The sequence below is a fragment of the Neobacillus sp. NPDC093127 genome, from assembly GCF_044754175.1.
Taxonomy (GTDB): Bacteria; Bacillota; Bacilli; order Bacillales; family Cytobacillaceae; genus Neobacillus.
Genome location: NZ_JBIVOP010000011.1, coordinates 115343 through 173013, shown reverse-complemented (window position 1 = coordinate 173013; position 57671 = coordinate 115343). Strand labels below are relative to the sequence as shown.

50 protein-coding genes and 1 pseudogene (2 of these 51 running past the window's edge) are annotated in these 57671 nt (G+C 41.7%); 9 read left to right on the top strand and 42 right to left on the bottom strand.

Features of this window, described 5'->3' with window-relative positions:
- From ebgA to ACIQCO_RS16270, 19 genes and pseudogenes are all read right to left on the bottom strand, one after another.
- Positions 1-588, bottom strand: the 5' portion of a protein-coding gene (gene ebgA, locus ACIQCO_RS16360) for a beta-galactosidase subunit alpha (protein ID WP_400430363.1). Its footprint begins 2463 nt before the window's first position; only the first 588 of its 3051 coding nucleotides appear in the window; its start codon is at positions 586-588; its stop codon lies beyond the left edge, outside the window.
- 12 nt (positions 589-600) lie between these two features.
- Complete coding sequence (locus ACIQCO_RS16355; RefSeq protein ID WP_400430361.1) at positions 601-1431, bottom strand: carbohydrate ABC transporter permease; 831 nt, start codon at positions 1429-1431, stop codon at positions 601-603.
- Entirely contained in the window at positions 1428-2288 is an 861-nt protein-coding gene (locus ACIQCO_RS16350) for a carbohydrate ABC transporter permease (RefSeq protein ID WP_400430392.1), read from the bottom strand. The genes ACIQCO_RS16355 and ACIQCO_RS16350 overlap by 4 nt, the downstream gene beginning before the upstream one ends.
- 149 nt (positions 2289-2437) lie before the next feature.
- Positions 2438-3730, bottom strand: coding sequence for an extracellular solute-binding protein (locus ACIQCO_RS16345; protein WP_400430359.1), 1293 nt, complete (start codon positions 3728-3730; stop codon positions 2438-2440).
- A gap of 28 nt (positions 3731-3758) precedes the next feature.
- Complete coding sequence (gene gcvPB / locus ACIQCO_RS16340; RefSeq protein WP_400430357.1) at positions 3759-5333, bottom strand: aminomethyl-transferring glycine dehydrogenase subunit GcvPB; 1575 nt, start codon at positions 5331-5333, stop codon at positions 3759-3761.
- Positions 5334-5349: 16 nt separating this feature from the next.
- Positions 5350-6738: an aminomethyl-transferring glycine dehydrogenase subunit GcvPA gene (gcvPA, locus tag ACIQCO_RS16335; RefSeq protein WP_400430355.1), complete on the bottom strand. Its 1389-nt coding sequence runs from the start codon at positions 6736-6738 to the stop codon at positions 5350-5352.
- A 46-nt stretch (positions 6739-6784) separates the two neighbouring features.
- Positions 6785-7564 carry an SDR family NAD(P)-dependent oxidoreductase gene (locus ACIQCO_RS16330; RefSeq protein ID WP_400430354.1) on the bottom strand — a complete coding sequence of 260 codons (780 nt, stop codon included), beginning with the start codon at positions 7562-7564 and terminating at the stop codon, positions 6785-6787.
- A gap of 22 nt (positions 7565-7586) precedes the next feature.
- Positions 7587-9296: an amylo-alpha-1,6-glucosidase gene (locus tag ACIQCO_RS16325; RefSeq protein ID WP_400430352.1), complete on the bottom strand. Its 1710-nt coding sequence runs from the start codon at positions 9294-9296 to the stop codon at positions 7587-7589.
- Positions 9297-9331: 35 nt separating this feature from the next.
- On the bottom strand, positions 9332-10159 hold the full coding sequence (locus tag ACIQCO_RS16320; protein ID WP_400430350.1) for a carbohydrate ABC transporter permease: 828 nt from the start codon (positions 10157-10159) through the stop codon (positions 9332-9334).
- A 25-nt stretch (positions 10160-10184) separates the two neighbouring features.
- Positions 10185-11129, bottom strand: a complete 945-nt coding sequence (locus tag ACIQCO_RS16315) for a carbohydrate ABC transporter permease (protein WP_400430348.1) — start codon at positions 11127-11129, stop codon at positions 10185-10187.
- A gap of 67 nt (positions 11130-11196) precedes the next feature.
- Positions 11197-12453: an ABC transporter substrate-binding protein gene (locus ACIQCO_RS16310; RefSeq protein WP_400430346.1), complete on the bottom strand. Its 1257-nt coding sequence runs from the start codon at positions 12451-12453 to the stop codon at positions 11197-11199.
- 132 nt (positions 12454-12585) lie between these two features.
- Positions 12586-13731, bottom strand: coding sequence for a response regulator transcription factor (locus ACIQCO_RS16305; RefSeq protein WP_400430344.1), 1146 nt, complete (start codon positions 13729-13731; stop codon positions 12586-12588).
- The gene (locus ACIQCO_RS16300) at positions 13709-15397 is read right to left on the bottom strand and encodes a sensor histidine kinase (protein WP_400430342.1); all 1689 of its coding nucleotides are present in this window, start codon (positions 15395-15397) and stop codon (positions 13709-13711) included. Before ACIQCO_RS16300 ends, ACIQCO_RS16305 begins: the two co-directional genes overlap by 23 nt.
- A gap of 156 nt (positions 15398-15553) precedes the next feature.
- Entirely contained in the window at positions 15554-16291 is a 738-nt protein-coding gene (locus ACIQCO_RS16295; protein ID WP_400430340.1) for a TPM domain-containing protein, read from the bottom strand.
- Positions 16291-16851: a LemA family protein gene (locus ACIQCO_RS16290; protein ID WP_400430390.1), complete on the bottom strand. Its 561-nt coding sequence runs from the start codon at positions 16849-16851 to the stop codon at positions 16291-16293. Before ACIQCO_RS16290 ends, ACIQCO_RS16295 begins: the two co-directional genes overlap by 1 nt.
- A 425-nt stretch (positions 16852-17276) precedes the next feature.
- Positions 17277-18278, bottom strand: coding sequence for an SPFH domain-containing protein (locus tag ACIQCO_RS16285; protein ID WP_400430338.1), 1002 nt, complete (start codon positions 18276-18278; stop codon positions 17277-17279).
- 209 nt (positions 18279-18487) lie between these two features.
- On the bottom strand, positions 18488-19360 hold the full coding sequence (locus tag ACIQCO_RS16280; RefSeq protein ID WP_483874170.1) for a TPM domain-containing protein: 873 nt from the start codon (positions 19358-19360) through the stop codon (positions 18488-18490).
- Positions 19357-20385, bottom strand: coding sequence for a TFIIB-type zinc ribbon-containing protein (locus ACIQCO_RS16275; protein WP_400430336.1), 1029 nt, complete (start codon positions 20383-20385; stop codon positions 19357-19359). The genes ACIQCO_RS16280 and ACIQCO_RS16275 overlap by 4 nt, the downstream gene beginning before the upstream one ends.
- Before the next feature lie 77 nt (positions 20386-20462).
- A pseudogene (locus ACIQCO_RS16270) lies at positions 20463-20858 on the bottom strand (PspA/IM30 family protein); the annotation flags it as partial.
- A 381-nt stretch (positions 20859-21239) separates the two neighbouring features.
- Between ACIQCO_RS16270 and ACIQCO_RS16265 the strand changes: the two are divergent.
- Entirely contained in the window at positions 21240-21770 is a 531-nt protein-coding gene (locus ACIQCO_RS16265; RefSeq protein ID WP_400430334.1) for a DinB family protein, read from the top strand.
- A gap of 188 nt (positions 21771-21958) precedes the next feature.
- On the opposite strand, the gene hflX is transcribed toward ACIQCO_RS16265, so the two are convergent.
- From hflX to atoD, 8 genes are all read right to left on the bottom strand, one after another.
- Positions 21959-23215, bottom strand: coding sequence for a GTPase HflX (gene hflX, locus ACIQCO_RS16260; RefSeq protein ID WP_400430332.1), 1257 nt, complete (start codon positions 23213-23215; stop codon positions 21959-21961).
- Between the two features lie 620 nt (positions 23216-23835).
- A complete protein-coding gene (locus ACIQCO_RS16255) occupies positions 23836-25461 on the bottom strand; it encodes an ATP-binding protein (RefSeq protein WP_400430330.1) in 1626 nt (541 codons plus the stop codon).
- A gap of 188 nt (positions 25462-25649) precedes the next feature.
- Positions 25650-27071, bottom strand: a complete 1422-nt coding sequence (locus ACIQCO_RS16250; RefSeq protein ID WP_400430327.1) for a sigma-54 interaction domain-containing protein — start codon at positions 27069-27071, stop codon at positions 25650-25652.
- Between the two features lie 171 nt (positions 27072-27242).
- Positions 27243-28028 carry a 3-hydroxybutyrate dehydrogenase gene (locus ACIQCO_RS16245; protein ID WP_400430325.1) on the bottom strand — a complete coding sequence of 262 codons (786 nt, stop codon included), beginning with the start codon at positions 28026-28028 and terminating at the stop codon, positions 27243-27245.
- Positions 28029-28059: 31 nt separating this feature from the next.
- Entirely contained in the window at positions 28060-29499 is a 1440-nt protein-coding gene (locus tag ACIQCO_RS16240) for a GntP family permease (RefSeq protein ID WP_400430323.1), read from the bottom strand.
- Between the two features lie 305 nt (positions 29500-29804).
- Positions 29805-30989, bottom strand: a complete 1185-nt coding sequence (locus ACIQCO_RS16235) for an acetyl-CoA C-acetyltransferase (RefSeq protein WP_400430321.1) — start codon at positions 30987-30989, stop codon at positions 29805-29807.
- A 243-nt stretch (positions 30990-31232) separates the two neighbouring features.
- Positions 31233-31883 (bottom strand): CoA transferase subunit B, encoded by a 651-nt coding sequence (locus tag ACIQCO_RS16230; protein WP_400430319.1) that lies wholly within the window; start codon positions 31881-31883, stop codon positions 31233-31235.
- Complete coding sequence (atoD, locus tag ACIQCO_RS16225) at positions 31880-32533, bottom strand: acetate CoA-transferase subunit alpha (protein ID WP_400430387.1); 654 nt, start codon at positions 32531-32533, stop codon at positions 31880-31882. Before atoD ends, ACIQCO_RS16230 begins: the two co-directional genes overlap by 4 nt.
- Before the next feature lie 183 nt (positions 32534-32716).
- On the opposite strand from atoD, the gene ACIQCO_RS16220 reads away from it, so the two are divergent.
- Both ACIQCO_RS16220 and ACIQCO_RS16215 read left to right on the top strand, forming a co-directional pair.
- The gene (locus ACIQCO_RS16220) at positions 32717-33028 is read left to right on the top strand and encodes a winged helix-turn-helix transcriptional regulator (protein WP_400430317.1); all 312 of its coding nucleotides are present in this window, start codon (positions 32717-32719) and stop codon (positions 33026-33028) included.
- Positions 33029-33049: 21 nt separating this feature from the next.
- Positions 33050-33970 carry a DsbA family protein gene (locus ACIQCO_RS16215; RefSeq protein WP_400430315.1) on the top strand — a complete coding sequence of 307 codons (921 nt, stop codon included), beginning with the start codon at positions 33050-33052 and terminating at the stop codon, positions 33968-33970.
- Positions 33971-34030: 60 nt separating this feature from the next.
- On the opposite strand, the gene ACIQCO_RS16210 is transcribed toward ACIQCO_RS16215, so the two are convergent.
- Together ACIQCO_RS16210 and ACIQCO_RS16205 are read right to left on the bottom strand one after the other, a co-directional pair.
- Entirely contained in the window at positions 34031-35263 is a 1233-nt protein-coding gene (locus ACIQCO_RS16210) for a Zn-dependent hydrolase (protein ID WP_400430313.1), read from the bottom strand.
- A gap of 354 nt (positions 35264-35617) precedes the next feature.
- The gene (locus ACIQCO_RS16205; RefSeq protein ID WP_400430311.1) at positions 35618-36499 is read right to left on the bottom strand and encodes a LysR family transcriptional regulator; all 882 of its coding nucleotides are present in this window, start codon (positions 36497-36499) and stop codon (positions 35618-35620) included.
- Positions 36500-36712: 213 nt separating this feature from the next.
- Between ACIQCO_RS16205 and ACIQCO_RS16200 the strand changes: the two genes are divergently transcribed.
- The gene (locus ACIQCO_RS16200; RefSeq protein WP_400430309.1) at positions 36713-37774 is read left to right on the top strand and encodes a YeiH family protein; all 1062 of its coding nucleotides are present in this window, start codon (positions 36713-36715) and stop codon (positions 37772-37774) included.
- Positions 37775-37840: 66 nt separating this feature from the next.
- On the opposite strand, the gene ACIQCO_RS16195 is transcribed toward ACIQCO_RS16200, so the two are convergent.
- The 6 genes from ACIQCO_RS16195 to kynU form a co-directional block, all read right to left on the bottom strand.
- Positions 37841-38560: a hypothetical protein gene (locus ACIQCO_RS16195; protein ID WP_400430307.1), complete on the bottom strand. Its 720-nt coding sequence runs from the start codon at positions 38558-38560 to the stop codon at positions 37841-37843.
- A complete protein-coding gene (locus ACIQCO_RS16190) occupies positions 38557-39306 on the bottom strand; it encodes a hypothetical protein (protein ID WP_400430305.1) in 750 nt (249 codons plus the stop codon). The genes ACIQCO_RS16195 and ACIQCO_RS16190 overlap by 4 nt, the downstream gene beginning before the upstream one ends.
- Complete coding sequence (locus ACIQCO_RS16185) at positions 39293-40189, bottom strand: ABC transporter ATP-binding protein (RefSeq protein WP_400430303.1); 897 nt, start codon at positions 40187-40189, stop codon at positions 39293-39295. Before ACIQCO_RS16185 ends, ACIQCO_RS16190 begins: the two co-directional genes overlap by 14 nt.
- Entirely contained in the window at positions 40186-40566 is a 381-nt protein-coding gene (locus tag ACIQCO_RS16180) for a GntR family transcriptional regulator (protein WP_400430302.1), read from the bottom strand. Before ACIQCO_RS16180 ends, ACIQCO_RS16185 begins: the two co-directional genes overlap by 4 nt.
- 158 nt (positions 40567-40724) lie before the next feature.
- Positions 40725-41195, bottom strand: a complete 471-nt coding sequence (locus tag ACIQCO_RS16175; RefSeq protein ID WP_400430300.1) for a nucleoside deaminase — start codon at positions 41193-41195, stop codon at positions 40725-40727.
- A gap of 109 nt (positions 41196-41304) precedes the next feature.
- Positions 41305-42597, bottom strand: a complete 1293-nt coding sequence (kynU, locus tag ACIQCO_RS16170) for a kynureninase (RefSeq protein ID WP_400430298.1) — start codon at positions 42595-42597, stop codon at positions 41305-41307.
- Positions 42598-42939: 342 nt separating this feature from the next.
- Between kynU and ACIQCO_RS16165 the strand changes: the two genes are divergently transcribed.
- Complete coding sequence (locus ACIQCO_RS16165) at positions 42940-44187, top strand: GGDEF domain-containing protein (RefSeq protein ID WP_400430296.1); 1248 nt, start codon at positions 42940-42942, stop codon at positions 44185-44187.
- Positions 44188-44329: 142 nt separating this feature from the next.
- Here ACIQCO_RS16165 and ACIQCO_RS16160 read toward each other — a convergent pair whose 3' ends face one another.
- Positions 44330-44920: a biotin transporter BioY gene (locus ACIQCO_RS16160; RefSeq protein WP_400430294.1), complete on the bottom strand. Its 591-nt coding sequence runs from the start codon at positions 44918-44920 to the stop codon at positions 44330-44332.
- Positions 44921-45362: 442 nt separating this feature from the next.
- On the bottom strand, positions 45363-45527 hold the full coding sequence (locus ACIQCO_RS16155; RefSeq protein ID WP_400430292.1) for a hypothetical protein: 165 nt from the start codon (positions 45525-45527) through the stop codon (positions 45363-45365).
- Between the two features lie 516 nt (positions 45528-46043).
- On the opposite strand from ACIQCO_RS16155, the gene ACIQCO_RS16150 reads away from it, so the two are divergent.
- A complete protein-coding gene (locus ACIQCO_RS16150) occupies positions 46044-48443 on the top strand; it encodes a M14 family metallopeptidase (protein ID WP_400430290.1) in 2400 nt (799 codons plus the stop codon).
- Positions 48444-48541: 98 nt separating this feature from the next.
- Here the strand turns inward: ACIQCO_RS16150 and ACIQCO_RS16145 are convergent, their stop codons facing one another.
- Positions 48542-50923, bottom strand: a complete 2382-nt coding sequence (locus tag ACIQCO_RS16145) for a M14 family zinc carboxypeptidase (protein WP_400430288.1) — start codon at positions 50921-50923, stop codon at positions 48542-48544.
- 278 nt (positions 50924-51201) lie between these two features.
- Between ACIQCO_RS16145 and ACIQCO_RS16140 the strand changes: the two genes are divergently transcribed.
- Positions 51202-51738 (top strand): ribonuclease H-like YkuK family protein, encoded by a 537-nt coding sequence (locus tag ACIQCO_RS16140; RefSeq protein ID WP_400430286.1) that lies wholly within the window; start codon positions 51202-51204, stop codon positions 51736-51738.
- A 55-nt stretch (positions 51739-51793) separates the two neighbouring features.
- Here the strand turns inward: ACIQCO_RS16140 and ACIQCO_RS16135 are convergent, their stop codons facing one another.
- Genes ACIQCO_RS16135 through ACIQCO_RS16120 form a run of 4 tightly spaced genes read right to left on the bottom strand, consistent with a single transcriptional unit; the run spans position 51794 to position 55420 of the window.
- Positions 51794-52750: a siderophore ABC transporter substrate-binding protein gene (locus ACIQCO_RS16135; protein WP_400430284.1), complete on the bottom strand. Its 957-nt coding sequence runs from the start codon at positions 52748-52750 to the stop codon at positions 51794-51796.
- An 18-nt stretch (positions 52751-52768) separates the two neighbouring features.
- Complete coding sequence (locus ACIQCO_RS16130; protein WP_400430283.1) at positions 52769-53530, bottom strand: iron ABC transporter ATP-binding protein; 762 nt, start codon at positions 53528-53530, stop codon at positions 52769-52771.
- Positions 53527-54477, bottom strand: coding sequence for an iron chelate uptake ABC transporter family permease subunit (locus ACIQCO_RS16125; protein WP_400430281.1), 951 nt, complete (start codon positions 54475-54477; stop codon positions 53527-53529). The genes ACIQCO_RS16130 and ACIQCO_RS16125 overlap by 4 nt, the downstream gene beginning before the upstream one ends.
- Entirely contained in the window at positions 54470-55420 is a 951-nt protein-coding gene (locus tag ACIQCO_RS16120) for an ABC transporter permease (protein ID WP_400430279.1), read from the bottom strand. Before ACIQCO_RS16120 ends, ACIQCO_RS16125 begins: the two co-directional genes overlap by 8 nt.
- A gap of 299 nt (positions 55421-55719) precedes the next feature.
- On the opposite strand from ACIQCO_RS16120, the gene ACIQCO_RS16115 reads away from it, so the two are divergent.
- Both ACIQCO_RS16115 and ACIQCO_RS16110 read left to right on the top strand, forming a co-directional pair.
- The gene (locus ACIQCO_RS16115; protein ID WP_400430277.1) at positions 55720-57369 is read left to right on the top strand and encodes a M20/M25/M40 family metallo-hydrolase; all 1650 of its coding nucleotides are present in this window, start codon (positions 55720-55722) and stop codon (positions 57367-57369) included.
- Between the two features lie 129 nt (positions 57370-57498).
- Positions 57499-57671, top strand: the start of a protein-coding gene (locus ACIQCO_RS16110; protein WP_400430275.1) for a hypothetical protein. 313 nt of this gene lie beyond the right edge of the window; 173 of the gene's 486 nt are visible here — the first part of the coding sequence; the start codon lies at positions 57499-57501; its stop codon lies beyond the right edge, outside the window.

Sequence of the window (57671 nt, the reverse complement as noted above, 5' to 3'; positions counted from 1 at the left end):
CATATCCTGATCTTCCAAATATGTACCGTCCGACCACTGGAATACTCGGACAGTCAGTGTATTACGGCCCTGACGACAAAGATTCGTAATATCAAATTCAGCTTGAATCCGTGCGCCTTTACTGTAACCGACAAACTCGCCGTTTACATACAATTCGTAAGCAGAATCGACCCCATTAAAACGGATAATTAGTTGTTCACCTTCCAAGCTGCGGTCGAACTCAAATTCACGGCGATAAATCCCAGTCGGATTATCTGTTGGCACTTGCGGCGGAATAATCGGGAAGTTATACCATAGATCGGAGTAGTGCATTTTCCCGTAGCCTTGCAGCTGCCAATTGCCAGGAACCGTAATATCATCCCATTCAGTTGTATCCAAATCATCCTGATAAAAGCCATCCGGCCAATATTCAGGTGCTTCAAGAAAGGTAAATTTCCATGTCCCATTAAGTGATTGATAAAAGTGGCTCTCGCCTGCACCACCCGCTTCCGCAGCTTCACGGGAAGGAAAGCTAACATAATGGGCACGTGCCTCCATCCGGTTAATTCCATCTGTATGGATGTCTTCCCATCTTTTAAACTTTTTCATACTAACACCTCTTTATTCTTTAACTGATCCACCCAAAATCCCTGAAATAAAATGTTTTTGCAGCAGCAGGAAGAAAATCATAATCGGAATCGTTGACAGAGTTGTGCCTAACATCAGTTGTCCATAATCAATTCGCGCCATCCCAATTAAGCTTGATAGTGCGACAGGCAAGGTAAACATTTCCTTGGAGTTTAGCGTAATGAGCGGCCAGAGTAAGCTGTTCCATTGCGCCATAAATTGAAAGATCGCTACAGCAGCCAGCGCCGGTCTTGTCACTGGTAGAATGACGGAAAAGAAAATTTTTAATTCCCCTGCACCGTCAACACGGGATGCTTCAATGATAGAATCGGGAACCGCCTGCATATTTTGCCTCATTAAATAAATCGCAAAAGGCGCAGCGAGACTTGGTAAAATAATGGCTTGATACGTATTTAACCAGTCAAATACCACCATCATTTCAAATAGTGGAATCAATGTTACCTGGAACGGAATCATCAACGAGCATAAAATAACAAAAAAGAAGATATTCTTACCTTTAAAGCGATATTTAGCAAATGCATACCCTGCCATCGCACTAATAAGCGTACTGACAAAGGTATACACAATAGCAATGAACAAGGAATTCCAAAAGATTTTCGCGATACCTAATGACTCGCTAAGTGTTTGAAAGTTTTTCGCTAAGGAACCACCAGGGAGAAGCTTTGGCGGAACGCGAAAAATCTCACCTGAAGGATGAGTGGACCCAACAATCATCCAATAGAATGGAGCAATGGATAGGATCACACCAACGATCAATAAACTATACATCCAGATTTTTGTTGAAAGCTTCTTTGACGTAATCATTCTTCTGTGTCACCTACCAATTTCATCTGAACCCATGAAACGATTGCAGTGATGAGCACGAGTACATAGGCAATGGCTGAAGCATAGCCAAAGTCAAAAAACTTAAAGCCTGTTTCATATAAATAGAGCGTAATGGTCATGGTCGCACTATTCGGACCGCCGTGTGTCAAAATAAATGGCTCGTCAAACAGCTGAAGTGTGCCAATCGTTGACATGACGACGGTAAAGATGAACACCGGCTTTAATTGCGGAAGGGTAATCATGAAAAATTGTTTTACCTTGCCTGCTCCGTCAATACTTGCGGCTTCATATAAATCGGCCGGGATATTTTGCAATCCTGCTAGAAAAATCACCATATTATAGCCGGTCCATCGCCACGTCATAACGAGAATCACAGAAACCTTTGCCCAAAATGGAGTGGTCAGCCACGGAATCTTGTCTACTCCTATAAATGAAAGGAAATAATTTACTAATCCAAAATTCTCGTCTAATAGGATCATAAAGACAATCGATGCGGCAACAAGTGCTGTAATCGCCGGCATGAAATAGGCAATTCGGAACAGTGCCTTTGCTTTAATCAGGGATGAATGAAGTCCGACAGCAATTAACAATGCCACAAAAATCATAATCGGTACTTGGATGATTAAGATTTGAAACGTATTTAACAGCGCTTTATAAAATACCGGGTCATGAATTAAGCGCGTATAATTAGCTAATCCAACAAACGATTTCTCGATACCCCGCACCTCTTGAAAGCTTAAGATAAAAGAAGAAATGACCGGATAAACAGTAAAAATTAAAATTAATAAAAACGCCGGAGCGATAAATACATAGGGAGCAGTTTTGGGAGTCAACAAATTTCTTCTAGTTTTGGTGCGATAATTGGCCGCGGTGCTTACTACCTTTTCTGTTTCTTCCACTAATGGCACCTCCCTGAGCTGATGGAATACTTCCAATGGTAGAAATGAGAGGAGCCAAACCGCCCTCTCTCATTCTAAAAAGCCTTTTATTTGATTTCATTTTCAAGTTGTTTTTGAGCATCTTTTAAGGCAGATTCTACAGATTTATTTTCCAATAATATCGCTGCTTGGGCATTAGCCATAAGGCTGCTAGCTTTCGCATAATTTTCGTTTAGGTGAATCTTTGGAACCTCATCGACAATATCAGCAAACTTCTTGAAAATCGGGCTATTATTAAAGTACTCGCTATTTGCCGTAAATTCAGGTGCGCTATAGGTTTCCTTTAAAGATGGGAACAGTCCGTATTTTTCAAAGCCTAACATTTGCGAATCTTGATTTGTGGTAAAGAATTCAACAAAGGAATAGGCTGCCGATTGATTTTTGCTGGTGGCAGGGATTAACAAGGATGAGCCCCCTACGTTTGCATATCTTGTGCCGCCCTCTTTGAAGCTTGGCAGGAAAAATACATCCCAATTTCCCTTTAAGTCCGGTGCTTGGTCCATAATGGAACCCGTATACCAGACACCATAAGGAACCGTTGCCACCTCTCCGTTAACTGTAGCCGTAACAATGCCATCCCAGCCCTTGTTATTTAAGATTAAATCCTCATCATGGAGCTTTTTGATGACAGTCATAGCACGAACCGCTTCATTTGTCAGCAGTGCAATTTTCCCGTCCTTATCAAAATAAGAAAGTCCTTGCTGCTGCATCATCATTTGAAAGACGCCATCATAGTTTGGGATATCAATTGGCAGCATCCTTTTACCAGTTGCTTCCTTAATCTTTTTCCCTGCTGCTATATAGTCATCCCACGTTTGGATAGAATTCGGGTCCACACCCGCTTTTTTAAAATAATCAACACGGTAGAATACCCCTGCAGGACCAATATCCCATGGAGCTGCGATGAAGTTACCGTCTTTATCCTGAACAGATGCTACCTTTGCAGGGTTAAACGCTTCTTTGTACTGGTCATATCCAAGCTTGTTCAAGTTTAAAAATCCTTGCGGAAACTGGTGGATATAGCCGGGAATTCGCTCATCCTCCATTAACACAACATCCGGCAGCCCGGAACCTCTTGCGGCGAGGCCAACGGTTAGTTTTTCATAAAGATCGCCGCTATTGAAATCCTCCACTTTTACTAAAACATCAGGATATTTCTTCTGGAACTTTTCAACAGCAGCCTTCATCGTTGACGCAGCAACATCCCAGCCCCAAACGGTTATCGTCCCTGCTGGATGTTTGGAATCCCCTGTTTTCCCTTCATCCCCAGATGATTGATTGGAGCAGGCGGATAGCACTAAAAGAAGTATGGCAAGCAAAAAAGATAAGTACTTTTTCATGTTGGTCCCCCGATTTTTATATAGATTTTTACTTAACAGTTTCGCATGCTTGTGTCTTTTTTAAATAGGAACGCCAGCTGATACACCACTTCTCAGGGTTATCAAGGAAATCCTGCTCGTCCATTTTATGAATCGTACTAGTATGCGGAGCCGTTTTGACGATTTCCGGATTTTCATAGGCTTCTAGTGAGATTTGCTCTAGTGCATGAATGTATTCATCTAAATCTTCTTTTGAGTAGGACTCCGTCGGCTCAAGAGTGAACGGCTGTTTTACGATATATGGATGATGGCTCGTCCAGTAATGAAGACCGAAATCTGTCATTCGTAACGTAACATCCTCTGTCGTCACTCCCGTTTCCAAAGTCATCTGCTCCCAGCTATAACGGACCTGTTCAAGACGATGGCCCAAGACAAAAGGTGCACTTGCACCGCGAATCGCTAAAACTTTATGGTACATGTAATTATTGTTTAACACGGCAATATTCGCGACTTCCTTCAGACCATCTGCTCCAAGTGCGCGTATCCATGCATACGCACGCAATACCGTTTGCGCGACACCGTGGAAGGAACGAACCTTGCCAATGGAATGCTCTAGATTATATTGAAGCGAATATTTGCCGTCATGATGTTCAACAATTGGTGCCGGCAAGAATTCCTTCAATTCCGCAATGACCCCAAGTGCTCCTGTTGCAGGCCCGCCGCACATATGCGGAGCCGCAAATGTTTTGTGGAGATTGAAGAAACACATATCAAAGCCTGCTTCTTTTGCTCTTGTGATTCCCAAAAGACCGTTAGCATTTGCCTGATCATAGAAACAAAGACCGCCAGCTTGATGAATAATATCGGTAAACTCTTTAATCCTTGGATTGAAGATTCCTGTATCTTCCGGGTTTGCCACGACAAAGCCTGCTGTTCTCTCTGATACAGCTGCCTTTAGCTTCTCAATATCAGGAAACCCATTTTCATCAGGATGCAGGGTGATAATTTTGTACCCTTTAACCGCCGCTGTCGCTGCTTGAGATGGATGGGAGAAAATAGTGGTGATGATTTCATCCCGCTTTTCCCCTTCTCCTCTCGATTCATGGTATTTTCTTACGATGGACGCCATCGCAAACAGTGCTTGCGTGCCGCTGCTCGGTTGGAAGGAGAAATAATCCATTCCTGAAATTTCCCGCATACATAAATCGAGCTTGTGGAAAATCTCTAGCATTCCTTGAACGGTTCCTTCGTCTTGCAATGGATGAAGCTCCATCATTTTCGGATCACGTACTAACAGTTCATTAATTTTGGGGATGTATTTCATCGTACATGTTCCTTGGCCAATTTCTACGTTAAAATCAGAACCAAGCGTTTCCTGCGACAGTCTTAAATAATGGCGCAACACACGTGCCTGGCCAATTTCAGGAAGCTTCGGCTTATTCCTTCTCTGCATCGCTTCAGGAATAACCGATGTCCCATCACCTACAGCTAAGGCAACATCGTTATTTACCGGCGGCAGCTCCACACCCTTTTCCCCAGACTGATGGAGTTCGAAAATGATTGGCTCATTCCATTTTGCTTGGTGAAAATCACGGGTTTTGCTCGTACGCTTTATCCTTTGCATATCAAAAAACTCCTCTCTATTTCGTTAGAATCTCTTTAATCGATTGAACAAGATGGTCAATATCCTCTTTCGTGTGCACCTCGGTTACACAAAATAGTGCCGACTGACCAAACTCTGGGAACTCTTGTGAAAGATCTTTTCCGCCAAAAATCTTCTTCTCGAGCAGTCTTTGATTAATCTGTTCGACCGAAAGTCCGGATTGATTAAAATCAACGATAAACTCTTTAAAGAATGGTGATTCCAAACGAGAACCTGTTACACCGGTAAGTTGATTTAATTGCTGCACCGCATATTGACTATTTTGCATAATGCTTTGGCCGACTTCTTGCATTCCTTCTGGTCCAAGCAATGCTAAATACACACCGGCTGTGATTCCCCATAAGGCTGTCTGGGTACCCACCGATTCTTTCCCTTTTTCTCTTAAGGCAAAGGACGTCCGTTCATAAGCGACATCGCCGAAACCGTATTCCCCTTCTTTTACGGTAGGAACAATCCCAAACAACCTTGATGGGTACTCCTGAACAAATTTCACCTCATCACGAGTTGCAATAAAGCCAGCTTGACCGCCGCTGAAATTCATGTGCATGCCAAGCGGCTGTAAATCCCCGCATACAATATCAGCACCATAATGGCTTGGCGGTGCCAAGACTCCAAGTGAAATAGGATCGACCCCGACTACCATTAAAGAATCATTTTCCTTTAACAGCTTTGAAATCACTGGTCCTTGTGCCTCGATAAATCCAAGATAGGACGGGTTTTCAAAATAAACAGCAGCAACGTCATCTGTTAATTTTGCTGTTAAATCCGCTAAGTCCATGGCGCCTGATTGTGTATCAAATTGAACAAACTCGAATTGTAAATCCGGTGTTCCGTAATTAATCATGATTTTACTGCGTTCCGGTGCAACCGATTTAGCAAGCAAAACTCTATTCCTTCCGGTTATCCGGGCTGCCATTCGAACAGCCGTAGCCGCTGCTTGTCCCCAATCGAATGTCGGTACATTGACAACATCCATATCGACTAATTCAGCTACTAAACTCTGATACTCAAATAGTGCCTGGAAACGGCCGTGATCTTCGTACGGTTCCCCGGCATACGCCGTTAGAAATTCAGAGCGTTGATTGATTTCGTCACATACAGCAGGAATAAAATGCTGCCAGCAGCCAGCCCCTAGAAAATTCAAATTTTCCTTTGTACTGGTGTTCTTATTCAAAATCCCTTCAATATGGCGTCTCAGCTCATACTCCGTTAAAGAAGAAGGAAGCTTCATCTCTTCCTTGAACTGCAATTCTTCCGGTATACAAGAATATAACTCCATAATTGATTCCGCGCCGATTACCTTTAACATCTCAGCCTGTACTTCAGGGACCATATTTGGTATATAAGGATGTACCTTTTGTGACATGAAAATAACCTCCTTGTAGTCATTACCTTGCTTTTTTTTGAAAAATTTACGCCAATCCGCCGCCGTCGACGATTAAATCTGTACCGGAAATCCATGATGATAAGTCACTTGCCAGGAATAATACGCCCTTCGCTATATCCCTTGGTGTTCCAAGTCTTTCTAACGGACGGCCTTTTGCAGATGATACTAAGAAGGCGTCTTCTTGCAGGTTTAATTGCTTCGCTTCACTTCTTAACAGCGGTGTATCCGTATCTCCAGGACAAATGCAGTTCACACGAATATTTTGCGGTCCATGGTCAATTGCCATCGCTTTTGTTAAATTCACCACCCCAGCCTTCGCTGCACAGTAGGCAGCTGCTTGATCACCGCCTTTTAATCCCCATCCGGAGCCAGTGTTAATAATACTGCCCCCGCCGCCGTTTGCCATAAGCGGAATTAAATATTTCGATAGAAGATAAACCCCTTTTAACGATACATCGATGACTAAATCCCATTCTGACTCTTCTAAATCGACAACCGTTTTTCTTCTGATGACACCCGCGTTATTAAATAGGACATCAACAGCACCGTAATTCGCTTCAAGATGATCTCTTACAGATGCGCAATCATCGGCATTTGTTACATCACAGCGAACAAATTCAACCTTATAATCCTTTTCTTTTAACTCAGCAACCGCTTTTTGCCCATTTGCTTCATTTATATCTAACAAAATCACTTTAGAACCGACTTCCGCTAAAAGCGTTGCCGTTGCCAAACCGATTCCAGATGCAGCACCTGTTACGACACAAACTTTATCTTTTAATCCGAAATAATCTTGAGTTACCATCTTCATTCCTCCATTTATTTGTTTACTTTTCCAGCAATAAGTGACCCAAAATTAGGAATACACTCGATGTCCAGGTAAAGGCAGGGTCGCGCAGGCCTTCCCCCGTTAGGGCATTAAAGTTTTCGGCCATGCCGGATGTAGCTGCCATCGTACAAAAGCGCTTCGCTATTTCGAGGGCTAGCTCCTTTTCCCCCGATGCAATCAATCCGTCCACTACCAGCAATGTCGTCGGCGCCCAAATCGGGCCGCGCCAATAGCCATCATGCTTGTAAAATTGGCTTTGCGGAAGCTCCGTTGCCAATCCATACTCAGTTAAAAAGCCCTTATATTTAATATCATCTACTAATCTAGTTAGAATTTCCGCCGGCAGCCGTTTTCCAAGAATGAGTGGAATAGATAAAACGAGACTGTCTGATTCAATCACTTCATGGCTGCCTGAGCGCTTAGCCGTAAACTGTCCGCCATCCCAGAAATGATCGATCATTTTAGATAACAGTTCTTGTGATTTAAGCATCCATTCATTGGCTTCATCCTGTTTTCCAAGCTTTCCGGCTATTTCCGCCAGAACCTCGATTTGCAGCACTAAGAACGAAGATAGATCCGGGCTTTCCACAGGGGTTCCTTTGTGAAAAATCGTGCTGTTATCCCAGCCGCTGTCATTGCCGTGATTATATTGCGGGATTCCATCGAGATCATCATCCCTGTAGCGAAGCCACCACTTTGTCCACTTGACAAGCGGTTCATACACTTCTGCCAATTTTTCAAGCGTAACGAACGCAGTATTCTTCATCAGGTGCTTTAAAGTCCATCCGTGAATCGGCGGCTTGCAGCAGTTCCATAATGCCCATTGATCATTTAAAAAGTCTGGTAATGCTCCAGAATCATCCTGTTGATCAAAGAAAATACAAAATTGATCCCAGGCGAGCTCGGGCTGGTGCTTGCTTAATGCCATTGCATTAAAACAATGATCCCAGCTCCAAATATTCGTCATCCAGTTTTTCGACATATACATCGCTGGTCTAGTTAATAATCCATCTGGTTTCACCACACAGGACCAAGTAATATACGATGCCAAATCATGCCCCTTTTGAAAGATGGAAGGAACCTGCAGCGTGTTCTCCTGCCACTGTTGATAGTCATTGGCTGCCTGTTCGGCATTGTCACGAAAGGGCATTTCAAGTGTGTGATCGTGTTGATAACTGAGCTGATATTCTGAAATAGCTATATCAAACGTCTTGCTTATGGGATTGGGGTCACAGTGCACCGTTATATGCTTGCTTTTATCTACTTCAAAGGGGGCATCCACATTCAGATCGCCTTCTAATGGAATAATGCGAAAGCGCCGTTCCTGTAAAAAGCTATTAATCTCCCAAGTTTGATCCGGAAAAGCCAATGCATAATCATAGGAGCCTGTTATCGCCGTGAGTTTAACCCCCACATCCGCTCCTTTTATTCGAATCGTCCGATCCGAACTAAAGCAGCATTCAACGATATCAAGACTTCCATCCGTTGCAATAAGCTTTAAAACAAGGGGTGCCCACTCCACTTCATAATCAATCTCTTGATTTCCGCGAACAAGTTCTATTTTAAAAATCGCTCCATCTTTCTCATCCCCACCGCGGATATGGCGGATATATAATGATTTCGGATCGCTATTCCGACCATACAGTGGAGAAATGACTAGATAGGAACCGTAACGGCTAAATGGAAGCTTCATATTTTCAACCTTCATGGCTTTTTTCCTCCTACAAAACTAACCCGATATAATTATTTCAAACCAGTTGTTTGCGCACCCTCAACAATTTTCTTTTGTGCCAGGAAGAATATAACAAGAGGGACAATACTAATTAAGAAGGTTACGGCCATGATCCCGCTCGTATTCACATCATGAACACCTTTAAATTGCGCCAGCCCAAGGGTCAACGTATATTTACTTTGATCATTTAAGAAAATCAGCGGACCTAAATAATCATTCCAGCTTCCCAAAATATTGAATACCGCAATTAAAACAATGACCGGCCATACCAACGGCAGATAGATTTTGTAATAAATTTGGAACACATTTGCCCCGTCTATTCTCGCTGCTTCATCCAATTCTTTCGGAATCGACATTATGAATTGGCGCAGCAAGAAGATATAGAAGGCAGAACCGAACCATGAAGGTATAATTAATGCTTTCAACGTATTAATCCAGCCAAATAAATTAAACTCCATATATTGGGGAATCATAGTTACTTCCCACGGAATCATCATTGTCGCCAGCAGAATAATAAAGAGACTGTCTCGCCCTTTAAATTTAAACCGGGCAAACCCGTAAGCAACAAGAGTAGATGAAACAATTTGTCCAATTGTCGTAAGTGCCGTTACAATCAAACTATTAATTAAGAAAAGATTAAATGGCTGGCTGTTCCAAGCCTTTGCAAAGTTTTCGAAATGCCATTCGGAAGGAAATAGTTTTGGCGGAAATTGACTAAGCTCTTCCGGCCCTTTCAGTGATGTCATCACCATCCAAAAAAACGGCAAGAGAAATAACAGCGAAAGAGCAATTAATAGGCCATATACGAAACTTTTTTTTACACTCTTTTTCCTTTTCATACGGCGGGCACCTCCATTTCTCTTTTTATTTCTCGTTCTTCACTTCATTTTCGTAATAGACCCACATGCTTGAGGATTTAAATACGAGTAGGGTGAGGGCTAACACAATGAGGAACATGATCCATGCATTTGCCGATGAATAACCCATTTTGAAATACTTAAACGCATTTTCGTAAACATACATCGCATAGAAATACGTGGATTGAAGCGGTCCCCCGCCTGTTAATACCAGTGCGAGCGTCAGCTGTTGAAATGCACCGATAATCGTCATGATTAAATTAAACAGAATCGTAGGCGATAATAAGGGCACGGTAATTTTGAAGAACTGAAAGATTTTTCCCGCGCCATCAATTTCTGCAGCTTCGTATAAATCTTGGGGGATGTTTTTCAATCCTGCTAAAAAGATCAGCATCATCGTCCCTTGCCCCCATAAACTTGCAATAACCATTGCAACGAGCGCCCAGCTTGTGCTATTTAACCAATTGGGCCCTTCAATACCAATTAAGGAGAGTAAATAATTCAATATTCCGTAATCTCCATCGAAAACCGTCCCCCAGATCATTGCAAGCGCAACACCGGAAATAACAGAGGGGACATAGAAAAACGTTCGAAACAAAGAACTTCCCTTTACCTTTTGGTTTAATAAAATCGCAAGCAATAATGCCAGAATAATATTTAATGGAACGAAAAACAGCGCAAACTTCACTGTGACCCATAAAGAGTGCCAAAACAGCGGATCATCCGTAAACATAGTGATATAGTTTGAGAATCCGATAAATTTCCTTTCGCCAACAATCGGCCAATCAAAAAAACTAATCACAAATGAAAACAATAATGGCCCTAGTGTGAAAACGACAAAACCAATGATCCAAGGTGCAATAAAAAGATACGGAATGAGTTTTGTCCATTTACTTCTCCTCTTTAGCTGGATTGATGAAGGGGTGATGTTAACACTTAAGCCTGATTTCATAAATACCTCCCTCTCCTATTTTCTAAAAAGCTCTACACCGCTTTAGAATGTAGAGCCCTAATACTTCTTATTTCGCGATATATTTCTCCGATTCTTTCACTGCTTTATCAAGCAATGGCTTCGCATCTTGTCCAAGCATAGCCGCATTAATGGCAGCAGACAGGTTACGGTTTACTTCATTCCAATTTTTATTTAGTAAAAATGCAGGTGTGTTTGTTGCTTGTTCTAACATCGTATAAAATGGCTTATATAATGGATCTTCGTTAACTTTTGTTTCCTCAACAACACTTTTACGAACAGGTAAATCAGCTGTTCTCATCTTGATTGCTTGTTCAGAAGAATAGAATTTCACAAACTTCCATGCTAAGTCCTTTTGCTTTGAATCCTTAGCAATGGAAACCGAAGAGGAGGCGATTAACCCTTTTACCGGCTTAGAACCGAATGAGGGGGTCATTGCTGTTCCGAAATCAATTTTTGCATCTTTGTATCCTTGAATCGGCCAAATTCCGTTTATTAACATCCCAAGCTTGCCCGCTTTGAAAATATCACTTGCGCTTTGTTGGTTTTTCCCGCCGGTTGAAACAGCATTTCCGTCTTTCACCATATCTCCATACAGTTGCAGTGCTTCAACTGTTTCAGGGCTATTCATTGCCCCATCAATTTTCTTTCCGTCCTCGCTGATAAAGCTGCCGCCATTACTCCAAACCAACCCTTGTAAATCATACGTATCCGGCTCAGACGATACGGCAAATCCATATTGTTTTTTGCTTTTATTTGTTAACTTTTTCGCGATTTCTCTAAATTCATCCCATGTCCAGCCTTCTTTTGGATAAGGAATCTGGTACTCGTCAAACAGTTTTTTATTGTAATAGACAACCATTGTCGAGAAACCAGCAGGCATTCCATACAGCTTGTTGTCTACTTTAGAATAGTTAAATAATCCTTCGTAAAAATCTCCCATGTTAATATCGGAATCTTTCTGTGCAAATGAGTCGAGTGGTTCAAGTGATTGATAATAAGTAGTGAAATCCCACATATACATAACATCCGGGGGATTTTTTGCTCCGAATGAGGCAGCAATTTTTTGATCAAACCCGTCCCCATAAGCCTCTACCTGCACTTTTACATCTTTATTTTCTTTTTCAAAGGCTTTCGCAATATCCTGTTGAATTTTCAATGTGTCCCCTGTATCCCAAGTCGCAAAACGTAGAACAGTTTTTCCATCCTTTTTCCCATCAACAGATGCATTGTTTGAACTGCATGCACTCATGACAAGGACTACTACTGCTAAAATCAGCGAAAACCACATTTTCTTTTTCTTCATAGGACCCCTCTTTTCGTATTTTTCTAATTATTAAAAATATAACCGCTTTCATTTTATCTTGTCTGAAAGCGGTTAAACACATCTATTTGTTTTGAAATTCGTGTATTTTTAGACTATTCTTTCTCTTTGTTGTCATTTTGTTAGCTTCTTATCGTCTTTTTGTTGGATTCGATAATAAGATGGGGGAAAACCAGTACACCGTTTAAACCACTTACTAAAATACTTAGCATCTTGAATTCCAATCTGCTCACCAATCTCCTGAATGTTCACAGTGGATTCTTTTAATAACTGTTTAGAAAGCTGGAGTCGTTTCTTTTCAATAAATGAATGAATACTGCCGCCCATTTTTTTCTTAAATAAGGTGCTTAAGTGACTCCTGCTCATGCCCACTTCCTCAGCAATGTCTGATACTGTCATAGGGTTTGATAAATTTCTTACGATATACTCTACCACATGTAAAATCACCATTGGATAACGATGCAAGTGCCCGTCCTTCCGCTCGGCATGATGGAACCCCCTCACGGATTTCATCCATTCTTCCTTCCCAGATAACGGACCAGCATGAATCCAATTCAACTCCGGTTGCGCCACTTTTGTTTCTGTTAAATAGACTAAAAATTCCTGGTGAAAAAACTCATCAATAAAGAAATAGCTCAAATTTGTTCCAAATGTCAAAGGGACAAATTTCGGTGATTGAGTAAACATCTCCTGACCGGTTGGAGGCATATTCTGAACGAAATAGGCAAAATAGGAATCATTCATCCAGCTCCATTTATCGCTGAAGAGCTCGTCCAACCGTTGTTCAAAATCATTTTTATAGCCGCTCAGCCATAATAGGAAGCGTTCTTGGAATCCGGAAAAATCTGTATCCATTTTTTTTGGTGTTCCCAAAATTTCTTTTTGAAAGGCAGTTAAAAAATGCTCTAGTTCTTGATCATCAAATATCGTTTTTAATAAATATCCTGAAGCGCCTAGCTTTAACCCTTCTTGAGCATACTCAAAGTCCTTATGGCAACTGAGCAAGAGAATTTTCGTACCAGGTGCATGGGCTTTTATTTTCCGTGAAAACTCTAGTCCATTCTCCTCGGGCATGACGATATCAGTAATAACAATATCAGGTTGATGGTTCAAAAATTCTTCCCAGCCTCGTTTTCCATTCGGGGCATCCGCTACCACGGTCATACCGAACTTATCCCAATCGACTGTTGCCCTTAACCCTCGGCGAACAATCGTATCATCATCAACAATTAATACTTTAATAGCTGCTATTTTCATCATATTGATCCACCCTCCCTATTGGCCAAGTTATTGAAATGGTCGTCCCTTTACCGACCACTGAATCAGTGTTGATTAAAAAGTCCTTCCCATAATGGATATAAAACTTCTGATATACATTATAAAGCCCGATTCCACCACGAACTTTCTCATTTGGCCTCGTAAATAAAGTTTTTAGCTTTTCCTCCGGTATTCCTTTTCCATTGTCCATGATGACAAGTTGAAAATATCCATTGTTCTCTGTAAACTCCAGATTAATATTACCTATCCCATCCTCAAAAGCATGAAAAAAAATATTTTCAAGCATTGGCTGTATTGTCATCCTTGGAATCAACCCTTGCTTAAGGTTCTCGTTCATTTTCACAGAAACAGTAAAGTTCGGTCCATACCTTAACTCCTGAATGGCAAAGAAATGCTGAATCGACTGTAGTTCTTCATTTATAGAAATCAATTCCATATTGAAATTTAAATTGCCTTCTAAAACCTTCGTTAAATGCAAAAGCATTTTCCCAATCTCTTCATTTCCATCTAACCGAGCTTTCCACTGAATGGTATTCAACGTGTTAAAAAGAAGATGCGGATTAATTTGGTAATGAATCGCCTTCATTTCCGCCTCGCGCTTGGTTGATTCCTTCTCCCGTACTTCCTCCATTAATTGTTTTATTCTTTCGACCATCCGATTAAAGTGCAAACCAAGTTTCCCGATTTCATCCTTGGTATGGACGGACAATTTTGTATTAAATATGCCCTTGCTCACTTCATCAATGGCAAATTTCAGCTTCAAAATACCTTTTGTAAACTGATTGGAAAAAACATAAGAAAGGATGAGTGCAAGTATAAATGCAATCAATATCCCAATCGAAACTATTTTAAAAATCACTTGAGAAGATTGATAAAACTTATCACGTGGTATGCGAATTTCAAATTCCCAATTATTGATTCTAGTGTGTTCCTTCCAAGTGATGTCGTCCTTCTGATTTTCCTCGGCACTTTTCGAATGATAGAGCAGTTGGCCTAGTTCATTTCGTATCGTAATTCTAGAATGGAGGTCTTTCTCCAATACCGTCATTAAGTCAAATAAATCGTCTATATCCGTTTCTATTAATAGATAGCTATCGTTTAAAACGCCGTAGGAGAACTTCAAGGGAACAATTAATCCAAGGACATGATGGGTAGTATGGTTTTTATAATAGGACGGTTGGTAAATCCCAATCTCCGAATCCCCACTCCAAATGGTCCGCTTCCAAATATCCTGTTTTTTCAATTGTTCCACATTAAAATCATAATCCCCGTAGTAAAAATCTGAAGAAGTTATGACATAAATCCCGCGAATGTTCGCCTTTTTATGAGCCTGCAAGAGCCTCTCCAAATTGTTTACCACTTTGAAGTCCTCGTATGTTTGCGGCTGTTGATGCTGCAAATTAACCGATGTATTATCTGCTAAATACTGCTCTATTTCAGCTGCACTATAATACATATCCTCCAATATCTGCTCGAGCTGGGTTTTAATCTTTTCTCCGGCGAAATGATTATAGTTTGACAGCTTTCCATTCACCACTTTTGACGATTGATCATATGCGATAACTCCCAATGTTAACAGCGGAATCAACGCGACCACTAAAAACATAATAAACAGTCTTTTTTGTGTACTAAGATTAAACATAAACATCGTATGTCCCCCACCCAAGTTGGCTTATCCCTATATCAACACAATACTCGATTCACAAAATTAAGAAAAGTATAAAATAAAGCCAAAAAAAGGTGTCAGGCACCATGTGAAAAATTCACATGGTGCCTGACACCTAAAAATGACAACCAACAATTTCTACCAGCCCCGTCCTGCACCGCCGCCGCCGGAGGAACCGCCGCCGCCGCCGCGGGAACCACCGCCGCCTCTTCCTCCACCCCTAGACAAGATAGACAGCAGAAGGTAGGTAAGAGTGCCGCCAAAGAATTTAACGTCAAGGAACACGACGACAACTACAATAATAATGAGGAGCCATGGCGGAATCCCGATCCCTTCATTCTTAGGTTCTGTCTGCGCTTCTCCCTCGACGCCATATTCAGCAAGTACCTCTTTCACCAGTACTTTGTAAGTTGCAACAACGGCATTATTTGGCTGTTGATTCTTTAGATAGGGAACAGTATTCTCATCAAGAATTCGTCCAGCCTTTCCATCAGGAATTCTGCCTTCGAGCCCATAACCCACTTCAATTCTTACCTTTTGTTCCTTCATCGCTAGAACGAGTAAGACCCCGTTGTTTTCCTTTTTATTTCCAATTCCGTACTTTCGAAATGCCTCAACGGCAAATTCCTCTATTGTTCGATCCCCGATTGTCGGGACCGTCAAAACGGCAACCTGCGCTGTTGTTCGATTTTCAAGGCTTCTACCTAAATTGATTAACTCAGCCTTTTCCGTTTCGTTTAAAACATGGGCAAAATCCTGTACATAAATATCTCCCAAAGGGGAAGGAATTTGAACATCCTCAGCAAGTGCATTTGCTGCACCTAGTAGAAAGGTGAAAAACACCAGTAGAAGGCTGAAGACCCGGTTCGCATTCATCACCCATTGCCCCCAAAGTCAACCTGAGGCGCTTGCTGTGCTTTAGGATCCGCTTTGAAATATTCCTTTTCACTAAACCCGGCAATTCTTGCAATCAACGCTCCGGGAAATTGCTTTACTTTTTTGTTAAACACAGCGACCTGGTCATTATAATCCTTCCGGGCAACAGAGATTCGATTTTCCGTTCCAGCAAGCTCATCCATTAATTGTGCAAACTGCTGATTGGCCTTCAGGTCTGGATAATTTTCAACAACGACAAGCAAACGGCTTAACGCCCCTGATAATTCGGCGTTCGCAGTTGCTTCCTCTCCCGGTGTTTTCGCTCCGGCAAGACGTGCACGAGCATCAGAAATCGAGGTAATCACTTCTTTTTCATGTGCCGCATAGCCTTTCACCGTATTTACAAGGTTAGGAATTAAATCCAGCCTTCTTTGCAGTTGATTTTCTATTTGTGCATAAGACTGATTCACGTTTTCTTCGGAACTAACAAAGTTGTTATAGCTGGACATGAACATAAGGCCAAAAACAACAATGACCGCAATAACAATTCCGATTGCCATAAAACCTTTTTTCAAAATATCCACGCTCCTTTCTCACCTATAGTATATATCACTTTTAAAAAAGTTCCGTTTTCTATTATTAGGATGAATTTCATCGCTCAATTATATGCTTATTTTTGTATACCCGTCACTTAAAGCTATTAATCCAATGGCTGTGTTAAAAGTGAATGTTGATTTCCGTTCCAGGCGCTTCGCTTTCCGCGGGGCGGGCGGTGAGCCTCCTCGGCGCTAAAGCGCCTGCGGGGTCTCACCTGTCCCGCTGCTCCCGCAGGAGTCTCGCGCCTTCCACTCCAATCAACATTGTGTTCAAAATCAACTATATTCTTTAACACAGCCAATCCAATAAAAAAGCCCGGAGACAATTCTTATAGAATCATCCCCACGCTTCCTTAATTCTAAGTAACGGGCGCTTGCGCTTTCTAAATTTATATGAGCTTTTGCCCACAGTTTGAGCAGAAATTGGCTGCTCCTGTTTTTGTCCCGCAATTCGGGCAAAAGTTTGGTCTTGGTTGGTCTCCTGCATTCGGTTGTGAAGGAGGTGGTGTATTTTGAACTGGTGCAGGCTGATTTTGCGTAGGCTGATTCTGATTCATTTGATTCATCATTTTGCCCGCAATATTCATCCCCATCATCATACCGGCCATATCAGATGCCGCTCCGCCTCCGCTCATTTTTCCAGAGGCCATGCCATCTGTAAGTGAGATTTGCTGGTACCTGCCAACATCACTCACCATTCCGTGCGAAGCATTTTTGGTAATCATGTCCTGAATCTCTTTTGGATAACTGAAGCTCATGACATTAAACCCAGTGATCGTGATACCGCTCTTGATCATCTGCATATCTAAATCTTCTTGAATTCCTTTTGAAATGTCGAAGGAATTGGCCTGAAGATTGAACATATCCTTTCCTTCCCTTGTAATCCATTTCATCAGGAGCTGATCAAGGATAGATGTGATGCGAATTTTGACATCCTCCACGAAATATTGATCCTTCACACCGGCAATTTGATCGATTAAGGCAATATAATCATGTACTTTAAAATTAAATGTTCCGTTCGCGCGAATCGGCATGCCGCCAGGAAGTCCGAGTGTTGGGATATTGATTGCATTTTGCGTGCCCCATTTGACCACAAACTCTTTCGTGTTCACAAACAGCACTTCTACCCTCATGCCGCTATTGAAGCCAAACTTGAATCCCTTTAAGGTCGATAAGAAGGGGATGATTTGCGATTCGATATCGTACTCACCGTCATCCCGAAACACCCCTTCGATTTTTCCATTGTTAAAAAAGATCGCATCTTGACCAGGTCGGATAATCAATCTGCTCCCCTTTTTGATTTCACAATTTCTCCATTTATAAAAAATCATATCATCTCTAAATTCTTGCCATTCTACAACATTTGCAAATTGATTTTTAAAAAAAGACATCGATCAGCTGCTCCCTTCCGCTAATATCAGTATTTATATGTTTTCGACTTTGAGAATTGTCTAGCTCCAGCGCCCTAGCGGCTAGTGTCCTTCGCTCTCCGCCCTACGATAAGTCAACATCGGTTCGCTCCGCTCACCGTGTTTCCTTTATCTCAGTTGGAGCGCTCCAGGCCATACGCCGCTGAACAGGGCGCTTCCGCTTTTCTTATTTAAAATTTGCCACTGCTGCCGCTATGCGAGTGGCCGCCGCCAGTGATTCCACCTCCGCCGCCACTATTTGTATTATTAGACGGCTTTCTTTGCTTCGTCACTGTTTGTCTGACAAAGTTATCATACTTGTTTAGTACTCTTGATTGTTCACTATTCATATAAGTCCCGGCATTTACCGTGACCCGGCCGCCGGAGCGATAGGCCATAATCGCAACAATCACAGCAGCCACGATAATGGAGGCAATTAATTGGAACCACCATTGAAAAAATATATTCTCCGGGTCGGCCCCCGAATCATAGCCATTGTACCCAACCGAACTTCCACCCGGCCTATAGTCTGAATATCCATCCGAGCTGCTGCCATCACTCGGCTCATAGCCCATGTATTCATGGGAAGTCGTTATAAATGCCGAAAAGGCTTGAAAGTATTGACCATCTGATAGATCATGGGTAATGTTTTCACGAATCTGATCCAGCCGGCCATCACTCAAATACTGCTCCGCTTTTTTAAAACCCGCCAAATAGATATCCCGTTCTTGCATATCGATAGCTAGTATCGCGGTATTTCCATGCGGCTGGTCATACCCGGGAGCATTATCATCATAGAAATCCTCCACATATTGAACGATATCCTTTCCATCCGTTCTGCTTACCGTGAGAATGATAAATGCTGTCTCCCTCTCTTTGCCCAGTTCACTTGCGATATTTTGAAGTTCTGCGGCCTCTTGATCCGTCAGTAAATGGGCAAAATCATAGATATACTGGTTCCGATCAAAGGTTTCTGCTTTAGCCGGCATTGCCCATGGCATCACCAGGAGAAGCGCAATCATTAAGAAAAAGATCGCTCGTTTTTTCAGATACTTCCCACTCACCAAAACCCGCCTCCCATCATTAAAGAGACACATTTTAAAGCAAAGAAGGTTCCAGCTGCGATGCCGCTAAACCACATCGCCACTTTAGATGTGCTGATTGGCGGTTTGCCGACTATTTTCCCCGTCTCGCCATTCATTGCAAAAATATACTCGGAATTTTTATAATCATAGCTGACCATCCATACCGGCAGTAAAACATAATCGCTGTTCTTGTTTCTTGTATCAATATGTTTATTTGTATAATTTACTGAATGATAGCCTGTTAAAGTAGAACGAATATAGGATTCAATATAGCCGCTGATTTTATCTTTCGCCCGTGGAAGCAGTTCTTCGTCTGTATAATTGTATTTCTCCGCAATATATCCCGCCAAATAAGGGGTTTTAAAATCCTTTAATTGATCATACGGGTATGGCACCAATTTATCCATTAATTGATCATTCATCTTTTCTGAAGCATCAACAGGGATTTTGACGTATTCAAGGTTGATATCGCGAAAGGCATCATAATACTTTGTTTCTGTATAAATATAATCTCCCTGTGTATAGGTTCTGACCTTTGTACATGTGGCATTTACTTGTACCTTACTATTTAAATCAAATAACCAAAATGGAACATACATGCCTGTCAGGCTCTTAATACGGTTTGCATTCATGAAGCCCTTCGGAGTAAGGAGCCCTTTTCTGCACCATTTTTGAAACGCCTTTGTTGCCTCTTCCTTGCTTATGGTAAAAGGAATGACCTTTGCCGGTGCAAGAGTTCCCGATAATCTGTCGGCAATGACAACACCCGCTCCGCAGAAACTGCAGCTTGTTGCGGCTGTTTCAGCCTCTGTAATAAGAACAGCCCCACAATTCTCGCAATGGTATTCGTTCGCCTCATCCTCCGAAAATCGTACCGACTTCAATTCTTCCGGATAATTTTCAATATTTTCGTGCCTGCCGCAACTCAGGCAAGATAATTCGCCCGATTCAGCGTCAAAGCTCATATCACTCCCGCAGCCGGGACATTTATAATGAAGAATCATATTTTCATCACCTCTTTTGGGACTCTCTCTTTCTATCTATCGAATTGGGACGAGGTTTCTGTCCCCGCATCCCCGGGTAGTTGACTGATATCCGCGATCAGTTTGTCATGCATTTGTTTCATTTGCAGGGCGTTTGATGAAGCCCGTTGATAAGAGGCTTGCAATGCCGATAATTCTACCGCTAATGCTGCTTTCTTTTCGAGAAACCTCCTCGCATCCCCTTCATTACCAGCTTCTAATGCCTTGAGGCGATAGCGCTCCATTTTTTCCATGCCATCATGGCAATCATTTAATGCCCTTTTTGCTCGCTGCTCTTCAGCCATCACTGATGCCGTTTCCGCTTTTACCTTCCCTAACTCGCTGTTAAGTTTTTTTAAATACTGCTTAATCATTTTATCTGGGTCATCAGCCTTATCCAATATTGCATCGATATTGCTTTCCATAATATCATTAAATCTTGAAATAATACTCATCCTGATTCCCCCTAATTCTGAAACAAATATAAAAAAGCATCTCTACATATATACTGTTAAATTTTAAAAATAGTTTCATTTTTTATAAGAACCATCCATTTCACCGCATAAGCCAAAAGCATTGCTCATTTTCTAAAGTAAATTAACTTATGACAAGGCTCACCGCACCTGTTTAAGGTGTTGCTTTTCAATAACTCTGAATATAATTATTATTACAATAATTTCTCCGTGTGGTATAATTTATCTCAACCACTATTGAAGGAGGCGTTGTTTTTATGAAAATTACGATGGCACTTTACGGGGTGAATTTAATAAAAGGGTGAACGTATAATTACCCCTATAAACTGCGTGAGCCCAATTAATTAGGGGGATTGAACGTAGATGCGAGATGATTTAAGCGTAGTACCGTTGCCAGATTTTGAACCGGAGATTGGCCGATGGATATGGTGCCTAGAAGATGTAAGGAAACCGCTTTTAAAAAGAGTATTTGGATTGAACCAAGATTTTCTTGATAAAAGACTAAATGGCGGGCACTCAATCGGATCATTGTTATACCATATTGCACTAATTGAAGCGGACTGGCTTTATGAAGAAGTTCTTGGCGGGAAATGGAATCCAAAGATTCGTTCGTTATTTCCTTTAGAAGACCGTAATAGTGATAACACTTTGATACACATTGAGGGTCAGAACATCGAAGAACATTTACACCGTCTAAAATCGGTACGTGATGAATTGCTTTTCCATTTTCGTTCTATGGACGTAAAGGATTGGCGAACCGCGAGAAGTCTAACTCACTATGATGTTACCCCAGAGTGGGTAATCTACCATCTTATCGAACATGAATCAAACCATCGAGGGCAAATTTTTCAAATTCTCCGTCACTTAAAGGAAATAAATATTAGTCAACTTTAACGTATTTAGCAGGTTCTGCGTATTTTAGTATGAATCAAGAAAACTCGCCAATTTTTATGGCGAGTTTTTACGTGTTTATTCATTTAAATATGCTCAAATTTATTGCCGTTTTCCGCATCTATTCATGATAAAGTTCCTTATATCATATGTTAATGATGAACAAAATGCCTGCTGCCGTTCCTATAGGTTCAGATTACATACTGCTGATACCTTTCAAAATCATTTCGATTACATTCCACGGTTAGCTTTGTACCATTATCATCAAAGCTCGTTGCAAGCACATTCGCATTCTCGTTAAGGTAGGAAACTAAACGGCCATCGTCAAAAGGGATCAGCATGTCGCAATGGATTTGATTTTTAAAAACACGCCCGCTGATCATCTTAGCTAACTCCTCGATTCCGACTTCTTGTTTCGCTGAAAGATACAGACTTTCACCCTTCAACTGCGGAATTTCAATATCCACTAAATCCGCTTTATTATAAGCGTAAATCACAGGAACATTTTCAATCCCAATCTCTTTTAACGTTTGATTGGTTACGTCGATTAGTTTTTGATAATTAGGACTTGAAAAATCAACGACAACAATCAATAAATCCGCTGTTGCTGCTTCCTCCAATGTCGACCGAAAGGCTTTGACGAGATGGTGCGGCAGCTTATCGACAAAGCCAACCGTATCAGACAGTAAAAATGGCTGGTGATTGGCCAGTTTTATTTTTCTAACCGATGTATCAAGGGTGGCGAACAACATATCCTTTTCAAATACTTGTTTATTGAAAGATTGACGGGACCTTCTGAGCAGCGCATTCATAATCGTTGATTTGCCTGCATTCGTATAGCCGACTAAGGAAACTAGCGGAACCCCGCTTTTTTTGCGCTGATTGCGCTGTGTTTCCCGCTGTGAGACGAGCGCCTCTAATTCCTTATTCAAAGCGGCGATTTTTGCTTCGATTTTCCGGCGATCAAGCTCTAATTTGGTTTCACCAGCCCCCCTATTTTTAAGGCCGACACCTCCACCTTGCCGCCCTAATGATTCCCGCTGCCCAATAATCCTTGGGAGCATGTACTTGAGGCGAGCCACTTCGACTTGAAGCTGGGCCTCTCTCGTTTTCGCCCGAGTCGCAAATATATCTAATATCAACATCGTCCGGTCAATGACACGTCTGCCGAGCTCTTCCTCAAGATTTCGAATTTGCGTGGCTGACAGCTCATCGTTAAAAATGACGATTTCAGCATTAGTCTCTTCAAGCAGCCGCAGCGTCTCTTCGATTTTTCCGGTTCCGATATAAAGAGTTTTATTGATCCGGTTTAGATTTTGTGTCACTTCAGCGACTGACTCGATTTGGCAGGCGGCAGCGAGGTTCGCCAATTCCTTCATTGAATAGGAAAAGTCAGCTTGATGATGAATATTGACACCAATTAAAAGCGCTTTTTGTTTTTCCCTCATGGTTAAATTCCTCCATTCCATTTTGAAAATGCAATAAAAAAACACAGACTTCTGCCTGTGCTTAAGTAAATGGAAAAATCCATGATCAATAAACCGATAAAGCCGCGAACCTCTCTGGCTTAATATTGGGTGCAGATTGCAAAATGACCAGACACTAGTTCTTCGCTAGCAAAGCAAAGTACAGGTGTACAAGGCATTCCACTTATCCAATTTTATTTTTAAAGACCACAAAAAAGAGGTAGACTCGCCTCCTCTTTTTCACATACCGTAAAAATAAGGTTCCCCTATATAGGCAGACCAATCCCATTTACTCTGCACAGCAGGCAGAGATTTGAACGTTATTCAATTAACGGTTCAAAGTTTGGAATCGCAATCTGCAAAAATACACAGGGAAAACCTCCATTTCGCTATAGTTACAATTATCATAACACCACATTTTATGGAAATCAATGGAATATTTCTTTTCCTAGATTAATAAATACAAACTGGATAGCCTAAAGGTCATCCAGAAAAAACCAACTCTTCTTTAAGTTAGTGTCCACCCCACGCGGACAAATGTCCACGAGCGGTGCCTGACACCCAATTTTTTGACACCCAATTTTTACACCCAATTTCCTACATCATTTCACCATCGGCAGTTTAATTTCGACTAGTGTTCCTTCTTTTTCTTTGCTTTGGTAGGTGATGCTGCCATGGTGCTGTTTTATTATTTTTTTGCAGATCATTAAACCGAGTCCTGTTCCCTTTTCTTTCAAGGTGTAAAAAGGCTCTCCTAAGCGTGGCAGCAGTTCTTCCGGGATGCCGCAGCCTTGGTCTTGAAAAGAGATTATACAGTCGTCCTCCGCACCTTTTCGCAGCTCAATCGTAATTTCTCCCCCATCGGGCATTGCTTCCATCGCATTTTTTAGGACATTAAGGAATACTTGTTTTAATTGATTCTTCTCAGATGTAATAAAAAAGGCAGTTTCCTCGAACTTTTGGTTAAATTGAATATCCTTCATCATGGCCTCTGGAGAAAGTAATTCGAGCGTTTTCTCAATTAATTCCCGTAAATTCGTCCGGTTAAGCTGGACCGCCTGAGGCTTTCCCAACGAAAGCAGCTCGCTTGTAATCGTTTCAATCCGTTCCAGTTCACTTAAGAGCAGGTCGTTATAGACTATCGAACTGTTTTCCGCTTTATAAAGCTGAACGAAACCTTTTATCGTCGTCAGCGGATTCCGAATTTCATGGGCAACCCCTGCCGCTAACTCCCCGACAATCGACAGCTTTTCAGATTGCAACAGAAATCCCTCTGCCTTTTTCCGTTCAGATATATCCCGGCTTATCATCACGATATACTCGATGGAATTTGCCTCTCCCCGGACCGGCATACAGCGGGACTCAAATTCAATCCACCGTCCATCCTTATGCTTGAAACGGAATTCCATCGATAGCGATTCTTTTTTTTCAAAAAGGGCCTTAATCGTATTTTGAAACATAAAAATATCGTCCGGATGAATGAATTGACATAATTCCGCCTTTTCCAATTCAGTGTTTTGGTAGCCCAAAACCAGCTCATGGGATGGTGAAAAGTAACTAATCAACTGATCTTTACCCATTACCTTTATCAGGTCGGAGGTGTTCTCAGCAATCAGCCGGTATTTTGCCTCACTTTCGGCCAAGGATACCTCCATGCGGTCTTTTTCAGTAATGATTCGATGCAGCTTTAAGTAGGATTCAATTAGTAATCCCCCTAACATTACCCCCATCATTACAAACAGCACGTATTGAAGATGAAAGAGTGGCTTGTCTCGAAAAACATTGAAAGCAAGTGGTACTGTGATTATGTAGATAACGATGTAAGTTCCATATAAATAGAAACATTTTTTTACCGGTGTGAGCCGTTTTGTGTACAAATGAATGATTGAAAAACCAATCATGATGATGGACCAGCCAATAATAGCTGGCATCCAATGACCGCTGGCAAACAATCGTGCGGATAATGCAAAACTCCCGGTAATGAGGCCTGCCATTGGGCCAAAATAAGCAAATATCAGAATGACAATGGCATACCGAATGTCATAGGTATAGCCTTCCTGCTGGAAAGATAACATAACGAGGATACAGGAGACAATTCCCCCATAAATACCGCCCCAAAGCTGGACACGCTTGAACGGTTTAAGTTTAATAAACGAGCGGATAACTAGTGGTGTACTAACCAGTAGCGAAAAAATAGAGAGATTCATAATATAGTCTAAAAGAATCAATGGAATCCCACCCATGGCATAGTTATTTTCAAAATATTCCCTCTTATCATATACAAAAAATAGCATTATTTCCATAGGTCATAAACTTTTCAGTTAGTAGTATAGGTCCATGGCAGGATAGCAAAACGCACTCCGACGTTTACCATTATTTGTGCTATATTGACAGCTGCCTCGAGCTGCGGTCTTTACTAGTTAATCCCATACAATTTACATTTCTCATAGAAACTAGTTTTACCGATTTCCAACAGCTTAGCCGCTTCCTGCTTATTTCCATTCGTAATGTCCAGTGCCTGTAAAATGGCGTCTTTTTCAACTATGGCCAATGTTTCTTTCAATGGCTGAACCGTCAACGAAGGGGGCATTGTTGAAGGTTTATTCTCTGTATTCGTTTCCTTTACGCGGGTATTCTCCAATCCTAGATCTCGTAAATATAATGGCAGGTGGGCCAAGTCAATGATTTTTCCATCTAATACATTGATTGCCCGCTCTAACACATTCTCAAGTTCGCGAATGTTTCCTGGCCATGTATGCTCCATGAGTCTTTTTATAACGTCTGAGGATAGCTCTATTCCTTTTCGGTAAAATTTACCTTCTAATTTTTTCAATAAACCCAAGGAAATTAACGGAATATCCTCTTTTCGTTTTCTGAGCGGAGGAATTTCTATTTTAATGACATTTAACCGGTAGTATAAATCCTGGCGAAACTTCCCTTCCTCCACCATCTTTTCTAAATCACGATGGGTTGCGGCAATGATGCGGACGTCAACAGCAATCGATTTTTGTCCGCCGATACGCTGGATCTCTTTTTCCTGCAGCACCCTTAATAGTTTGCTTTGCATGGCGAGCGGCATATCGCCGATTTCATCTAGAAAAATCGTTCCGTTATTAGCAATTTGGAACTGCCCTTTCTTTCCGCCTTTTTTCGCGCCTGTAAAAGCGCCATCCTCATAACCAAACAGTTCTGATTCTAGCAAATGCTCTGGAATCGAGGCACAGTTGATTGTAACAAACGGCAGGGACGACCGCATGCTGTTGTTGTGGATCGCATGGGCAAACAATTCTTTGCCAGTGCCTGATTCTCCAATTAATAAAACAGAGGAATTATTGGCAGAGATTCGTTCAGCCAGTTTTTTGGTGGCAAGAAATGTAGGGCTGTTTCCAATTAAACCATTAAAATGGTACTTACTTTTCAAATCCTTTTCTACTTTTGTTTTATAATAGTTTAGTTCCTCGGCTAGATTCTGAATCTTCGTTTTATACATTCGCCATTCCTCAGGATTTCGAAACATAACCGTTCCTAAGGCTCCGACTATTTCACCATCTACTACAAGAGGAAAGCGGTTTGCAACCATTTCACTTCCGTTTATCGGATGAACGGCTGCCAGCTCTTTTTGGCCTGTTTTGGCGATGATGTGCATCCGCGTATTTTCAATTACCTCTTGCACGGGGCGGTTGATGGCCTCCTCAACGGTCGTTCCCAGAAACTCACAATAAGCTTCATTTATGTAGAGAATAATACCGTCACGATCGACTACAACGATTCGTTCAGCTAGTAGATTGATGATTTGCTCATGCCAATTATAAGGGATTCCTTCCATTCCTAGGTTCATCTTTTCACACCCTTTTCACATCTAGTAAGTTAATTATAACAAAAAGTGGATGGGCTGCTGCCCGCATCGGAATATTTTTACAGAATAAAAAAATCCTATTCTAGCAATCGAATAGGATTCTCTTGATTTCGAAACAGGTCCAGATAAACTGGTCAGGATGTTATGAATGCACTATTGGACGGTATAGCCGCCATCTAAAATAACCGCTTGACCCGTGACTCCTCTTGCTTTTTCACTTGCTAAAAAGACAGCATAGTCAGCGATTTCTGTTACCGATAAAAGCCTTTTTTGCGGAACGAGCGGGAAAAATACTTCCTCGATGACATTTTCTAGGCTGACATTCCGTGTTTTTGCCAAATCTTTTAATTGGTTTTGTACGAGCGGTGTATCGACGTAGCCGGGACATAAGGCATTTACCGTGATTCCGTGTGCTGCACCTTCTAAGGCGGCAACCTTTGTTAAACCGATGACGCCGTGTTTGGCACTATTGTAGGCAGCCTTTCCGGCAAACCCGATGACCCCATTAATCGAAGCCATATTAATAATTCTTCCAAAACCCTGTTCTTTCATAATCGGGAATACACTTTTAATCCCGATAAACGGGGCGGTTAGCATTACTTTTATTAATAATTCGAATTTTTCAGTTGGAAATTCCTCTATCGGCGCAACATACTGCAGTCCGGCATTATTGACTAAGATATCAATGCTTCCAAACGTTCTATAAGCATGCTCAAGGCAATTTTTATATTCTGCCTCATTCGTCACATCGCACGGAGCGGATAGGGCTTCAAACCCTTGCTCCGTTAATTCCGCTGCCACTTGATCGCTTTTTTCCTTATTTAGATCGGAAATAACTACTTTCGCGCCTTCCTGTGCAAAAGTCTTTGCAATTTCCAATCCAATCCCACTTGCAGAACCTGTAATAAATGCTGTTTTTCCTTCTAATGACTTATTCATACGAGATCCTCCTTTAACGATTGCAAAGTTTTTAAATAATCCCAAAGAGAGTGTAGAGACCGATAATGAAGAAAACGGCTATTGTTTTAATAATCGTCACAGCGAAAATGTCGCGGTACGATTGCTTGTGTGTTAATCCAGTAACGGCAAGCAAGGTAATAACAGCTCCGTTGTGCGGCAGCGTATCCATCCCGCCTGATGCCATCGCGACGACACGGTGCATTACTTCAGGTGGAATATTCGCTGCAGCAATTGCCTGATTGTATTTATCAGCCATCGCACCTAAGGCAATCCCCATTCCTCCAGAAGCAGATCCTGTAATACCGGCTAGCGAACTCGTAGTAACCGCACCGTTGACAAGCGGATTCGTAAATGTGCTAGAGATGCCATCACTGATTTTCGCAAATCCCGGAAGCGAGGAAATAATCCCGCCAAAACCATATTCGGCCCCTGTATTCATCGTAGCAAGCAAAGCTCCGGCAATACTCAGGTTTAGTCCTTCTTTAAAGTTTATGGTTACGCGTTTCCAATCAAAAGCAAGTGAGGTAATAATTCCAACGACAAGCGCCATTTCAATCGCCCAGATGGCAGCTACAGCTGGCACATCAACTGTATACGCTTTCAAACCAATAGCGGAAAAATCAAAGCCATTCGGATACCATTTTGGTATGTAAGTAATGAACAGTTTATTTGTGACCCCTACGAGAATAAGCGGCACAAACGCCAAAATCTGTTTTAAAACAGTTTGACTTGAAGTTAAATCAGGTACGGGTTCATCCTTTTCAATCGATACCGTCTTTTCCAAGGCAGCGGCAGTTTCTGATCCGAATCCAAAATACCCTTCCCCGGCTTTTGCGGCCTTTTTCCTTCTTGTCTCCAGGTAAAGCAAACCAAGACCTAGGACAAAAATAGCACCGATGATTCCAAGGACTGGCGCCGCATAAATATCGGTTTTAAAGAAGGCAATCGGAATAACGTTTTGAATTTGCGGCGTACCTGGCAGCGCATCCATCGTGAACGTGAAAGCACCAAGTGCAATCGTACCAGGGATAAGCCGTTTCGGGATATTGGCTTCCCTAAACATTTGCGCGGCAAATGGATAAATAGCGAAAACGGCTACGAATAAACTTACACCGCTATACGTTAAAATGGCCCCCAATAAGACAATCGTCAACATCGCCCGTTTCGCGCCAAGCAGGCGAACAATCGTCTTGGCAATAGATTCAGCGATGCCTGACATTTCAACCACTTTCCCAAAAATTGCTCCTAATAAGAAGACCGGGAAATAGGATTTAATAAAGCCAACCATTTTTTCCATGAACACACCGGAAAAGAACGGTAGAACATGGCTTGGGTCAATAAGTAAAACAGCTAAAAGTGCGCAGATTGGAGCAAATAAGATAACAGAAAAACCACGGTAGGCGACAAACATTAACAACCCAAGTGCCAGTAGAATTACAACTAATTGCATATAAATCCCCCTTATAAATTTTTTTTGTAAGTCCCTTCAATCAGTAAGCGTTTTCAATAAGAAACTTACATTTATATATTTGCAAGTATCATGCCAGAACTGTTTATTTTTCGAAAGAATATAAATATTCTCTTTATTATACTAGCATTCTACTTATTTCTACGTTTTTAAAGTTTGATATATTTATATTATTGGAGTTTTTATTTCCGAAAATCCGGAAATTAATCTGAGCATGATTCCGCAAAAACGGAATTTTTCCGCTTTTACGGAATCGTTTTGACATTAATTTAGGAAATGAAATCCAATTATTTCTCTATTTCAACAATCGTGGCAATCCCTTGCCCGCCGCCAATACAAAGGGCAGCAAGTCCATATCGGGAATCCCTCCGTTTCATTTCATGCAGCAAGGTGACTAGTACGCGTGCACCGCTGGCACCGATTGGGTGTCCCAATGCGATAGCACCGCCATTTACATTCAGTTTTTCGTTTGGTATCTGCAGTTCACGGCCAACTGCCAATGACTGTGCAGCAAAGGCTTCGTTCGCTTCAACTAAGTCGATTTCTTTCATTGAAAGTCCTGCTTTTTCCAATGCTTTTTTCGTCGCAGGTACTGGCCCAATGCCCATAACTGCCGGATCCACACCAGCAGTGCCACTGCCCCGGATGACGGCCATTGGTTTGATGCCTAGTTCGAGTGCCTTTTCCCTGCTCATGAGGACCAGGGCGGCCGCTCCATCATTAATACCAGAAGCATTTCCGGCGGTAACGGTTCCCCCTTGTTTAAAAGCAGGCTTTAGTTTTGCAAGCTTTTCCGCGGTAACTCCTGCACGTGGGAATTCATCGGTATCGAAACGAAGAGATTCCCCTCTAAGCTGTGGAATAATTACAGGTACAATCTCTTCCTTGAACTTACCTTCTTCGATTGCGATTTCTGCCTTTTGCTGACTCCATGCCGAAAACTCATCTTGCTCTACGCGGCTTAAGCCGTATTGCTCGGCAATGTTTTCAGCCGTTACTCCCATATGGCAGGAATTCAAGGCACATTGCAAACCATCTTCAATCATACTGTCGATTATTTTCCCATCTCCCATGCGGTAGCCTTCCCGGCCATGCATGAGCAGGTATGGTGCTAGACTCATATTTTCCATACCGCCGGCTACAACAATTTCAGCTTCGCCAGTCTGGATGGCTTGGGTGGCAAGATGTACGGCCTTTAGACCCGAGCCGCAAAGCTTATTGATTGCCATGGAAGAAACCTCAATCGGCAAGCCTGCTTTGATAGCAGCCTGACGGGCAGGTCCTTGGCCAAGTCCAGCTTGAAGTACGTTCCCGATGATCACTTCATCGACTTGTTCCCCGTTTACTCCCGCACGGTTTAGAGCTTCCTTGATTACAAGTGCACCTAACTCAGTGGTTGGGGTCTTACTTAACGTCCCCATGAAACTGCCAATCGCTGTCCGAACAGCGCTAACTATGACTACATCACGCATGAAATTTGTCCTCCTGTGCTTTTATTCGTGGCCTAATCTATGAAAATGGTACTTTTTCTCTTTAAATATTCCCTTTATTTACGAAGTTTGAACATTTATCAGCGAATTTCTATAGTTTATCAGCGAATCTAGCCTTTTATCGGCGAATTTTCTACTTTTATCAGCGAATCTGGAGGTTTTATCAGCGAATCAATTTATTTCGGGTAAAAATACCACTCAGATCCTTGAACATTTATCGTGAAGCTATGCTAATGCTGGATTAACAATAAACGCAGCCTCTGTTTTTTCCTTAACGGTCTCTAAGCTGACACCTTCTTGGAGTTCTTCAAGTACCAATCCTTCTTCGGTCACGCGAAAAACTGCTAATTCTGTTACGATCATATCGACAACACCTTTTCCAGTAAGGGGCAGACGGCACTGTTCAAGTATTTTAGACGACCCATTTTTCGCCATATGTTCCATTGCGACAATAACTTTCTTGGCTCCAGTAACTAAATCCATTGCACCGCCCATACCCGGCACCATTTTTCCAGGAACCATCCAGTTGGCAAGGTTGCCGTTCGCATCTACTTCTAATCCGCCCAGAACGGTGACGTCCACATGCCCTCCGCGGATTAATTCGAATGAGAATAGGCTGTCAAAAAAGGCACCGCCCGGAAGGATACTCGAAGGCTGCCCACCAGCATTAACCAGATCGGGATCGATTTCCCCTTCTAGAGGACCAAGGCCGATATAGCCGTTTTCCGATTGAAGGATCACGTTGACGTTTTCCGGAAGGAAATTCGGCACCATCGTTGGAAGACCGATACCGAGGTTCACTACATCCCCGTCACTTAATTCCTTGGCAACACGAGCGGCGATGATTTGTTTTGGATTTATTAATGTACTAATCATGATTGATAACCTCCCTGCACAAAAATTTTATCGACGAGGATACCCGGAGTCATGACTTCATCCGGGTCAATATCCCCGATTTCGACGATTTGCTCAACTTGAACAATGACCGTGTCCGCTGCTAAAGCCATTAATGGGTTAAAGTTCCGAGCGGAGCGATGATAGATTAAATTCCCGGCTTTGTCTGCTTTATATGCTTTTAGAAGGGCAACTTCAGCACGAAGCGGTTTTTCAAGCAGGTATTCGCGCCCGTCAACAGTAATCTTTTCTTTGCCTTCTTCGACAACGGTTCCAACACCCGTTGGCGTCAATACTCCACCAAGGCCTGACCCGCCGGCACGGACACGTTCAGCCAGGGTGCCTTGGGGAACCAATTCCACTTCCAATTCACCAGCAATCATTTGTCTGCCTGTTTCAGGATTTGTCCCGATGTGGGAGGCAATTACTTTTTTAACCCGTCTGTTTACAATTAACGGCCCTACACCCGTTTCTGTGAAAGCGGTGTCATTTGCAATCAGAGTAATATCCTTCACATTGGCTTCCAGCATCGCAGATACAAGATCCTGAGGCGTACCAACCCCCATAAAGCCCCCTGCCATAATTGTCATTCCATCTGTAAAAAGCGTTGAAACTTCCTCCATTGAAATCATTTTATTCACTTAAAAGCACCTCCTGAAAAAATAAGTGTAGTTAATCGTCCTCACACTTATTAGAAATGCAAGATTCGTGCCAACGAGTAAGTGAAAAAAACTCTTGAAATTTAAAGTATAATTTTTATACTTGATATATTTTTTATACTTGTTATACTTAAGTATATAAGGGAGGTTGTTATATTGGAAATTTGCCCCTATCTACAATACTCATTTGAAATACTAGGAAAAAAATGGAATGGCCTCATCATCCATTACCTATCACTTTGTCCCGGTGGGGAAGCTCATTTTTCCGAAATGAAACGTGACCTTCCTGATATTACGCCCAGAGCCCTTTCATTAAAGCTAACAGAGCTTGGCGAGTACGGATTAATTGAAAAAAAGGTGGTCACTGGATCCCCAGTTATTATTTCGTATGAATTAACGGAAAAGGGCCATTCCTTAACAACGGCACTGGAATCGATTCAGAAATGGGCCTTGCAATACAAAAATTAGAAAAGGAAAGAGGAGACTTACATGACGAACAACAAAATGGTTTGCGACTTAGAAACAGGCATTTGCGGTGAAGCCGGCGATGAGACATTTGAGACAATCGATCTGAACCAACCCCAAAAGAAAATCACACTTTATTATGTTACGGACCCTATCTGCTCTCACTGCTGGGCACTGGAGCCAGTATTGCGCAAATTTGAAGAGCAGTATGGACAATATTTTGAGCTGCATACAGTGATGGGGGGATTATTAGAAAGCTGGGATGGCTTTGCCGACGTAGCCAATGGCATCGGAAGTCCTTCGGATGTTGCCGGTCACTGGAGGGAAGTCGGCGAGTACTCCCGTATGCCAATTGACGGTTCCTTATGGTATGACAATCCGGTTCATTCTTCGTTCATACCATCCCGTGTGTATAAAATGGTTCAGCAACAGGATGAGCAGCTAGCGAGAACTTTTTTACGGCGTGCAAGAGAAGCTGTTTTTGCCTTCAATGAAAATATTGCCGATGAACTAGTCTTGATTAACATCGTAAACCAATTGGGGCTAGATGGAGAAACAATTGTGAAAGAAGCAGAACTCACCAAAGGACACGAACTATTAAATCAAGACTTTGCACTAGCTAGGAGCCTTGGTGTACGCGGTTTCCCAACCATCATCATGGTTAACGAAGAAAACAAAGGCGTCAAAATCGTCGGTTCCCGTCCGCTGGAATTCTACTTGAAAGGCCTTGAACAGATATTAGGCACAACTGAACCTTTACAAGCACAGACACCTGCTTCACTTAAAAACCTCATTGAAAAAGAAGGTCTATTGTTCTCAAAAGAAATCGAGGTCCTGTATGAGCTTGAACAAAATCAGGTGGGCTCATTTATTGAGGCAGGGATTTCATCTGACGATTACGAACTCAATGAAATTCTTGGAGAAGCTTATATCGTTAAAAAGTAGAATAAAGTCGTGAAAAAAAGACTCTTCCTTAGGTGAAAGAGTCTTTTTTTGCATGTTTACCTATTTTGCCAACAATGTCAGCACTGTATCTAGAACAACATTTACACCCTTTTCACAATCTTCCCAAGTCGTTAGTTCTTCTTCACAATGGCTTTTTCCGTTGATACTTGGAACAAACAGCATGGCCGTTGGGACGAAGCTCGCAATGAATTGCGCATCATGGCCGGCACCGCTGACCATCCGTCGATTAGAATAGCCCAGCGACTTTGCTGATTCTTCAAGCAGATTGCAGATTTCCGGTTCAAACCAAACGGTGTCCCGCTCCCATAATTTGGTCACTTTGACCTCACAGCCCTCATTGACCCCTAAATGTGGCAGACGTTGAACAAAATCCTTATAGGTGCTGACGATTTCCGGATCCTTATGCCGTGCCTCCAGCGAAAAGACTACCTTATTAGGAATGACGGTATGGATACTCGGATACACATTCACCCGGCCAATAGTGAAGACTAATTCTTCATCTAACACACTTAAGTGGTTACGGATTTCATTGATTAAGTTATTGGTTGCAAACAGAGCGTCTTTTCGCATGTTCATTGGGGTTGTACCGGCATGGTCTGATTCCCCGGTTACTTCAATCTCAAAGCACGCCATCCCGACGACACATTCGACGACACCAATAGAAAGCGCAACATTTTCTAAAATGGGGCCTTGTTCAATATGTAATTCTAGGAAGGCGGTCGCTTCTTTCAGACGGTTTTCAATATCCCCTTCGAAGCCACTGGACTTGAGGGCTTCCTCAAAGGTAACTCCTTCAGCATCTTTCTTTTTCAACATAACGGACTTGTCAAATTTCCCAGAGAGTACACCTGAGGCCATCATCGAAGGTTCGAATCTTGCACCCTCTTCATTGGTGAAATTCACAATCGTAATTGGAATCCGCGGCTTGATGTTATTTTCCACAATCGTTCTAACCACTTCCAGGCCCGTTACGACACCTAGTACACCATCAAAGCGGCCGCCCTTTTTTACCGTATCCAGGTGAGACCCAATTAGGATTGGAGGTTTATTTTCGCTGCCCTCAAGGGTGGCATACATACAGCCCATATCATCAACCGTGACCGCCATTCCTAATTCCTCACAGCAGGAACGGAAGTAATCCCTTACCTTGGAATCTTCTTGTGATAATGACAACCGGGTGACCCCATTGTTTTCTGTTCGGCCAAAATCGGCAAATTGTTCTAGTGTCTGCTTCAGTCTTTCTCCATTAATCAATAGCTTTTGTTTTTGCATGATTAAACACTCCCTTTTAAAATGAGATTAAGAACGTTTCTAAGTGTGTTAATAAATCTCATGGAGTTGAAAAGCAGAAATTCAGTTTGTCAGTAACGGTTACGACTCTACTTTCGTAAGCCGTCCCATTCCCACAATTATCTTATTATAAGATTTGAAAAAATATTCAGTCATTTCAATTATATAACACTTCTACTAGCTGTCACTAGACAAAACATCAAATCCTTCAGGGAGATTGTTTTATAAATTGTATGATTCACAGCCTAGCCCAATGAGGAAACCATTTCCTACAGCGAATTAGCCTATTGGCATTGAATGTGCAGTTTTTCTAATAAAGCGCTGCTTTTGTTTCCATTAAGCTAGGTATCCTCTTAATGTTTCGATAAATGTCTTCAATGCTTTTGTTTGATAGGAGGTTTGAGTCAGGATTGAAAAATTCCGTTTAAATGGCAGTCCTTGGACATCAATCTTTCCGATATAACCGTTGTTTAGTTCCTTCTCGATTGCCCATTGAGACAATAAGCTGATCCCCAGCCCCGCTTCCACCGATTCCTTAATCAGCTGTGTGCTTCCGAATTCGAGGATTTTTTTCGGAGTAAAATCAGACATCCGAAACAGATTTTCAGCAGCCTCCCTTGTGCCGGAACCCTCTTCTCGTAGAATCCATGTTTCTTCCGCTAAATCAGACATTCTTTTTTCCCGTTTCTCAGTCAATAAATGATGTCCGATCGGGGCAACAATAAACATATTATCTTCAGAAACGACCTCCGAATTTAACGTATCCTCTTTAAAAAATCCTTCAATAATGCCAATATCAAGTTGATGCATTTTCACCAGCTCAATGATTTCCTTTGTATTTTGGATTTTGATGGACGGACTGATCTGAGGGTATTCCCGCTGCATTCTAGCAATAATATGGGGCAGGATATATTCACCAAATGTATAGCTCGCACCAATCGCAAGCGGTCCGCTCGCCTTATTGGTCAGATCATCGACCAGTGACTGCATTTTTGTATAAAGGGCTAAAATTTCTTTTGCGTGATGGTAAACAATCTCCCCGGCCTGATTGAGGCGCACATATTTATTGCTCCTCTCTAGCAGCCTCGTGCCGATGGATTCTTCTAAGGTTCTAATATACTGGCTGACCGCAGGCTGCGTCATATGCAGCTCCTCCGCGGCTTTCGAAAAATTCTCCTTTTCGACAACCTTTACAAATACCGCTAAATACTGGTCCATCGTTTTGCTCCTTAACCTTTTTTATCGTATCGGAATTTAATATCATTCGACTTTGAGAATTGTCTAGCACAAGCGGCTAGTAGTTCGCGAAACGGGCGCTTGCGCTTTTCCCATTTATATATATTTACTTATCATCCCTATTATATATCTTTATTTTCCTTATGTATAAAACAGGAGTATGCTGAGGAGAGAAAATAAACTGAGGTGAAATGAATGGGGAGCCAAAGTGCTAGTGCTTTATCTTTAAATAAACAGGCTGAACAGCCGCAAAAAAAGCCCGAACCAAAACCCTCCGTAGGATTATGGTTATCAGGAATTGCATTTACCGTTGTGATTGCGGCAATCGGTTATGTATTATCAAAGGTCCCTGGCTTTGATCGTGTTGGCCCGCTCGCTTGTGCTATCGTGATTGCGGTTATGTATCGGCAATTTCTCGGTTATCCGGAAAAAATCCGCGCCGGGATCCAATTTTCCTCCAAACGTTTTTTACGTTTTGCAATTATTTTATACGGTTTAAAACTTAATATCGATATAGTGCTTCATCAAGGACTGGGACTGCTTGCACGGGATGTTGGTGTCATTGCCTTTGCGATATTATTTACTGTTTGGCTTGGAAAATTGCTGAAAGCGGAATCTTCCCTCGTTATGCTTCTGGGAGTCGGTACAGGTGTATGCGGGGCAGCGGCGATTGCAGCCGTTTCGCCAATCATTAAAGCAAAGGATGAAGATACCGCTATTGGTGTAGGAATTATTGCCTTAGTTGGGACAATTTTTTCAATTACTTATACTATCCTGCGTCCGTTTCTTCCGCTATCAGCGATTGATTATGGAATTTGGAGCGGAATCAGCCTTCACGAAATTGCCCATGTCGCTTTAGCCGGTGCCCCTGCTGGTCCGGATGGGTTAGCGATTGCCTTGCTTGCCAAATTAGGCCGGGTGCTGCTTCTTGTGCCATTATGCTTTATTCTTATGTATTGGGTAAAAAGAAAAAGTGCCGGAAAGGCCGGAGATACGAAAATTGAATTTCCATGGTTTCTGATTGGGTTTATTTTGATGAGCTTGTTTGGAAGTTATGTGCTCGGTAAATCGATTCCAGTTCCGAAAGCAGCCATGGATGGGATTGCCAATGCAACAACCTTTATTTTAACCACTGCAATGGTCGGACTTGGTTTGAATGTAAGCTTGCGCGACCTCCGAACGAAGGCAGCCCGGCCTTTGATAGCAATGTTAATTACATCTGTCGTCCTTTCAATCGCTGCGTATTTTATAGCTTAAAAATCGTGTAAGTATAATAGATATGTGAAAAGGAAACAGGGGCACCTGTTTCCTCTTTCCTCTTGCCTACTCAACAAATTGAAGGTCTTGATTCGATTGATCGTGCAGTTCAAGGTCTTTCGGGATGCGGAGGTAGAGAATGCTTTGTCCGTGTGTAATGTCGGTATTATGGTCGAATAAGGACGCTTCTCCTGTAAACTGACTGACAGAAAACGGGTTTGAAAATTCTGTGAAGGCCAGTTTACTTGCCTTTGGATTCTTGATTGTTAAACTGTCCCCCGTTAGTGTCAAGCCAAGGGGATTTGCCAGTTCCGCTATTTCCATCCCATTCACACTTGAACTTGTTTTATAAAATACAGCTTCAAGCGTGCCATCATTGGTCTGTTTCCGCTCAACAACAATGGTAATATTTTGGTATTCATCATTATCAAAGGCTATTGAAAGCTTTTTCCCTGTTACAGTAAATTGCCATTGCTTACGGATCAATTTTTTGTCAACCTGATTGATTTTCCCCTCCTTTACTGCTTCAGATAAATTTAAGCTTTCACTTTCCAATTCCCCGCTATCCACCTTTTCCCTTCCTTCCACTATTTTAGCGGGATGAACAGCTGCCAACACCACACAAATCAAAAGGACTGCTACATATCCGCTGAAGATCCACAAAACACGATGGCTGTATGAAATTTTTCCTTTCCTATTTATTGTTCTTTTCATCTCTTTTGTCGATAAAACCACAATACCGATGATAATCATTGCCGTAATAAGAAGCGGTATCATCCCCATCATGACCTGACCTCCATTCTATTCGATAATGCAAAGGCAAAAGAAATAAGCAGGCCCGCCGTAACAATGACTTTTATGATAAACAATGTTAGTGATGGTTCCATAAAGAAAAAATTAAATCCCTTTGCGATCACTCCTTCATTCCCTCTAAGTCCATCAATAATTAATCCCCCGAAAAACGCTGCCGGTATCAAAACTGCAAACGCTTTATTAATCTGGACTAATGTTCCAATTAAATATCCTAGCGCACAAAATAGGAAGATGTAGAGAAATGTAGAGAATGATCCTAAGAAAAACTCGTTTGGCGCCGACATAACTGACGTGCTTTTTAAAGATACGTCACTAAAAAAATAATAAACAACCACTTTGATTACATAGGTAGATAACATCGATGTAATTCCGCCAATGATACTCGCGGTTAATAAAAATGCGGTATTGGCTAAATTGCTGCTGGCTCGATTGGTAACAAAGACGAAGTCATCATTTCGATACGCCTTCGTTGTGATGATAATGGCGGTAATAAATCCCCACAGCATCGTAAAGGCCACCACCATTGCAGCCGAGAAATATTTAATTTCTATTTGAAAACTTCCCTCACTTGAACCCATACCCCCAATACCATTCATGGAAAAGAGGACGGCCAACAATTGAATGAAAATCAGCGATATGAAAACCTGACTGTAAGCCTTCAGCTTATAAAGATACTGCTTTTTTACAACATCTATCAGACGAACCCTAGTTAAAGACATCATCAATTCCCCCTTTCGTTTTGCTTGTTAAATAGACACATAAGTCACTTGCGGAAACTGGAGTAAACTCAATTCCGGCAAGACGGGCATGCTGCCGTTCTGTTTCGGAAAAATCATTCCTTACCACCACATACGACTGATCCAGCCCAACACTTTTTTGATAAATAAGCTCTTTGTTCTGTGTCCATTCATCTACAATGGCCGTCTTCCCTTGAAGTCCAAGGCCCCATTCCTTTAAATCGGCAATTGGCAGATGAAGAAGTTCCTTCCCATCTTTCATAAGGAGAATGTCTTCTAGCAAATCCTCAATTTCATTCAAATGATGGCTCGAAATAATAATGGTCCTTGGGTGGGCAAGATAGTCCTTAAGTAAAGCACGGTAAAAATCCTTTCGGACCGCTGCATCCATCCCTGACGTCGGTTCATCAAAAAGAGTTAACGGCACTCGGGCGGCCAATCCTAAAATGGCGTTAAACGTGCTTTTCATACCCTTAGATAACCCGTTATGATGCTGCAATGGGTTGAGGGAAAAATACTCTAAGAGACGGTTCGCCAAATCATGGTCCCAATTTTCATAAAAGCTCGCTGCTGTCTCCAATATTTCCTTAAGATTTAAGGAAGTCGGGAGATTCATTTGATCATGAATAAAAATAACATTCGCTGAAACCTGCAAATTGTTAAAGGGCGTTTCGGAAAAAACCTTCAGCTCCCCAGTAGATTCTTTCAAAAAACCGGTAATGATTTTAAGTAAGGTTGTTTTTCCGGCGCCATTCCGGCCGATGAGTCCCGTAATTTTATTTTCTTCAATTTTGCAGCTAAGATTGTTTAACGCTTTTGCCCCGCCATATACTTTCGTCAGTCCGCGGCATTCAATTACAGTCATTGCTCTGCCTCCCCTATGTCAGCCGTTTTGATCATGTCGATTAATTCCTCTTTGCTTACTTGAAGCCGTCCCGCTTCCAAAACAATTTCCTGTACAAGCCGCTTCAACGTTTGGTTTTTCCGCTTGGTCAGAATCATTTCTTTAGCGTTGCTCGTGACAAACATCCCAAGCCCGCGCTTTTTCATTAAAATTTGTTCATCCGCCAAAATATTCAGCCCCTTTGCCGCCGTTGCCGGGTTAATATTAAAAATCTCTGCAAGCTGGTACTGGGAGTAAATTTTTTGTCCACTTGCAACATTTCCATTTAAAATCTCATTCTCCAGCCATTCTGAAATTTGGACATAAATCGGCTTCGTCCCGTCCAGATTAAGAATCAATCTTTTCACCCCTCCTCTGATATAGTGCATTAGTGTTGTAATGTAGTATATCATAATTGGTAATGATAAACAATTGGACTTTGCCATATTTTTTTAAAAACAAAAAAGGCCCTTTCCCTGGGGGCAATCCTGCACCAAGGTCAGAGCCTTATGAAACATTAATAATTCTTCTTGTTCGCTTTGTGAATCCAGGCATTTAATGGCATATAAGTATTGCTTGGAACGATTCGTTTCATTGGAATACTTCGTTTTTCCACTGGCAGGGCAAGTTGTTTGTATATAAAGAGATCGTCAAATCCAATTTGTGCTGCATCTTTATTTGTACAGGCATAGTAAACGGACTTTAGTCTGGACCAATAGATCGCTCCTAAACACATTGGACATGGTTCACAGCTCGAATAAATCTCGCAATTTTTTAATTCATAACTATTCAAATACCTGCATGCGGCCCGAATCGCCTGCATTTCAGCATGTGCCGAAGGATCCTTATTTGCCACTACTTGGTTACGGCCGACCGCAACGATCTGCCCGTTTTTTACGATAATCGCACCAAACGGCCCGCCACCGTTGGTTACAACATTATCAAGAGCAAGATCTACCGCTGCCTTCATAAACATTTCTTGACTCATCTTCTTCCCCCAGTCCTTTAAGACATTTCTCCTCCATATAAGGATATTCCTAAATTTAGGAAAGGGGAATTGTTCATCATCTCCAAGCATTTTGTGTGACACATTATCTTTATGCAACTACTTCCCGTTCGTTGCTGAATTGTTTGTATTGTTCTTCTATCATGATGGTTTTTAGGATTTGCACCGTCTTCCATACGTCATGATAGCTGGTATAGAGGGCAATCGGAGCTAAACGGATGACGTTAGGTGCACGGAAATCCGGTGTAACCTTGTTTTCTTTTAATGCCTTGCAGATTCGCGCTGCTTCCTTGTGTTCAAGGCTGACATGCCCGCCTCTAAAGCGGTCATCCATTGGATTTGTGATGGAAAATCCCATCTCCCGCAGCTCATAGTCCATCAGCTCCATCATATACCGGGTGAGACTTAACGATTTTCTGCGAATATTTTCGATTCCTGCTTCTTGAAAAATTTCTAACGATCCCAAAATTGGCGCTAAACTTAAAATATGAGGTGTGCCAATTTGGAAGGCACCAGCTGTTTCAGCAGGTGTGAGGACATGCTCCATATCAAATTGCTTTTCCTTTTTCGAACCAAACCATCCTCCCAGTCCTGGTCCAGAAAGAATCCCAAGCTGCTTTTCATGAACGAAAAGTCCCCCGACACTGCCTGGGCCGCCATTCAAATATTTATAATTGCACCACACCGCAAAGTCCACTCCCCAATCGTGCAGTTCATGCGGCATCGCCCCAATGGAATGGGCAAGATCAAAACCAATGATGATTCCGCGCTTATGGGCTTTATGCGTCAAGAGCTCCATATCAAGGAGCTGGCCGCTGCGGTAGAGCACGGATGGCAGCAAAATGATGGCCACTTCATCCGTCATCGCCGCTATAATATCTTCCTCGTTGAGGGTTCGGCCATCCCTGCTTTTCACGCGAATGAGATCCTCAACTGGGTCAAGGTTCTTTAACCTCAGCTGACTTTGAAGGGCATAAATATCCGACGGGAAAGTTAACTCGTCCGCTAGAATTTTCTTCCTTTTTCCTACAGGCTTATAAAAGGTTGCTATTAACTGGTGGATATTGACGGTAATAGAACCCGTCACCATCACTTCTTCTTCCTTGGCACCAACTAAAGGTGTAAGCATTCCTGCTATTTTTTCAGATAAGGAAAACCAAGGCTGCTTCCCGCCCATCCAGCCATCAATGCCATACCTCTTCCAGTCTTCAAGGGAATTTAACAGCGTTTCCTCTGCCCGTTTCGATAATAGGCCTAATGAATTTCCATCCATATAATAATGATCCTTTTGAAGGTAAAATTCTTCGCGAAACTTTGTCAATTCCGCTTTTTCATCCAGTGATTTTGCATAGGCTTCTGAAGCATCGAGTAAAGACCCCTCCATTATTAACAATCATCCCTTCATCTATCAGATTGGAAAAGCAGGTGCATTCGTTAGTAAACTAGGAAGTAGAATCTTAGTTTTTTCAAAACAACCGAACTTCACTTAATCGCTATGTAACAATTATAAAATATTATATCTGCTTTACGGGACTAATTGTATTGCGTTTTCAGAATTTTACTAATAATTTTTCAAGCAACAAATGATTTTTAAAAAGTAGTTCGTTATCTTCAGGAAATTTTGTACAATAGGAGTATAGACTGGTCTATCATAATAATCTTTTAAAATTCGGTGCAGATACTACTTTAGGATAGAATTTATATACTAGGAAGTGAATGGAGTATTATGTTGAAAGCTAGGATTTATCAATTATCGTTATTTTTTACTTCCGTGGCCATAGCTTTTTTCTCCCCTGGTATTTTGACTGATAACAAGAGCTTTATGGTAGCCTTAATTGTATTCTGGTTTTTCTCCACCCTATACTTTCGCCTACGGGTATTCTTTAAGAATGGTAATACCAATATTGAATATGGAATAAGCTATGATTTATCACTTATTTTATTTGCCGGTCCGTTAGGCTTGTTCATCTTTGAAACCCTTTATCGATTTACCGTTTATTTTTATCGGAAATGGGCAAAAATGGCAGATCCAAATGAGTTTTTCGATACTTTTTACAATGTTGGCTCCTTTGTTCTTACAAACTCGATTGCTTATTTTTTATTCCAGCACTTTTATTCAAGTTTTCAATCCTTTCCCTTTGGCTATTGGATTCTGTTATTTGGATTAGTGTGTCTTTCTTCCTATTTATCAGGTGCGATCATGTTGATTTTATTTGTTACTTTAGGAGAACAAAAATCATTTAAAGAGGGCATAAATTTTATTTTTAAAGACATAAGTTTACTAGACTATGGGAAAGTGGCTATCACTAACGGTCTATTATTTCTTTTTCTTCGAGACGGAAAATGGGAAATGATTATCAGCCTATTTATCTTAAATTATATTGTTAACCTCTCGTTCTATTCAAAATCTCAAAGTATACAAAATAAGCTGGAGCGGGACCAGTTTGAACAAATGGCCTATACGGACTTTTTGACAGGCGTCTTCAATCGGACCTTCATGGATAAAAAGATGGCCGAGTTAAATCAAACCGAGGAGGATATCGGCATTGTCGTTGCCGACATCGATAAATTTAAAGGAATTAATGATAACTACAATCATGCCGTAGGAGATAAAGTAATCCAGCATTTTGCCGCAACGTTAAAAAGCTATTTAGGTCAAGAGGATTATCTTTTTAGAAGCGGCGGTGAAGAATTTACACTTTGTCTTAGAAACAGAAACTATAACCAGGCCGTAGATTTGATCAACAGGATGCTTGGCGCGATTGCAAATAATTCCGTCCAAGTAGAGTATAAGGGGGAAATTACGACTATTTCCTACACAGCATCGTTCGGGCTCTATTTCTACAAAGTGAATGAACACACCTCAATTGAAAAAGCCTATATCCAAGCCGACGAACTATTGCTCCAATCCAAACAGCTCGGAAAAAACCAAGTATCCGCCCTCAACGGCCTCCTAAACAAAAAAGTGGTATAACCAGAAACTTATGGTTATGCCACTTTTTTTGTTTACGTTGATTGGGTGTCATTGATTGGGTGTCAGGCACCACAAAAAGACATTTGTCCGTCTCCAGTGGACACTATCTTTTCCACGTGCCTGACACCAGTTAGGATACTATTTAGGAAACGCGTTTTAATTGTTTGAATTGGCCTTTTGATAGGACGGTTTTTTCTAGCCGGTGGGCCATCATTCCTGCAAATACGGCTAGGATTATATCTTTTGGCAACGGGGGAACCATCCAGATCCATGTCATTTTGTATGTAAAGCCAGCAGGTGCCGCAGTCCAAAATTTATACGCAAAGTACATCCAATTTGTTCCGAAGAGATAGTTGACGGCCAAGCCGATTACTGCTGCAATGATAAAAGCTGGCACAGTTTTTTTCTTTTCCACCACTCTCCCAATGATAAATGCAACTAAAATAAATGAAATAATAAAGCCAAATGTGGGATCTATAACCATAAATGGTCCTGATTTTAATTTTGCAAAAACAGGTACCCCCGCCAAACCAACTAACATATAAACGATCATCGCAATGGAACCTAAACGACTTCCCAATATTGCCCCAGCTAATATAGCAAAAAATGTTTGGAGTGTGATTGGTACCGTGCCTATAACCATAAACGGAGCCAATGAGGTTATGTTAGCTCCAATCGCCATAAGTGCCACGAACATCCCAACTAGTGTTATATCAAGTGCCCTTAACTTCATCCTTTTCAATCTCCTATCCCAAAATAAATTGTCATAAATATAAAATAAAGGGTTAAAGGAGGTATTGTCAACCACAAATCATTTTCGGTTAACAATGAATTTTTTTAATTTAAGAAAATGAGATACCCTAACGTGAAAACCAGCCATTTTCCCACTGCCTTAATGCTAACCTACAGCAGTTTTCTCTTGCGGGAATAGTGGACCCCATCTTGATGACATGGTTCTATAAGAGAGTTTCAAAAAATTCATAACCACCGATAAAAACAAAAAAGGATTGAGCACTACTTAAAGCTCAATCCTTTTTTGGCGTTAAACGGGAGAGGCACTAACCACCCATAACAATGTCCATCCCACACGGACAAATGTCCACGGACGGTGCCTGACACCCCATGATTGACACCCCATTGATTGACACCCCAATGACACCCCATTGTTTTACATCCTATTTATCTTTTGGGCGGCAGTTTTTGCAGACTTTGATGGTTTGGTTTGTTTCTGTTTTGTATGGGTAGAGCAGTTTTATTCTTGTTCTTTCACATATTGAACATGTCCCCCGTCCATTTTGCGGCAGGTAGCTGATGGTTTTTCCACGGTTTCTCTTTGCCATTTTCATCCATCCTAATCGATAATAAATTCCTTTCTTTATTTAATGTTGGACTGGCACGAATATTGATAGGCATTTAATGGTTTTTTCATAAAGACAATAAAAGTTTGCTGGAGCTGGACACTTTTTATAGTCGAAAAATTATCTGCTTACATGGACCACGGAATTATTCTTCTACTCCCTTTGTATCTTTCTTTTTCCAAAACTCTACATAAAGCAACAATGTTAAACAAAAAACAACACCATCATACCAATTTCCAACTCATGGAAGATATTTCAAAATAACATATAGCATTTCTAAACCTCAAAAATGAATAGAATTTTCAATGGTCACAGGTCTTTTAAAATAGGTAAAACTTCCTATTTTTAAATCTATTACTATAAAGCTCTAAATTATCTTACTAAAATTTTTGTTGGAAGAATTTTCGTAGCTCCCCGATTTTACGACAAATTATTGTGAATATTCAGTATAAAATAAGTTTGTACTAAAATTTGATTAAAATTTGGGGGTGCAGTTTTTTGACAAAAAAGAAAAAGCTAAAATGGAAAAGGAGTTTAATGGTTATGACTGCCATAACCGGCCTGGGTTTCACTACATTTTACCCTGGTCTAAGTACTCCAACTGCAGCGGTCGAGCAGCCTGACCAGCCGCTGCCTGCCGAGGAGTCTGTCTCAATTGTTCAACTAGTAGTACCGAATGATCAGGCCAAGGACAAGCTTCTTGAGCTCGGCATTGACCTTACCCACAATATCGAACAACACGACGGAGTCTATGAAGTGGATGCCGTTGTCACACCATCTGAAATTGCGATGTTGAAGACTTTTGGCATCAATGTTAAGGATACGCTAATCACTGAAAATGAATGGAACACACGTGTAGCAGAACGGCAATCTGCGGTTCAGCTTCAAGCTAGTTTGGCAGCTTCTGAGGATACACTAAAGGTTCTTCGCGCAAATCATTTTACCAATCAATCCGCCACATTCCTGTATCTTGAAGTGAAATCAAGTGCTGGAGCGGCAGCAAGTACTTCCCTAAAAGCAACCTGGACAGAGGATGGAGTTGAAAAGTCAGCAACACTTTCTAGATTCGTTGATTACGGAGAATATATCTATCACTATTTGATGGTGCCAGTAACCGCAATCCCTACATCTGTCAAAATTGATAGTAACCTAGGCGGAACAGCTACAAGTGCCGTTACGGAATGGCTGGGAAAAGAACCGAAACATCCAAAAACAGACTATGTCACAGATTTTGTTGATCACTATATGGCACCAAATGAATTATATGAGCGTGCCGAAAAACTAGCCAAAGAGTTCCCGAACTTAGTAGACATTATTGAGATGCCAAACAAAACAAACGGATACAGACGTCTTGCCCAGGCAACCATTGGCGGCACGACCAATCTTGCAGTTGTCGTTTCCTCAAAAGCATGGGGGCATGAGGGCGGTAATGATATTTCCGTAGAATTCAGGAATCCTAAAGTCAATAATTCTCCACTAAAAGTAACGGTGGACGGCAAAAAGATTTTAGTAGATTTAGCTACAAATTCAGCGGGCACGGTCACTAGTACAGCCTCACAAGTGGTCAGCGCATTAAACGCTAATGCAAGTCAACTTGTAACCGCGACTACATATCGCGGTAATGCCGGCACTGGTGTTGTTGCACCAACTACTGCGAAATTAACTGACGGTTTAAAAGCAGGAGCAGATGTTTCCCGCGATCCGTTTACGGTAAAAGCAATCCGAATCGGGAAGCATCGTGACGGTTCCAAGCCAGGTGTCCTTGGTTACGCTCAGGAGCATGCTCGTGAGTGGGTAACGCCGCTCGTAACCATCGAAACAGCGGAACGACTGCTTCGTAACTATGCCCATGATAGCGAAACAAGAAAGCTTGTTGACAACCTGGATATTTTCCTTGTTCCATCAGTTAACCCTGACGGTGCCAACTATAGTTTCTATGATTACAATATGCAGCGGAGAAATATGACAAACCACTGTGGTCCTACGGCATCTGACCCTGGATACCGTAATAACTGGGGAGTTGACCTTAACCGAAACCATTCTGTCGGCTCCTTGTTTGATGGATATATTGGTGCATCAGCAAGTTGTACCAGTGATACTTACGCTGGACCTGCAGAAAATTCCGAGCCGGAAGCAAGAAACCTTGTCTGGCTTGCAGATAGAAATCCGAACATCAAGTTCGCGATGAATATTCATAGCTATGGCGGCTACTTTATGTGGTCACCTGGTGCTTACGATGCAAAACGTGTAACATTACCTCGTCCGACTGCAGGACAGGAAGCCTTCTATTGGGCAGCATCTGATCTCATGTTAAACGACATTCAAGACCACCGTGGAACGGTCATTCTGCCAAGCCGTACCGGTCCGATTCCGGATGTATTGTACTCTGCTGCTGGAAACTCAGCTGACTACCTATGGTATGAAAAAGGGATTTACGCCTGGAACTTCGAAGTAGGGGCAGATTTATGGAATAAGGATACAAAGAGATGGCAGGCAGTTGGATTCCAGCCGGCATTTGCGGAAGGCCATGAAGAAGCAATGGAGTTTGCTAATGGTTTAATTGGTTTGATAAAAGTAGCTTACAACAGTTCAAAGGATCACCAGCCGCCTTCCTCAAAAGCTACACCTGGAAACGGTAAATACACTGGTCCAGTTGAGGTTAAGATTGAAACGAGCGAACCTGCTACCGTCTATTATACACTTGATGGCAGCCGCCCAACTTTCCAATCTAAGAAAATCCAATTAAGCGGAACCCGTGAATTTGAAGAAACATTAAAGATTGATAAAACAACAACGATTAATTATTTTGCCGTTGATGCAGCCGGAAACATTGAGAAAAATTATAATCCGCTTGGCAATGGCAAGAACTATAACTCTGTAACCATTACTATTAAGTAAGAGCAGGAAAAGGGTTGATCCTCCGGGATCAGCCTTTTTATTTTTCAATAAAATCACAAAAGCCTGGCTCTTTATAGAACCAGGCTTTTGAAACCTATTTATTTTTCAAAAATCGCATTGGATAGCAGACGGAATAGGTAATCTGTATGGTCACGGAAGCCTGCTTCCAAACCAATTAAGGTTACATCCTTATCCTGCTCTTTGACCATTACTGCCTGGCCTTTAGCATTTTTGTTATTTTTCCAGTGGCCGGCCTGGAAGAAGTCATCACTGTTTGCATACCGTGCAACTACCTTATCATTTCCGGTATTGGTATACCATGTAGGGCGATAGACAAATCCGATATCGTTCTGTCCATATCCACCTGTTAAACCAGTTCCTTCGTAATCAACCTTGACAATTCCGTTGCTGTCGGAACCGCCAACATTTATCGTATCATCCGTAAGTCCCAGCGTTTTGGTAGCCTGTGAAGCACTTGATCCTACGGCGATATATTTTCCGCCTTGAGCGACAAAGCTGTTAATATTCGCTTTTAACTTGGCTACTTGTGCCGGATCTTGAAGACCGAATTCTTTGCTAGATGCACTCGTGATAACCGTAATCAGGCTGGATGAGCCGCTGTAAACGAACACATCAAACCCATTTAAGCCGTTTTCCGCTACTTCAACCGGTGTCAACTCTGTCACCTGAAAGCCCAATCTCTTTAAGGACAGCTTTGTTCCGCTATGGGACTGAACTTTACTAATACCGCCATCCTTTAGAATTGCCACTTTTAAGCTGGATAATGGAGCGGCATCTGCTGGAACCTTTGCGGTGGATTCAATTTGCAGGCCTGATTCCTTTACAGCAGCTGAAATTATATTGGCTGCCGCATCTGTATAAAAATTGCCTTTTGAATCGCGTTTTATCGATACTCCTTGTTGCAGTAAAGTATTTACTAGATTAACAGCTTGAACGGAGCTGTTCGGAATCAAGAACGGACCCTTACCGGATACGGACCCTTGCTCCGAAATTTTGTTCACTTTGTTTGTCGTTACATCAACAAAAGTTTGTGTCGGAATCGCCTCAAATCCCCAAAGCTCAGGCAGGCTCCATGCTGAAATATCATACATGGCACCGATATCGTTGGTGATATCCTCTCCGTCCCACAGCATCGTGTTTGCTAATCCGGCTTTTGCCTGGTCCATTTTTACGATAAATGTACCTTTCGGATAAGATTTTCCATCCACTACAAAGGATTTCGGAGCTTGGACGACTTCAATATCGTTATTGAGTAAATGATTGACCGCTTTATGAGTGATGGTTGGATCTTTTTCATCAACCGGAAGAATATACGCTTTCGGGAAGAATCCATCCTTATGGAAAGGGTGGTCAAAGTTGATGCCGCGCTTAAACATTTCGATTTGGTCGGTAATCATCGCCTGCTTGTTTTCTGTCGCAAAATTAAGTGCACCAATGATGGCGTTGTACATCCAGCGTACGCCGTTCCAATCATTTGTTGGCGTTTCCAATGTATGGCCGTAGGCTCCGTGATACATCGCGTACATTGGTGTAAAGATTGGCGGATAATCATCCCAGCCGTCCTTGTCATTCCGCTGCGGGATATAAACTCCTTGCATATTTTTATAAAGGGTACTGTCTGTAAATTTATCTTTTTCTTTCATAATATTAGCTTCCATCGCCTCAGCCTGCATGTAAGCCCACTTGTTATATAGGTCATACTCGTAATTTGGATTATGCGGCGGTGTACATGGCTCAATTAATCCTTGACGGTTTGGTGCGTAGTTTTTCACGTATCCATGTGTATCAAGGAACACCATCGGATTCCATTCTTTAATAAGTTCAACTGTTTCCCTAGTTTCAGACTGTGATTGGGTAATAAAGTCACGATTTAAGTCAATTCCTTGACCATTAAAACGAGTGGCATCGACACGTCCATCAGGGTTTTGGACGACATTAAAAATGAGGATGTTATTTTCTAGAATATTTTTCGTCTCTTGGTCATTCTGGGTGGCGAAGCGTTCAATTAGCTGAAGGATAGCATCCGTTCCCGCAAATTCTGTCCCGTGAATGGAACCATTGATCATAACTGGAACTTTAAAGTCTGGATTACCCGCAATCCAATCCTGAGCCTTCCCAGGATTTTTAAACATTTGCTTTCTTAACGCCTGAATTTTTCCAAACTTCCCATGTGAACCAGGATCGGCAATCGTTACGACATAAAGCGGATTTCCATCCGCAGATGTTCCGCGAACCTCCACTTTAATGCGATTCGATTGTTTCTCAATTGCTTTCAGCTTTGAACCAATTTGCGAGAATTTCACAAAGTCATAGTTTTCACTATTAAACTTACTTCCATCCTGTTCTTCATATACATTAACGTTTGTCCATTTTGGTCCCTCAGCAAATCCCATAGTCCATGGTACACTTGTTAATAAACCAACGGCCAAAAGGCCTGCAACTGTTTTCTTCTTTTTCATCATTTACCCCCATTTGTGAATTTTTATTAATACTACTGCATTTTTATTAACTACTACTTATTATAATAAGAAAACTAATAGAATACCATCCTACCTTTCTCCCAAACAATCAAAGGAAAAAGCTGTCTTTAGGAAAAAGGTAACAATAAATTCATACACTTCTACTGCATGGACAAAATTCCTTATTATTACATTTAAAAAGCACGAGAATAAACCACTTTCCATAAAATAGGTATAAGAATCGAGTAAAATGGAAGGGAAAGATGTGGTGCTTCAATATGAAAAAATCTCAGGATTATCACCATTCGTTTCAAAACCTTCAGGAAAATGGAATGTCGTTTGAACAGGTCTTTGAACGGATTGTTACATTCATGAATCTAAATCCAAGCGGGCACTACCGCTTAATGGTTGGGACAGATTCACAGGTCCATAAATCACAGACCATTTTTATCACCGGAATTGTTATTCAAAATAAGGGAAAAGGAGTATGGGCATGCATAACAAAAGTAATTGTCCCAAGACAAATGACCCATTTACACGAGCGAATTTCCCTTGAACTATCATTAACAGAAGAGGTCGTTTCCTTGTTCACGGAGGAAAGAAAAAGTGAACTGATTAATATTGTTCTTCCCTATCTTTATCAAGGGGCAACCTTTACAATGGAGGGGCATATCGACATCGGGGCCGGCAAACGTAACAAAACAAGGGAATTTGTCAAAGAAATGGTAACAAGAATAGAATCCATGGGAGTCGAACCAAAAATCAAACCAAACGCCTTCGTCGCCTCAAGCTACGCGAACCGTTACACAAAATAAGGGTGTCAGGCACCATGTGAAATTTTCACATGGTGCCTGACACCCTTTCTTCCATTTATAATGCGTCTTCTATTTCTTTGGCCATTACTTTCATGGATTTTAAGCCGCCGCCGCTTAGGTACCAAGCGTCTGCGTCTAAGTAGACGACCTTATCGTTTTTATAAGCTGCTGTTTTCTTTACTAGTTCATTTTCAATGATTTCTTTTGCGCCAACTTCTCCTCCTACGGCTGTTGCGCGGTCAATGACAAATAATACGTCTGGATTTTTTTCCATAATGTATTCAAACGTTACGCTTTGACCATGGGTAGAAACTTCAATTTTCTTATCTGCAGCGCCGAATCCAAATACATCATGAATGATTCCAAAGCGGGAGCTTGGGCCATAGGCACTCACTTTTCCTTCGTTCGCCAACAAAATAAGTCCTTTTTGGTCGAGTCCAGACGCCTTTTTATTTACCTTTTCCACGGTCGCTTTAATGTCTTTTAATTCATCGGCCACCTTGTCTTCTTTTCCAAAAATTTCGCCTACTAAGTTCATGTTTTTCTCAAAGGAGTCCATATAATTTGCATAATCAATCTCCACATATACCGTTGGTGCAATTTCTGCAAATTGATCATATAATTCCGCTTGACGCGTCGAGATAAAAATAACATCAGGTTTCAGTGAATGAACCGCTTCAAAATCAGGCTCTTTTAAGCTGCCGACATTCGTATATTTTTTATCGGCATATTTTTTCAAATAGTCAGGAACCGTTGCTTGTGGGACACCAGTGACCTCGATACCTAACTCATCTAGGGTATCCAAGATACCAAAATCAAACACAACCACTTTCTGAGGATTTTTCTCAACCACTGCCTCACCGTATTTATGCTTAATGGTCAGTTTCTCTGCCGTTTCTTTTGTATCCGTGGAAGCTGTTTTCGACTGGCCTTCCTCTTTTGAAGTACCCCCACAGGCAGCTAATACAAAAATCACACTAAAAATTAATCCTAGTAAACTCCACTTTCTCATCATCTATCCCTCTTTCGTTTATGAATTAAAATAAACACAGATTCTGCAGTTATTCATTTCTCGAATCGGTATATCCATATCGTAAATCTCGCTTAACGCCTCTGACTGAATAATCTCCTCTGTCGGTCCGTCCTTCACAACCTTGCCATCCTTCATCGCGACAATTCGGTCCGAATAAACAGAAGCAAAGTTGATATCATGCAGCACTATGACGACGGTTTTTCCTAGCTCATCCACTAACCTGCGTAATATTTTCATAATTTGAACGGAGTGCTTCATATCCAAATTATTCAGAGGTTCATCCAGCAAAATGTAGTCGGTATCTTGGGCAATCACCATCGCGATAAAGGCCCGCTGCCGCTGGCCGCCAGATAACTCATCCAAAAAGCTGTCCTGCATTTCGGTTAGGTGCATATATTCGAGCGATTGTTCGACAATCCGTTCATCCTCCGCCGTTAACCGCCCCTTTGAGTAGGGAAAGCGCCCAAAGGAAACAAGCTCGCGAATCGTCAGGCGGACATTCATGTAATTCGACTGCTTTAGGATTGAAACCCTTTTAGCAAATTCCTGTGACTTCATCTTACGAACATCCGCGTTGTCGACAAGTACTTCGCCCGTATCAGCATCAAGGAGCCGGCTGACCATTGACAACAATGTTGATTTCCCGGCACCATTTGGTCCAATAAAGGATGTAATTTTTCCTGGTTGAATATCTACCGAAACTGCTTCTACAACTGGCTTCTTCCCGTAAAACTTCGACAATGACCTCACTTGAATCATCCAGTCTTCCTCTCCTTTAATAGTAAATAGATGAAATAGACACCGCCGATAAAGTTAATGATAACGCTCAATGTCGTCGAAAACGTAAAGACGCGTTCGACCACCCATTGCCCGCCGACAAGAGCGATTATACTCATGACAACGGAACCGCTAATGAGCACCCTGTGTTTATGTGTTTTAAAAAATTGATACGACAGGTTGGCAACAATTAAGCCAAAAAAAGTAATCGGTCCGACTAATGCCGTCGAAATCGAAATGAAAATCGCCACAATTACTAGCATTTTTTTCACAATTGAATCATAAGGAACACCTAGATTAATAGCCATCTCCCTGCCAAGCGATAACACATCAAGATATTTTAGATAACGCCAAGCATAAATCGTCACAAGCCCAATGATGATAAGGGCTAACCACACTAAATCAGCGTTAATATTATTAAAACTAGCAAACATCCGGTCTTGGACAATCTGAAACTCATTTGGGTCAATCAGCACTTGGAAAAACGTCGAAATACTTGAGAAGAAAGTTCCAACGATGATCCCAACCAGCAATAAGAAATAAATCGACTGTCCGCCTTTTTTAAATAAAAACCGATATAACAAAAGGGCAAACAAAACCATTACACCAGCAGAAAGAAGAAAATTCACTTGTTTATTGACAACAATCATGTGACCGGAACCGAGAAAGAATATAATCAATGTTTGTAATAACAGATAAAGAGAATCCAGCCCCATTATGCTCGGCGTTAATATTCGGTTATGGGTAATTGTCTGAAAAACAACGGTGGCATAAGCGATAGTAAAGCCAGTTATCACCATTGCCATCACTTTTATTGCTCTTCTCGGCAGCGCATAATCAAAACTGCCATTTAAATCATGAAATAAGTACAGCGCACAGCACCCCGCCGCGATCAAGGCGAGACTGGCTATTTTTAGCGAATTACGCATAGGCCTTCCTCCTAAAAAGAAGGATTAAGAAGATCCCGCTGCCAATAACTCCAACCATGAGACTGATCGAAATCTCATACGGGTAGATGATGACACGCCCCAAAATATCACAAACCAGCAAGAAGATGGCTCCTGCCAGGGCAGTATGCGGTAATGTTTTTTGTAAATGGTCCCCTTTAAATATCGAGATGATATTTGGAATGATTAAACCAAGGAATGGGATAATTCCGACGGTTAATACAACTGTTGCCGTAATCAGTGCGACCAATCCCAGCCCGATATTCACAACCCTGCGGTATCCAAGACCCAAATTTTTCGAAAAGTCCTCGCCCATGCCCGCTACGGTAAAGCGGTTGGCATATAAATAGGCTATTATCAAGATTGGAATACTTATGTATAGCAGCTCATAGCGACCTTTCATAATCATCGAAAAATCCCCCTGCAGCCACGCCGACATATTTTGAATGACATCTGCACGATAGGCGAAAAAGGTTGTCACAGAGGACAAAATATTTCCAAACATCAGCCCGACCAGCGGAATAAAAATCGCATCTTTAAACTTAATCCGGTCGAGAATCTGCATAAATAAAAAGGTTCCGCCAAGTGCAAAAAGAAAAGCAACCGCCATTTTCTCAAGCATCGATGCGTTTGCAAACAGCAACATTGAAACAAGGATTCCAAGCCGTGTGGCATCCAAGGTGCCGGCCGTTGTCGGTGAGACAAATTTGTTCCGGCTGAGCTGCTGCATAATCAAACCAGCAATGCTCATTCCCGCCCCGGCCAATAAAATCGCAACAAGTCGCGGCATGCGGCTGATTAGGAATATTTGCGTTTCTTCTGATTGAAAGTCTAATAGGTCCAATGGTGATAGACTGCTAACCCCAACAAACAAAGAAACTCCTGATAATATAAGTAACACAACTAGTAGATATCGTTTCTTCATGACGGTCTCCAACATTTCTATTTTTCCAGCATTATAGATGAAATTGAAAATCATTATCATTTGCTATTTAACTTGATTATACCATTAGGAAAATTTACGTCAATGGTTAATTGAGAATTTCTATCAATTGCATGACGAGATACAATCAAAAGCGTCGCCCTGAAAGACCTAAACCTGAATAAAACCTTACATCTTAAAAACCCTAAAAACTTTCCTTTTCACGATCAGAAAATGGTTGCCTATTTTCCAGCTTTTCTCTTATACTTAAGTGGATAAATTTGGTTATAAGGAGAAACCGTATGTTTTCAAACCTTCAATTTTTAGAAACGGCACAGCAGGCAGAGTATTTGGCATGCGAACTAATCAAGCTAAAAAGCTATAACGGGACGAATGGGGAAAATCTGAAGGCGCAGTATTTATTGGATGTGATTCACTCGTTTCCATATTTCCAACAAAATCGCGAGCATGCTTGGACAAAACCGATTGAACACGACGAGCTCCAGCGCAAAAATGTCTTTGCCTTTGTCAAAGCGGCAAACGGAAAGAAAAAAACGATTATTTTTCATGCGCATATCGATACAGTGGGAACGGAAGATTTTGGCTCTTTGCAGGCGATCTCCCATGACCCAGATGCACTCCAAGCCTATTTTGCAGACTATAGCGCTGATCAGGAGGTCCAACAGGATGCTTTGTCAGGTGAGTGGCTGTTCGGGAGAGGATCGCTTGATATGCAAAGCGGCATTGCTGTTCACCTCGTCAACCTCCTTTATTTTTCAAGACATCCTGAAAAATTAAACGGAAATTTGCTGGTGATGTTTAATCCCGACGAAGAAAGCCAGCATGCGGGGATGCGCAGTGCACTAACCGAGTTAAAGAGATTAAGAGAAGAACACTCCTTGGAATTTACGGCTGCGATCAATGACGATTTCATTTCGCCTTTATATGAAGGGGACGAAAATAAATACATTTATACAGGTGTGGCCGGAAAGCTGCTCCCGTGTTTCTATATTTTTGGCAGAGAAGCACATGTCGGCGAGAGTGTTTCCACCATCGATCCAACTATTATAGCCTCTGCCCTCAATCTGAAAATTGCCCAAAACTTTCAGCTTGTCGAAAAAATTGAAGGCGAACTGGTCCTGCCTCCGAGTTGTTTATTTCTAAGGGATGATAAAAAAAGCTATGATGTGCAGACGGCCATAAGCAGTAAGCTATATTTTAATTACTTTGTTTACGAAAAATCTCCGAAGCAGGTTATCAACGAGCTGCTAAGCATCACCAAGCAAATCTGTACGGAACAGACGGAAAGACAGAAAAATACTTATCTGCAATTCTGCCATGTAAACGCTCTCCCAGCTAAACAGCTGGATTGGACGATCGAGGTTACTAGTTTAGAGGATTATATTCATTATCTGACCGAATTGAATTTACATCCAGAGGAGACAATTCAGGAAACCTACAAAAAATATAAACGCGAAGACTATGATGATCGAATGCTGGCATTCTATATCGTTGAAGCCTTGCAAAACCTCGATCCGGAGAAAAAGCCGCGCGTGATTGTATTTTTTGCCCCGCCTTTCCTGCCTTCAAACTATATGAAGGAGGACAACCGGATATATTCGAAGGTTAAGGCGGAATTGGAAAAGGAAGCATTACTCGTAAACGAACGATTTCAATTAAAGAAATACTTCCCTTATTTATCGGATGGAAGTTTTATGACCTTCAATGGGGCTGAAGCGGAAATGATTTCTTTAAAAAATAACTTTCCTGCTATGGATCAATTATTTCCTTTACCGCTAGAGGCAATGAAGGAACTGAGCATTCCTTCTATTAATATCGGTGTATATGGAAAAAACGGGCACAATTGGACCGAGCGCGTCTACAAGCCTTATAGCTTCGGAGTACTGCCAAAACTGATTCGAAACGTAACAAAAAGTTTACTAGCTGATTGAATGAGCTAGCTAACGAAGGACTGATCCCTTAAGAGGAAAAGTCCTTTTTCAATGTAAAAAAATTATTATTTTTCCAGCACATATTGGACTTCCTGCGCCTCATAAATTGGGCAATAGGAGGTGAAGGGAGTGAAAAAAGCGTTAATATCCATTGTTTTTCCGATGATTTTTTTATTGGCAGGATGCTTTGCCGGCGACCCAGTGAAGGACGACTTACTTAACTATGCGAACAAAGAAATGAAACAGGCTGTGAAATTGGAAGCGGCCGCTGTCTCTGCCTATGAGGGGATATCGGGGGCAAA

What these genes read in the sequence shown, in the direction of transcription:
- ACIQCO_RS16330 (WP_400430354.1), bottom strand. Translation starts at nt 7,564, where the DNA reads ATGGTAACTCAAGATTATTTCGGATTAAAAGATAAAGTTTGTGTCGTA.
- ACIQCO_RS16310 (WP_400430346.1), bottom strand. Translation starts at nt 12,453, where the DNA reads ATGAAGAAAAAGAAAATGTGGTTTTCGCTGATTTTAGCAGTAGTAGTC.
- ACIQCO_RS16250 (WP_400430327.1), bottom strand. Translation starts at nt 27,071, where the DNA reads ATGAACCTAGGAATGGAAGGAATCCCTTATAATTGGCATGAGCAAATC.
- ACIQCO_RS16290 (WP_400430390.1), bottom strand. Translation starts at nt 16,851, where the DNA reads ATGGCAATCGGAATTGTTATTGCGGTCATTGTTGTTTTTGGCCTTATG.
- ACIQCO_RS16235 (WP_400430321.1), bottom strand. Translation starts at nt 30,989, where the DNA reads ATGCGTGATGTAGTCATAGTTAGCGCTGTTCGGACAGCGATTGGCAGT.
- ACIQCO_RS16345 (WP_400430359.1), bottom strand. Translation starts at nt 3,730, where the DNA reads ATGAAAAAGTACTTATCTTTTTTGCTTGCCATACTTCTTTTAGTGCTA.
- ACIQCO_RS16195 (WP_400430307.1), bottom strand. Translation starts at nt 38,560, where the DNA reads ATGATGGGGATGATACCGCTTCTTATTACGGCAATGATTATCATCGGT.
- ACIQCO_RS16240 (WP_400430323.1), bottom strand. Translation starts at nt 29,499, where the DNA reads ATGCAATTAGTTGTAATTCTACTGGCACTTGGGTTGTTAATGTTTGTC.
- ACIQCO_RS16130 (WP_400430283.1), bottom strand. Translation starts at nt 53,530, where the DNA reads ATGATTCAAGTGAGGTCATTGTCGAAGTTTTACGGGAAGAAGCCAGTT.
- ACIQCO_RS16175 (WP_400430300.1), bottom strand. Translation starts at nt 41,195, where the DNA reads ATGAGTCAAGAAATGTTTATGAAGGCAGCGGTAGATCTTGCTCTTGAT.
- ACIQCO_RS16155 (WP_400430292.1), bottom strand. Translation starts at nt 45,527, where the DNA reads ATGGCAAAGAGAAACCGTGGAAAAACCATCAGCTACCTGCCGCAAAAT.
- ACIQCO_RS16190 (WP_400430305.1), bottom strand. Translation starts at nt 39,306, where the DNA reads ATGTCTTTAACTAGGGTTCGTCTGATAGATGTTGTAAAAAAGCAGTAT.
- ACIQCO_RS16275 (WP_400430336.1), bottom strand. Translation starts at nt 20,385, where the DNA reads ATGATTCTTCATTATAAATGTCCCGGCTGCGGGAGTGATATGAGCTTT.
- gcvPB (WP_400430357.1), bottom strand. Translation starts at nt 5,333, where the DNA reads ATGCAAAGGATAAAGCGTACGAGCAAAACCCGTGATTTTCACCAAGCA.
- ACIQCO_RS16265 (WP_400430334.1), top strand. Translation starts at nt 21,240, where the DNA reads ATGCGAGATGATTTAAGCGTAGTACCGTTGCCAGATTTTGAACCGGAG.
- ACIQCO_RS16145 (WP_400430288.1), bottom strand. Translation starts at nt 50,923, where the DNA reads ATGAAAAAGAAGAAAACAGTTGCAGGCCTTTTGGCCGTTGGTTTATTA.
- ACIQCO_RS16165 (WP_400430296.1), top strand. Translation starts at nt 42,940, where the DNA reads ATGTTGAAAGCTAGGATTTATCAATTATCGTTATTTTTTACTTCCGTG.
- ACIQCO_RS16285 (WP_400430338.1), bottom strand. Translation starts at nt 18,278, where the DNA reads ATGTCTTTTTTTAAAAATCAATTTGCAAATGTTGTAGAATGGCAAGAA.
- ACIQCO_RS16205 (WP_400430311.1), bottom strand. Translation starts at nt 36,499, where the DNA reads ATGGACCAGTATTTAGCGGTATTTGTAAAGGTTGTCGAAAAGGAGAAT.
- ACIQCO_RS16355 (WP_400430361.1), bottom strand. Translation starts at nt 1,431, where the DNA reads ATGATTACGTCAAAGAAGCTTTCAACAAAAATCTGGATGTATAGTTTA.
- ACIQCO_RS16305 (WP_400430344.1), bottom strand. Translation starts at nt 13,731, where the DNA reads ATGATGAAAATAGCAGCTATTAAAGTATTAATTGTTGATGATGATACG.
- ACIQCO_RS16120 (WP_400430279.1), bottom strand. Translation starts at nt 55,420, where the DNA reads ATGAAGAAACGATATCTACTAGTTGTGTTACTTATATTATCAGGAGTT.
- atoD (WP_400430387.1), bottom strand. Translation starts at nt 32,533, where the DNA reads ATGATTTCAATGGAGGAAGTTTCAACGCTTTTTACAGATGGAATGACA.
- ACIQCO_RS16140 (WP_400430286.1), top strand. Translation starts at nt 51,202, where the DNA reads ATGAAAAAATCTCAGGATTATCACCATTCGTTTCAAAACCTTCAGGAA.
- ACIQCO_RS16315 (WP_400430348.1), bottom strand. Translation starts at nt 11,129, where the DNA reads ATGAAATCAGGCTTAAGTGTTAACATCACCCCTTCATCAATCCAGCTA.
- ACIQCO_RS16245 (WP_400430325.1), bottom strand. Translation starts at nt 28,028, where the DNA reads ATGAATAAGTCATTAGAAGGAAAAACAGCATTTATTACAGGTTCTGCA.
- ACIQCO_RS16300 (WP_400430342.1), bottom strand. Translation starts at nt 15,397, where the DNA reads ATGTTTATGTTTAATCTTAGTACACAAAAAAGACTGTTTATTATGTTT.
- ACIQCO_RS16325 (WP_400430352.1), bottom strand. Translation starts at nt 9,296, where the DNA reads ATGAAGGTTGAAAATATGAAGCTTCCATTTAGCCGTTACGGTTCCTAT.
- ACIQCO_RS16230 (WP_400430319.1), bottom strand. Translation starts at nt 31,883, where the DNA reads ATGATTAGTACATTAATAAATCCAAAACAAATCATCGCCGCTCGTGTT.
- ACIQCO_RS16185 (WP_400430303.1), bottom strand. Translation starts at nt 40,189, where the DNA reads ATGACTGTAATTGAATGCCGCGGACTGACGAAAGTATATGGCGGGGCA.
- ACIQCO_RS16125 (WP_400430281.1), bottom strand. Translation starts at nt 54,477, where the DNA reads ATGCGTAATTCGCTAAAAATAGCCAGTCTCGCCTTGATCGCGGCGGGG.
- hflX (WP_400430332.1), bottom strand. Translation starts at nt 23,215, where the DNA reads ATGAGGGAAAAACAAAAAGCGCTTTTAATTGGTGTCAATATTCATCAT.
- ACIQCO_RS16320 (WP_400430350.1), bottom strand. Translation starts at nt 10,159, where the DNA reads ATGAAAAGGAAAAAGAGTGTAAAAAAAAGTTTCGTATATGGCCTATTA.
- ACIQCO_RS16215 (WP_400430315.1), top strand. Translation starts at nt 33,050, where the DNA reads ATGACGAACAACAAAATGGTTTGCGACTTAGAAACAGGCATTTGCGGT.
- ACIQCO_RS16160 (WP_400430294.1), bottom strand. Translation starts at nt 44,920, where the DNA reads ATGAAGTTAAGGGCACTTGATATAACACTAGTTGGGATGTTCGTGGCA.
- ACIQCO_RS16295 (WP_400430340.1), bottom strand. Translation starts at nt 16,291, where the DNA reads ATGAATGCGAACCGGGTCTTCAGCCTTCTACTGGTGTTTTTCACCTTT.
- ACIQCO_RS16200 (WP_400430309.1), top strand. Translation starts at nt 36,713, where the DNA reads ATGGGGAGCCAAAGTGCTAGTGCTTTATCTTTAAATAAACAGGCTGAA.
- ACIQCO_RS16210 (WP_400430313.1), bottom strand. Translation starts at nt 35,263, where the DNA reads ATGCAAAAACAAAAGCTATTGATTAATGGAGAAAGACTGAAGCAGACA.
- kynU (WP_400430298.1), bottom strand. Translation starts at nt 42,597, where the DNA reads ATGGAGGGGTCTTTACTCGATGCTTCAGAAGCCTATGCAAAATCACTG.
- gcvPA (WP_400430355.1), bottom strand. Translation starts at nt 6,738, where the DNA reads ATGTCACAAAAGGTACATCCTTATATACCAAATATGGTCCCTGAAGTA.
- ACIQCO_RS16115 (WP_400430277.1), top strand. Translation starts at nt 55,720, where the DNA reads ATGTTTTCAAACCTTCAATTTTTAGAAACGGCACAGCAGGCAGAGTAT.
- ACIQCO_RS16135 (WP_400430284.1), bottom strand. Translation starts at nt 52,750, where the DNA reads ATGAGAAAGTGGAGTTTACTAGGATTAATTTTTAGTGTGATTTTTGTA.